This window comes from Nonomuraea sp. NPDC049695, assembly GCF_040674955.1.
In the GTDB taxonomy this organism is placed as follows: Bacteria; Actinomycetota; Actinomycetes; order Streptosporangiales; family Streptosporangiaceae; genus Nonomuraea; species Nonomuraea helvata.
This window is the reverse complement of the sequence record NZ_JBFANV010000005.1, coordinates 169,267-225,755: the sequence shown is the minus strand read 5'-3', so window position 1 is coordinate 225,755 and position 56,489 is coordinate 169,267. Positions and strand designations below refer to the sequence as shown.

The 56,489-nt window shown below is 70.8% G+C and carries 53 protein-coding genes (2 of these 53 only partly in view); 15 read left to right on the top strand and 38 right to left on the bottom strand.

The genetic code is table 11. The features are described 5' to 3' along the window. Window positions 1-386, top strand: the 3' end of a protein-coding gene (locus AB0J64_RS07200) for an ABC transporter permease (RefSeq protein WP_364021996.1). It extends 394 nt beyond the left edge of the window; 386 of the gene's 780 nt are visible here — the last part of the coding sequence; its start codon lies off the left edge, out of view; its stop codon occupies window positions 384-386. A gap of 24 nt (window positions 387-410) precedes the next feature. Here AB0J64_RS07200 and AB0J64_RS07195 read toward each other — a convergent pair whose 3' ends face one another. Further along, a complete protein-coding gene (locus AB0J64_RS07195; protein WP_364021993.1) occupies window positions 411-863 on the bottom strand; it encodes a MarR family winged helix-turn-helix transcriptional regulator in 453 nt (150 codons plus the stop codon). Window positions 864-934: 71 nt separating this feature from the next. Between AB0J64_RS07195 and AB0J64_RS07190 the strand changes: the two genes are divergently transcribed. After that, entirely contained in the window at window positions 935-1,723 is a 789-nt protein-coding gene (locus AB0J64_RS07190; protein ID WP_364021990.1) for a nitroreductase/quinone reductase family protein, read from the top strand. Between the two features lie 32 nt (window positions 1,724-1,755). On the opposite strand, the gene AB0J64_RS07185 is transcribed toward AB0J64_RS07190, so the two are convergent. From AB0J64_RS07185 to AB0J64_RS07155, 7 genes are all read right to left on the bottom strand, one after another. Continuing rightward, window positions 1,756-2,307: an ATP/GTP-binding protein gene (locus AB0J64_RS07185; RefSeq protein ID WP_344987674.1), complete on the bottom strand. Its 552-nt coding sequence runs from the start codon at window positions 2,305-2,307 to the stop codon at window positions 1,756-1,758. A 7-nt stretch (window positions 2,308-2,314) separates the two neighbouring features. Beyond that, on the bottom strand, window positions 2,315-2,677 hold the full coding sequence (locus AB0J64_RS07180) for a DUF742 domain-containing protein (RefSeq protein WP_344986923.1): 363 nt from the start codon (window positions 2,675-2,677) through the stop codon (window positions 2,315-2,317). A 26-nt stretch (window positions 2,678-2,703) separates the two neighbouring features. Then, complete coding sequence (locus tag AB0J64_RS07175) at window positions 2,704-3,126, bottom strand: roadblock/LC7 domain-containing protein (RefSeq protein WP_344986924.1); 423 nt, start codon at window positions 3,124-3,126, stop codon at window positions 2,704-2,706. Between the two features lie 21 nt (window positions 3,127-3,147). Then, complete coding sequence (locus AB0J64_RS07170; RefSeq protein WP_364021986.1) at window positions 3,148-5,925, bottom strand: nitrate- and nitrite sensing domain-containing protein; 2,778 nt, start codon at window positions 5,923-5,925, stop codon at window positions 3,148-3,150. 225 nt (window positions 5,926-6,150) lie between these two features. Next, window positions 6,151-8,376 (bottom strand): [protein-PII] uridylyltransferase, encoded by a 2,226-nt coding sequence (locus tag AB0J64_RS07165; RefSeq protein ID WP_364021983.1) that lies wholly within the window; start codon window positions 8,374-8,376, stop codon window positions 6,151-6,153. A gap of 86 nt (window positions 8,377-8,462) precedes the next feature. Continuing rightward, window positions 8,463-8,801, bottom strand: a complete 339-nt coding sequence (locus tag AB0J64_RS07160) for a P-II family nitrogen regulator (RefSeq protein ID WP_364021980.1) — start codon at window positions 8,799-8,801, stop codon at window positions 8,463-8,465. After that, the gene (locus tag AB0J64_RS07155) at window positions 8,798-10,108 is read right to left on the bottom strand and encodes an ammonium transporter (protein ID WP_364021977.1); all 1,311 of its coding nucleotides are present in this window, start codon (window positions 10,106-10,108) and stop codon (window positions 8,798-8,800) included. Before AB0J64_RS07155 ends, AB0J64_RS07160 begins: the two co-directional genes overlap by 4 nt. Before the next feature lie 205 nt (window positions 10,109-10,313). Between AB0J64_RS07155 and AB0J64_RS07150 the strand changes: the two genes are divergently transcribed. Further along, window positions 10,314-11,240: an iron-siderophore ABC transporter substrate-binding protein gene (locus tag AB0J64_RS07150; RefSeq protein WP_364021974.1), complete on the top strand. Its 927-nt coding sequence runs from the start codon at window positions 10,314-10,316 to the stop codon at window positions 11,238-11,240. A 6-nt stretch (window positions 11,241-11,246) separates the two neighbouring features. On the opposite strand, the gene AB0J64_RS07145 is transcribed toward AB0J64_RS07150, so the two are convergent. Continuing rightward, window positions 11,247-12,023, bottom strand: a complete 777-nt coding sequence (locus AB0J64_RS07145; protein ID WP_364021971.1) for an MOSC domain-containing protein — start codon at window positions 12,021-12,023, stop codon at window positions 11,247-11,249. 10 nt (window positions 12,024-12,033) lie between these two features. Continuing rightward, a complete protein-coding gene (locus AB0J64_RS07140; RefSeq protein ID WP_364021968.1) occupies window positions 12,034-12,837 on the bottom strand; it encodes an alpha/beta hydrolase in 804 nt (267 codons plus the stop codon). Between the two features lie 118 nt (window positions 12,838-12,955). Here AB0J64_RS07140 and AB0J64_RS07135 point away from each other — a divergent pair, with 118 nt between their 5' ends. Both AB0J64_RS07135 and AB0J64_RS07130 read left to right on the top strand, forming a co-directional pair. Continuing rightward, on the top strand, window positions 12,956-13,522 hold the full coding sequence (locus AB0J64_RS07135) for a TetR/AcrR family transcriptional regulator (protein ID WP_364021965.1): 567 nt from the start codon (window positions 12,956-12,958) through the stop codon (window positions 13,520-13,522). 204 nt (window positions 13,523-13,726) lie between these two features. Then, window positions 13,727-14,632 carry an ATP-binding cassette domain-containing protein gene (locus tag AB0J64_RS07130; protein WP_364021962.1) on the top strand — a complete coding sequence of 302 codons (906 nt, stop codon included), beginning with the start codon at window positions 13,727-13,729 and terminating at the stop codon, window positions 14,630-14,632. Here the strand turns inward: AB0J64_RS07130 and AB0J64_RS07125 are convergent. The 14 genes from AB0J64_RS07125 to lxmK all read right to left on the bottom strand — a co-directional run bounded on the left by AB0J64_RS07125 (window position 14,629) and on the right by lxmK (window position 31,850). Next, on the bottom strand, window positions 14,629-17,370 hold the full coding sequence (locus AB0J64_RS07125; protein ID WP_364021959.1) for a BTAD domain-containing putative transcriptional regulator: 2,742 nt from the start codon (window positions 17,368-17,370) through the stop codon (window positions 14,629-14,631). The genes AB0J64_RS07130 and AB0J64_RS07125 overlap by 4 nt on opposite strands. 77 nt (window positions 17,371-17,447) lie before the next feature. Then, the gene (locus tag AB0J64_RS07120; protein ID WP_364021956.1) at window positions 17,448-18,188 is read right to left on the bottom strand and encodes an ABC transporter permease subunit; all 741 of its coding nucleotides are present in this window, start codon (window positions 18,186-18,188) and stop codon (window positions 17,448-17,450) included. Next, a complete protein-coding gene (locus AB0J64_RS07115; RefSeq protein WP_364021953.1) occupies window positions 18,189-19,100 on the bottom strand; it encodes an ATP-binding cassette domain-containing protein in 912 nt (303 codons plus the stop codon). Between the two features lie 48 nt (window positions 19,101-19,148). Beyond that, window positions 19,149-20,696 (bottom strand): PH domain-containing protein, encoded by a 1,548-nt coding sequence (locus AB0J64_RS07110; RefSeq protein ID WP_364021950.1) that lies wholly within the window; start codon window positions 20,694-20,696, stop codon window positions 19,149-19,151. After that, on the bottom strand, window positions 20,693-21,202 hold the full coding sequence (locus AB0J64_RS07105; RefSeq protein WP_364021947.1) for a PH domain-containing protein: 510 nt from the start codon (window positions 21,200-21,202) through the stop codon (window positions 20,693-20,695). Before AB0J64_RS07105 ends, AB0J64_RS07110 begins: the two co-directional genes overlap by 4 nt. After that, on the bottom strand, window positions 21,199-23,760 hold the full coding sequence (locus AB0J64_RS07100) for an insulinase family protein (protein WP_364021944.1): 2,562 nt from the start codon (window positions 23,758-23,760) through the stop codon (window positions 21,199-21,201). Before AB0J64_RS07100 ends, AB0J64_RS07105 begins: the two co-directional genes overlap by 4 nt. Next, entirely contained in the window at window positions 23,744-25,258 is a 1,515-nt protein-coding gene (locus AB0J64_RS07095; RefSeq protein WP_364021941.1) for a flavoprotein, read from the bottom strand. Before AB0J64_RS07095 ends, AB0J64_RS07100 begins: the two co-directional genes overlap by 17 nt. Beyond that, on the bottom strand, window positions 25,255-26,190 hold the full coding sequence (locus tag AB0J64_RS07090; RefSeq protein WP_364021938.1) for an LLM class flavin-dependent oxidoreductase: 936 nt from the start codon (window positions 26,188-26,190) through the stop codon (window positions 25,255-25,257). The genes AB0J64_RS07095 and AB0J64_RS07090 overlap by 4 nt, the downstream gene beginning before the upstream one ends. 39 nt (window positions 26,191-26,229) lie before the next feature. After that, complete coding sequence (locus tag AB0J64_RS07085; protein ID WP_364021935.1) at window positions 26,230-28,074, bottom strand: ABC transporter ATP-binding protein; 1,845 nt, start codon at window positions 28,072-28,074, stop codon at window positions 26,230-26,232. Between the two features lie 26 nt (window positions 28,075-28,100). Then, a complete protein-coding gene (locus AB0J64_RS07080) occupies window positions 28,101-29,108 on the bottom strand; it encodes a methyltransferase (RefSeq protein ID WP_364021932.1) in 1,008 nt (335 codons plus the stop codon). Window positions 29,109-29,196: 88 nt separating this feature from the next. Continuing rightward, window positions 29,197-29,418, bottom strand: a complete 222-nt coding sequence (locus AB0J64_RS07075; RefSeq protein ID WP_364021929.1) for an LxmA leader domain family RiPP — start codon at window positions 29,416-29,418, stop codon at window positions 29,197-29,199. A gap of 56 nt (window positions 29,419-29,474) precedes the next feature. Then, window positions 29,475-29,687 carry a hypothetical protein gene (locus AB0J64_RS07070; protein WP_364021926.1) on the bottom strand — a complete coding sequence of 71 codons (213 nt, stop codon included), beginning with the start codon at window positions 29,685-29,687 and terminating at the stop codon, window positions 29,475-29,477. 46 nt (window positions 29,688-29,733) lie between these two features. Then, entirely contained in the window at window positions 29,734-30,717 is a 984-nt protein-coding gene (locus tag AB0J64_RS07065) for a T3SS effector HopA1 family protein (RefSeq protein ID WP_364021923.1), read from the bottom strand. Next, on the bottom strand, window positions 30,714-31,850 hold the full coding sequence (lxmK, locus tag AB0J64_RS07060; protein ID WP_364021920.1) for a class V lanthionine synthetase subunit LxmK: 1,137 nt from the start codon (window positions 31,848-31,850) through the stop codon (window positions 30,714-30,716). The genes AB0J64_RS07065 and lxmK overlap by 4 nt, the downstream gene beginning before the upstream one ends. A 263-nt stretch (window positions 31,851-32,113) precedes the next feature. Between lxmK and AB0J64_RS07055 the strand changes: the two genes are divergently transcribed. Beyond that, window positions 32,114-32,773: a GPP34 family phosphoprotein gene (locus AB0J64_RS07055; protein WP_364021917.1), complete on the top strand. Its 660-nt coding sequence runs from the start codon at window positions 32,114-32,116 to the stop codon at window positions 32,771-32,773. Window positions 32,774-32,928: 155 nt separating this feature from the next. On the opposite strand, the gene AB0J64_RS07050 is transcribed toward AB0J64_RS07055, so the two are convergent. From AB0J64_RS07050 to AB0J64_RS07015, 8 genes are all read right to left on the bottom strand, one after another. Then, window positions 32,929-33,369, bottom strand: a complete 441-nt coding sequence (locus tag AB0J64_RS07050; RefSeq protein ID WP_364021914.1) for a hypothetical protein — start codon at window positions 33,367-33,369, stop codon at window positions 32,929-32,931. Between the two features lie 423 nt (window positions 33,370-33,792). After that, entirely contained in the window at window positions 33,793-34,641 is an 849-nt protein-coding gene (locus tag AB0J64_RS07045; RefSeq protein ID WP_364021911.1) for a DivIVA domain-containing protein, read from the bottom strand. Next, window positions 34,638-35,816 carry a globin domain-containing protein gene (locus AB0J64_RS07040; RefSeq protein ID WP_364021908.1) on the bottom strand — a complete coding sequence of 393 codons (1,179 nt, stop codon included), beginning with the start codon at window positions 35,814-35,816 and terminating at the stop codon, window positions 34,638-34,640. The genes AB0J64_RS07045 and AB0J64_RS07040 overlap by 4 nt, the downstream gene beginning before the upstream one ends. 169 nt (window positions 35,817-35,985) lie before the next feature. Then, window positions 35,986-36,927, bottom strand: coding sequence for a sigma-70 family RNA polymerase sigma factor (locus AB0J64_RS07035; protein ID WP_364021905.1), 942 nt, complete (start codon window positions 36,925-36,927; stop codon window positions 35,986-35,988). Window positions 36,928-37,030: 103 nt separating this feature from the next. Next, window positions 37,031-38,179 carry an imidazolonepropionase gene (gene hutI / locus AB0J64_RS07030; RefSeq protein ID WP_364021902.1) on the bottom strand — a complete coding sequence of 383 codons (1,149 nt, stop codon included), beginning with the start codon at window positions 38,177-38,179 and terminating at the stop codon, window positions 37,031-37,033. Next, window positions 38,176-39,498, bottom strand: coding sequence for a formimidoylglutamate deiminase (locus AB0J64_RS07025; protein WP_364021899.1), 1,323 nt, complete (start codon window positions 39,496-39,498; stop codon window positions 38,176-38,178). Before AB0J64_RS07025 ends, hutI begins: the two co-directional genes overlap by 4 nt. Further along, window positions 39,489-40,751, bottom strand: a complete 1,263-nt coding sequence (locus tag AB0J64_RS07020) for an allantoate amidohydrolase (RefSeq protein WP_364021896.1) — start codon at window positions 40,749-40,751, stop codon at window positions 39,489-39,491. Before AB0J64_RS07020 ends, AB0J64_RS07025 begins: the two co-directional genes overlap by 10 nt. A gap of 27 nt (window positions 40,752-40,778) precedes the next feature. Next, window positions 40,779-41,465: an SDR family oxidoreductase gene (locus AB0J64_RS07015; RefSeq protein WP_364021893.1), complete on the bottom strand. Its 687-nt coding sequence runs from the start codon at window positions 41,463-41,465 to the stop codon at window positions 40,779-40,781. A 56-nt stretch (window positions 41,466-41,521) separates the two neighbouring features. Between AB0J64_RS07015 and AB0J64_RS07010 the strand changes: the two genes are divergently transcribed. The 3 genes from AB0J64_RS07010 to AB0J64_RS07000 are packed head-to-tail and all read left to right on the top strand — an operon-like array spanning window position 41,522 to window position 43,768. After that, window positions 41,522-42,052: a PadR family transcriptional regulator gene (locus tag AB0J64_RS07010; protein ID WP_364021890.1), complete on the top strand. Its 531-nt coding sequence runs from the start codon at window positions 41,522-41,524 to the stop codon at window positions 42,050-42,052. A gap of 16 nt (window positions 42,053-42,068) precedes the next feature. Next, window positions 42,069-43,022, top strand: coding sequence for an ATP-binding cassette domain-containing protein (locus AB0J64_RS07005; protein ID WP_364021887.1), 954 nt, complete (start codon window positions 42,069-42,071; stop codon window positions 43,020-43,022). Then, complete coding sequence (locus AB0J64_RS07000; protein WP_364021884.1) at window positions 43,019-43,768, top strand: ABC transporter permease; 750 nt, start codon at window positions 43,019-43,021, stop codon at window positions 43,766-43,768. The genes AB0J64_RS07005 and AB0J64_RS07000 overlap by 4 nt, the downstream gene beginning before the upstream one ends. Here the strand turns inward: AB0J64_RS07000 and AB0J64_RS06995 are convergent. From AB0J64_RS06995 to AB0J64_RS06985, 3 genes are all read right to left on the bottom strand, one after another. After that, window positions 43,748-44,584, bottom strand: a complete 837-nt coding sequence (locus AB0J64_RS06995) for a MurR/RpiR family transcriptional regulator (RefSeq protein ID WP_364021881.1) — start codon at window positions 44,582-44,584, stop codon at window positions 43,748-43,750. The genes AB0J64_RS07000 and AB0J64_RS06995 overlap by 21 nt on opposite strands. Before the next feature lie 294 nt (window positions 44,585-44,878). Then, window positions 44,879-46,528 (bottom strand): urocanate hydratase, encoded by a 1,650-nt coding sequence (hutU, locus tag AB0J64_RS06990; protein WP_364021878.1) that lies wholly within the window; start codon window positions 46,526-46,528, stop codon window positions 44,879-44,881. 106 nt (window positions 46,529-46,634) lie between these two features. Then, complete coding sequence (locus AB0J64_RS06985) at window positions 46,635-48,356, bottom strand: ABC transporter ATP-binding protein (protein WP_364021875.1); 1,722 nt, start codon at window positions 48,354-48,356, stop codon at window positions 46,635-46,637. 214 nt (window positions 48,357-48,570) lie between these two features. Here AB0J64_RS06985 and AB0J64_RS06980 point away from each other — a divergent pair, with 214 nt between their 5' ends. The 5 genes from AB0J64_RS06980 to AB0J64_RS06960 all read left to right on the top strand — a co-directional run bounded on the left by AB0J64_RS06980 (window position 48,571) and on the right by AB0J64_RS06960 (window position 54,194). Then, window positions 48,571-49,947: a DUF4331 domain-containing protein gene (locus AB0J64_RS06980; RefSeq protein WP_364021872.1), complete on the top strand. Its 1,377-nt coding sequence runs from the start codon at window positions 48,571-48,573 to the stop codon at window positions 49,945-49,947. Between the two features lie 164 nt (window positions 49,948-50,111). Continuing rightward, entirely contained in the window at window positions 50,112-51,314 is a 1,203-nt protein-coding gene (locus AB0J64_RS06975) for a tetratricopeptide repeat protein (protein ID WP_364021870.1), read from the top strand. Further along, a complete protein-coding gene (locus AB0J64_RS06970) occupies window positions 51,311-52,759 on the top strand; it encodes a sulfite exporter TauE/SafE family protein (RefSeq protein ID WP_364021867.1) in 1,449 nt (482 codons plus the stop codon). The genes AB0J64_RS06975 and AB0J64_RS06970 overlap by 4 nt, the downstream gene beginning before the upstream one ends. Window positions 52,760-52,818: 59 nt before the next feature. Then, on the top strand, window positions 52,819-53,394 hold the full coding sequence (locus tag AB0J64_RS06965) for a PadR family transcriptional regulator (protein WP_364021865.1): 576 nt from the start codon (window positions 52,819-52,821) through the stop codon (window positions 53,392-53,394). Then, window positions 53,391-54,194: an SGNH/GDSL hydrolase family protein gene (locus AB0J64_RS06960; protein WP_364021862.1), complete on the top strand. Its 804-nt coding sequence runs from the start codon at window positions 53,391-53,393 to the stop codon at window positions 54,192-54,194. Before AB0J64_RS06965 ends, AB0J64_RS06960 begins: the two co-directional genes overlap by 4 nt. Here AB0J64_RS06960 and AB0J64_RS06955 read toward each other — a convergent pair. Genes AB0J64_RS06955 through AB0J64_RS06945 form a run of 3 tightly spaced genes read right to left on the bottom strand, consistent with a single transcriptional unit; the run spans window position 54,139 to window position 55,909 of the window. Continuing rightward, window positions 54,139-54,408, bottom strand: coding sequence for a hypothetical protein (locus AB0J64_RS06955; RefSeq protein ID WP_364021859.1), 270 nt, complete (start codon window positions 54,406-54,408; stop codon window positions 54,139-54,141). The genes AB0J64_RS06960 and AB0J64_RS06955 overlap by 56 nt on opposite strands. Further along, window positions 54,405-55,160, bottom strand: coding sequence for a hypothetical protein (locus tag AB0J64_RS06950; RefSeq protein ID WP_364021856.1), 756 nt, complete (start codon window positions 55,158-55,160; stop codon window positions 54,405-54,407). The genes AB0J64_RS06955 and AB0J64_RS06950 overlap by 4 nt, the downstream gene beginning before the upstream one ends. Before the next feature lie 44 nt (window positions 55,161-55,204). Continuing rightward, a complete protein-coding gene (locus AB0J64_RS06945) occupies window positions 55,205-55,909 on the bottom strand; it encodes an FCD domain-containing protein (protein ID WP_364021853.1) in 705 nt (234 codons plus the stop codon). Between the two features lie 108 nt (window positions 55,910-56,017). On the opposite strand from AB0J64_RS06945, the gene AB0J64_RS06940 reads away from it, so the two are divergent. Further along, window positions 56,018-56,489, top strand: the 5' end (the start) of a protein-coding gene (locus tag AB0J64_RS06940; protein WP_364021850.1) for a glutamine synthetase family protein. It continues 899 nt past the right edge of the window; only the first 472 of its 1,371 coding nucleotides appear in the window; it begins with the start codon at window positions 56,018-56,020; its stop codon lies beyond the right edge, outside the window.

Here is a 56,489-nt window from a genome sequence, read left to right as displayed (position 1 = left end):
CGTCCTCGCTCCCCGGCGCGCTGGGCGCGGTGGGCCTGCTGCTGCTCCTGCGCTTCGCGCTGCTCTGGGCCGGCATGTACCTGGGGCTGGTCGTCAAGGACGCGGGGGCGGTGGTGGCGGTGCAGACGCTGGAGTTCCCGGTCGGCTTCCTGTCGAACGCCTTCGTCTCGCCCGGCACGATGCCGGGCTGGCTCGGGGCGATCTCGGAGTGGAACCCGCTGTCGTCCACGGTCGCGGCGACCAGGGAGCTCTTCGGGAACCCGGGGTGGGGCGGGGACTCGTGGGTGGCCCAGCACGCGATCCTGATGGCGGTCGTCTGGCCGGTGGCCATCACCGTGGTCTTCTTCGTCCTGTCGGTACGCCGCTACCAGCGCCTCGACCGCTGACGCCACCCCTGGAGGGTTCGGCGGTCAGTTGCCGGACAGTGCCTGCTCGTAGGCCAGGAGGGTGTCCACGAACATCCGGCGCTGCTCCGGCGTGAGCGGCTCCAGTGCCTGGCGCCAGGCCGTGGCGCCGTAGCCGAGCCACTCGTTGATCGACTCCGCGTGCCGGTCGGCGATGCTCACGATCGTGCGGCGCCGGTCGGCGTCGTCCTCGCGCCGGTCGAGGACCTCCTTCCGGCTCAGCTCCCCCACCATCAGGCTGACCGTCGCGGGCGCCACCTCCAACCGCGACGCCAGCTCGTTCACCGTCATCGGCCCGTCGAAGAGCAGATACGCCAGCAGCGACAGATGCCGGGGCGCCAGCGACAGCGACTGCAGGTCAGGGGGCACCCCCATCCGCTTGGCCCGTCCCACCATGCGCGGCATCAGCAGCAGCAGCGTCCTGATCCCGTCGTCCACGCTCAAGCCGTCAGTTGACATCCCCAATACCTTGCTGTCTAAATTAGCTTTGGTTGCAAAGCAAATACGAAGCCTCGTCCAAGGATAATGACGTGTCTGACTTCAATCAGCAGGTGATCGAGGAGTTCCGGGCGAACGGCGGCAAGGTGGGCGGCATGTTCGAGGGCGCGCCTCTCGTCCTGCTCACCACCACCGGCGCGAGAACGGGCCGGCGCCGCACCAATCCGGCCGTCTACCTGCGGGACGGCGAGCGGATCCTGGTGTTCGCCTCCAACGCGGGCGCCGACGCGAACCCGGCCTGGTACCACAACGTGCTGGCCAATCCCAGGGTCGTCGTCGAGCTGGGGGCGGAGCGGTTCGCGGCCAGGGCTGTGGCGCTCGAAGGCGAGGAGCGCGACCGCATGTACGCCAGGCAGAGTGCGATCGACCCGGCCTTCGCCGCGTACCAGCAGGGCACCGCCCGGGTCATCCCGGTCGTCGCGCTCCATCCCGAGGCCGAGCGGCTGCAGGCGTTCGGGGACGAGCTGGTCAGGATCCACGACTACCTGAGAGGCGAGCTGGCCAAGGTGCGCGAGGGTGCGCCGGCAGCCGATCTGCGGGCGCACTGCCTGGCGTTCTGCGACGCGATGGCCTTCCACCACAACGGCGAGGACCGGGTGGCGTTCCCCCACCTGGAGCAGCTCTTCCCCGAGCTGAAGGAGCCCCTCGACCGGCTGCGAGCCGAGCACGCGGTGATCGCCGAGCTCGTCGGGAAGCTGCGCGAGGCCGCGGAGCCCGAGACGCTCGACCGCATCGCGAACGAGCTGGAGGCCCATTTCGCCTACGAGGAGGAGCGCCTGGTCCCGGTGCTCAACTCGCTGGAGACCGTCCCCTGGGCCTAGCCGGCCGGCGGACGGGCCCAGCCGTACGGGCCCTAACGTACGGGCGCCGCGCGCAGCCGTACGACGTGCTCGACCAGCGAGATCAGCGTCGCCTTGACCGACTCGCGGTGCCGGGCGTCGGTGCGCACGATCGGCACGTTCGGCGACAGCGCGAGCGCCTCCCTGACCTCGTCGTCGGAGTGCGGGAACTGTCCGTCCCAGCCGTTGATGCCGACCACGAACGGCAGCTTGGCCTCTTCGAAGTAGTCGATCGCGGGGAAGCTGTCGGCCAGCCGGCGCGTGTCGAGCAGCACCACCGCCCCGATCGCCCCGCGCACCAGGTCGTCCCACATGAACCAGAACCGGTGCTGCCCCGGCGTGCCGAACAGGTACAGGATCAGGTCACGGTCCAGGGAGACCCGGCCGAAGTCCATGGCCACGGTCGTGGTCTGCTTGTTCGGGGTGAGTCCGAGGTCGTCGATGCCCGCGGACGCGTCGGTCATCACCGCTTCTGTCGTGAGCGGGAGGATCTCGGACACCGCCCCCACGAACGTCGTCTTGCCGACGCCGAACCCACCGGCGACGACGATCTTCGTCGACGTCAGCCCGGGGCTAGAGCCTGCGTAGTCCACTGAGCACCCTTTCGAGCATGTTGAGGTCTGGCTGTCCCTGGCTGAGGCGTGGCTGGTGCAGGCGGACAAGCCCTTCGTCGGACATGTCCGCCACGAGCACCCTGGCCACGCCCAGCGGGACGCGGAGCAGGGCCGAGATCTCGGCGACCGACCGGAACGACCTGCACAGCTGCATGATGGCCTCCTGCTCGGGGGTGAGCATGGCCATCTCGTCGTCCGGGATCGACATCGACGAGATCAACGTCTCCATCGCTAGGTGATAGCGCGGCTCGGATCGGCCGCCGGTCACCGCGTAAGGACGGAACAGGGGCTCGTCGTCCCCGTTGCCGTCAACGCCATACACGGCCCGCTCCCATCAGTTCCATCACATCACCGGGTCCTGGCGGCCTGGAGCTCGGCCCGCAGGGCCGGTGTGAGCGCCTGTCCGGCTCTGTCCACCAGCAACGTCATCTGGTACGCCACCAGCCCCATGTCACAGTCGGGGCCAGCCAGCACCGTGAGCACGGAGCCGTCGCTGATCGCCATGACCAGGAGCAGGCCACGCTGCATCTCGACGACCGTCTGCGTCACCGCGCCGCCCTCGAACACCCTGGAGGCGCCCACGGTCAGGCTCAGCAGGCCGGCGGAGACGGCGGCGAGCTGGTCGGCCCGGTCCGGCGGGAAGCCTTCAGAGGCGGCCAGGCACAGGCCGTCGGCCGAGACCACGACGGCGTGCGCGACTCCGGGCGTGTTACGCACGAAGTCGGTGATCAGCCAGTCGAACCTGTTCGCCTCATGGCTAAGGGTTGTCACGCATCCTCCCCGGCGGGACGCTCACTCACTCTGTTCCTCCTGTCCACGAACTTCCTGGCGGCCCCGTCGCACACCCTGCTGGTAACTGGCCATCCGGCTGCGTATCCGGTCCGCCGAGACCGGCGGGGTCGGAGCCGGCCGCTGCGGCTGCTGCGGCTGCGCCGGCTGGCTCGCCGTACCGGGAACCAGGTTGGCCTTGGGGGTGCGCTTCGGTAGCCCGGCTGCGGTGATGCCGCCGAGGCTGGGCTCGACGGCCGCGGCCGCCGCGCGCCAACCGGCGTCGGCCGCCGTTCGCCACGCTTCCTCCCCAGAGGGTACGGCTTGCGCGGACTTGTCCTCACCGGGGCCTGCCGGACGCGGCGCCGCCTCGCGCACCGGCTCGTTGGGCGGCCTGCGGAACCAGGCGGACTCCACCGACGCGAAGATCGGCAGGTACTCCTCCTGCTCGGGCTCCATCGGCGACACGTCGACCGAGGGCGTGGGCTCCGGCCTGCGCACGTCGTTGGTGGGGAACGACGGGACCGGCGGAGGCGTCTGGAACGCGCCATTACCAGATGGGCGCGGGGCCTGGTTCGGGAACGACGGGTAGGCGCCCGAGTCGAACGAGGCCGGCTGCCTGCGGTAGGAGCCGCCGTCGGTGTCGGCGCCGAAGCCGTTCACGCCGGACCTGCCCGGGTCGGAGTGGAACGGCGCGCTGTCGAACGAGCGCGGCTCCGGCGTGCCCTGAGGGGGCCGGAAGCCGTGCCGGGGCGCGGGGGCGCCGGGCCGCGGGCCGGCGTCCAGGGAGTCGAAGCTGCCGAACGACCTGAAGGTCCCGTTCTGCACGGGCGGGGCGGCCGGGGTCGGCACGGTGCCGCCGCCGAAGGCCGGCCGCTGCGGCAAGGGCGGCTGCGTGCCGTCGCTGATGAGCGCGGGCGGGAGCAGCACCATGGCGATCAGCCCGACGCCCTCGCCCTTCCTGAGCTGCACCCGGATGCCGTGGCGCAGTGCCAGCCGGCCGACCACGAACAGGCCCATGCGCCGCGAGACCGACACGTCCACCACAGGCGGCTCGGCCAGACGGCGGTTGGCCTCGGCCAGCTCCTCCTCGGTCATGCTGATGCCGGCGTCGCTCACCGACAGCAGCGCGCCGCCGCCCTCGATGAGGCTGCTGGTGACCGTGACCTGGGAGTTGCTCGGGGAGAACTGGATGGCGTTCTCGACCAGCTCGGCGACCAGGTGGACCAGGTCGTTCGCGGCGCTGCCCAGCACCGAGGTGGCCCGGTGCACCTTGACCTGCACGCGCTCGTAGCCCTCGACCTCCGACAGCGCGGCGCGTACGACGTCGACCAGCTTGGCGGGCTGGCTGCGCCGGCGGGTGGCCTCGTGACCGGCCAGGACCAGGAGGTTCTCGGAGTTGCGGCGCATGCGGGTGGCCAGGTGGTCGAGCTTGAACAGGTCGGCCAGCCGGCCGCCGTCCTGCTCGCCCTTCTCCAGGCCGTCGATGAGCGAGATCTGCCGCTCGACCAGCGTCTGGGTGCGGCGCGAGAGGTTGACGAACATCGAGCTGATGTTGCTGCGCAGCTCGGCCTCCTCGCCCGCCAGGCGTACGGCCTGCCGGTGCACCTGGTCGAAGGCCCTGGCCACTTCACCGATCTCGTCGTTGCCCTCGACCTCGATCGGCCGGACGTCGGCCGTGGAGGCGTCGCCGTTGGCCCGCAGCCGGTGCACCACGTCGGGCAGCCGGAAGCCGGCCACCTCCAGCGCCTCCGTACGCAGCCTGCGCAGCGGGCCGACCATGGAGCGGGCGATGGCCACGGTGAGCAGCAGGACGAGCAGCAGCAGCGCCAGGATCAGGGCGCCCGCGATGATCGCGTTGCGGATCTCGGCCTCGCGCAGCTCCTGGCTGCGCAGGCCCACCTCGCCGGCCAGCTCCTTCTCGATCCCGTTCAGCACCTTGACGGCGGCCGTGTTGTCGTTGAACCACTGGTCGCGGCTGCCGTTGGCGGAGATCAGGTTGCCGGTGATCCGCAGGCCCGGGCCCTGGCCGTTGGCAAGCGCCCGGCCGCTGGCCAGCGTGACCGCGCGCGACTTGGTGAGCTGGGCGTTGACGTACTGGGTGTTGGAGGTGAGCGCCCTGGACAGCTTGAGTCCGACGTCGGCGCCGGCCTCCGCTCCGACGTCGGAGATGTCGCTCAGCTGGCGGGCGTTGGAGGCGATGAACTCCTCGACCTCCTTGGCGTCCACGCTGTCGGGGTTGTAGGAGGCCTGGAGCAGCTGGATGCGCTGCTTGGAGATCTCCTCCTTGGCCGCCGCGAGGGCGTTCAGCGCGCGGAACTGGCCGATGATCTGCGAGTCGTCGGACAGCAGGCTCAGCTCGTCGTGCAGCTTGAGCAGGGTGTCGGTGAGGAAGTCGTACCGGATGGTGTCGGCCTGGCCCTCGGTCCTGATCTGCGGCAGCCGGCTCAGGTCGTGCTTGGCCTGCTGGGCGGCCTTGACGATGCGGAGGCCGTACGAGTCGTCCATCGCGTCGAGGTCGGTGTTCACGACCTTGACCAGCGCGTCCACCGCCGCCTTGCGCTGCTCGAGCGGCTCGGCGAGCTTCTTGCGCATCGCGCGGCTCGCGCCGAGCCAGCCGCTCGTGTCACGCTCCAGACCGAGCGCCTGGACCAGGTCACGGATGTGGCCCGCCTGCTCGGCGCCGGTCGCCGTACGGTCGTAGTCGCCGATGCTCTGGACCGAGCCGACCACGCGGGCTCCTCCGAGCACGACGCCGGCCATCGTGGGCACCAGGATGAGCGCGGTGAGCCGCCACCTCACGCGCCAGTTCCGCAGACCGAGGCGTGGCAGTGACCGCTTCCCGCGGTCCCGCTTCGCGGCGACGCCGCTGTCGGAGTTCCCCGTCGTCACTGCTTCCCGTACCCCTCAATCGTCCCGCCCACCACGGGCCCTAAAGCCGTCACACAAGGTATCCGCAGCTTCTGACTTAACCGGCAATTCGGACAAATTGTCGTAGAAATGTGACCGGCAGTCGTGGGCTGTTGGTTATCGCAGTGCGGCAAGGACCTGATCGCGGACTTGTGCCCTCTGCCCGGCGTCGCTGAGGGGGCGACCGGCGCGATCCACGACATAGAAGACGTCCACCGCCTCCGCGCCGAGAGTCTCTACGCGAGCGGCCCTCACGTCAAGACCACACTCCCCGAACGCCCGTCCAATACGCCACAGAAGTCCCGGTCTGTCATGGGCCCTGACTTCCACCACAGTGGCGGTCGCGGAGGCGTCGTCAACCAGTGTTACGCGAGGTGGAGCCACAGGCACCCGGGGCGGCCTCATGGAGCGGGCGCGGCGGGCCAATCTCTGTTCGATGTCAAGACGTCCAGCAAGGACGAGACGGAGATCGGACTCCAGTGTCGCGGGGTCCGGCGGGGAGCCGTACTCGGGGATGACCGAGAACTCGATCACCGCCGTGGAGCCCGCGGAGGCGGACGAGGCGGAGCGCACGATGAGCCGGTGCGCCGAGAGCACCCCGGCGGCGCTCCACAGCAGTCCCACCCGGTCGGGGGCGACGACCGTGACCGCTCCCCCGTTGACGCGTACGGCCCCGCCGCCGTGCCTGGCGAGCCCGGCCTGCTCCGGCGACAGGGTGGGCGGCTTGGGCGGCGGCGAGCCGGCCAGCACGGACCTGACGCGGCGTACGAGGTCGGCGACGAGCCCCGCCTTCCAGCCGTTCCAGGCGGCGGGGCCGGTCGCGTGGCCGTCCGCGACCGCCAGCGCGGCCAGCAGATCGAGGACCTCGCGGGTGCCGACGGTGGCGGCCACCTTCTCGATCGTGACCGGGTCGTCGAGATCCCTGCGGGTGGCGGTCTCGGGCAGCAGCAGATGGTGGCGTACGACGGTGGCGAGGGTCTCGACGTCCTGCGGGGGCAGGCCGATGCGGGTGGCGATGTCACGTACCACGACCTCGCCCGTGGCGGAGTGGTCCCCTGGCCAGCCCTTGCCCACGTCGTGCAGGAGCGCCCCGATCAGCAGGAGGTCCGGACGCGAGACGTCGCGGGTGTGGCTGGCGGCGTTCGCTGCGGCCTCGATCAGGTGCCGGTCGACCGTGAAGCGGTGGATCGGATTGCGCTGGGGACGGTGGCGTACGCGTTCCCAGTCAGGAAGGAGTTTGACAAGAATGCCCGCCTGGTCGAGCTCCTCCCACACGGGCACGGCGGCGCGGCCCGCGCCGAGGATCGACACCAGGCAGTCGCGTGCCTCTTCCGGCCACGGCACCGGCATGGGCGGCGACTGAGCTGCGAGTACGGAGACCGTGGCGGGGGCGAGCGGCAGCCCGGAGTCGGCCGCCGCGGCGGCGGCACGCAGCACCAGCACGGGGTCCTTGCGCGGGTCGACCCCTCTGGCGAGCACCACCTCGCCACCGTGCTCGACCACGCCGTCGGCCAGCGGGCGGCGGCCTCGTGGAGCGGGCCCTGACAGCAGCCTGTCAACGGCGCGCCAGGTGCCGTCGAAGGCATGGGAGACGGTCCGGCCCGCCTCGGCCAGCCTGCGCATGAGCGCCTCGGCGTCGAGCAGGCCGAGCAGCCCGGCCACGGCGTCCTGCTCCTGCAGCACCAGCCGGTCGGTGCCGCGGGCGGTGACGACGTGCAGCGCGTGCCGCACGTCCAGGATGAACTCGTACGCCTCGCGCGCCCTGGGGCCTGGGGCCGAGGCGACCCAGGCGGCGGCCACCGCCTGCATGGCCTGGACGTCGCGGAGCCCGCCGCGGCCGTCCTTGAGATCGGGTTCGAGCAGGAAGGCCAGCTCGCCGCTGACCTCGGCCCGCTTGTCGGCCGCGTCACGCAGCTCGCCGAGCCTGCGCCGGGAGTCGGCCCGCCACTCGGCCAGCACCGCCTCCCTGGCCTTCCTGGTCAGCTCGGGATCGCCGGCCACGTGCCGGGCCTGGATGAGGCCGAGCACGGCCTTCAGGTCCTGCCTGGCGACGCTCACCGCCTCCTCGACCGTCCGCACGGAGTGGTCGAGCTTGACCGCGGAGTCCCAGATCGGATACCAGATCCGGTCCGCCACCCGGGCCACGTCGGCCCGGCCGTTGTGCAGCAGGACCAGGTCGAGGTCGCTGCCGGGGGCGAGCTCGCCCCTTCCCAGGCTCCCGACGGCGACCAGTGAGACGTGGTCGCCGTCGCTCGCCGTTCTGAAGAGATCCTTGAGCCAGCGGTCGATGTCCGCCGCCCGCTCCTTGCGGGCCGCGGCGTACGAACGGGCCTCTCCCCTCACTACTGTGCCCCCTTGCCGAGCTCCGCCCGGACGCCGTCGTCCGGGCTTCGCGCTGTCACTGACCTCACCCTCCGTCCGGAGGGCGTCTACAGGGCTTCCGGACCACGCTCTCCCGTGCGTACCCGGACGACGGTGTCCACCGGGACGGACCAGACCTTGCCGTCGCCGATCTTTCCGGTGTGCGCCGCCTTGACGATGACGTCGATCACGTCCTCGGCGTCATCCTCTTCCGTGAGGACCTCCAGGCGGACCTTCGGCACCAGGTCGACCTGGTACTCGGCGCCGCGGTAGACCTCGGTGTGGCCGCGCTGGCGGCCGTAGCCGCTCGCCTCGCTGACCGTCATGCCTTTGATGCCGAACTGCTCCAGTGCGGCCTTCACGTCATCCAGCTTGAACGGCTTGATGATCGCTGTGATGAGCCTCATGCGTCCACCTTCTTAGCGGCCGGGGCGGTGGGCCCGTTGGGGGAGGTCACGCCGGAGGCGTAGACCGTGCCGAGGTCGTACCCGGTTTCGGCGTGCGTGGTGACGTCGATGCCGGTCATCTCTTCCTCGGTGGAGATACGGAAGCCCATCGTCTTGTCGATGATCTTCCCGAGGATCCAGGTGACGATGAAGGAGTAGCCGCCGATCGCGACCGGGCCGAGGACCTGCAGGCCCAGCTGGCCGAAGCCGCCGCCGTAGAACAGGCCCTTGCTCTGCTGGTCCAGGAAGGGGTAGGCGGCCAGGAAACCGAGCGAGACGGCGCCGATGACGCCACCCACCAGGTGCACGCCGACCACGTCGAGGGAGTCGTCGAAGCCGAGCTTGTACTTCAGGCCGACGGCGTAGGCGCAGATGACGCCGGCGAGCAGGCCGATGAGGATCGCGGCCCACGGGTCCACGAAACCGCAGGCGGGGGTGATGGCGACCAGACCGGCGACCGCGCCGGAGGCGACGCCGAGGCTGGTGGCGTGCCCGTCACGCATCTTCTCCACGATGAGCCAGGCGCCCGCGGCGACCGCGGTGGCGATCTGGGTGTTCATGAACGCGAGGCCGGCGGTGCCGTCGACGGCCAGCTCGGAGCCCGCGTTGAAGCCGAACCAGCCGAACCACAGCAGGCCCGCGCCGAGCAGGACGAACGGGAGGTTGTGCGGCCGCATCGGCTCCTTGCGCCAGCCGTGGCGCTTACCGAGCACGAAGCACAGTGCCAGGCCCGCGGCGCCGGCGTTGATGTGGACGACCGTGCCGCCCGCGAAGTCCTCGATGCCCATCGTGTTGAGCCAGCCGGTGCCCCACACCCAGTGCGCGACCGGGAAGTAGACGATCGTCGCCCACAGGATGCTGAAGAGGATCCACGCGCCGAACTTCGCCCGGTCCGCGATCGCGCCGCTGATCAGCGCGACCGTGATGATGGCGAACGTCAGCTGGAAGGCAGAGAAGACCAGGCTCGGCATGCCGGTGCCGTCGGTCTTGGTGGCGGTTTGCACCAGGCTCTGCAGGCCGAGCGCGTCGAAGCCGCCGACCACATTGTTGATCGCCCCGATGGGGTTGTCGGTGAACGCCAGAGAGTGTCCGAAAAGCACCCAGGCGATGGTCACCGTGATGATGGCGCCGAACGACATCATCATCATGTTCAGGACACTCTTGGCCCTGGTCATGCCCCCGTAGAAGAAAGCGAGGCCCGGAGTCATCAGCAACACCAACGCGGTGGCCGCGAGCATCCAGGCTGTGGTGCCGCTATCGATCTTCACGACGCGACCCTCCTTACATGTGACGTGTGGCCACAGCGTGTTCGTCCGCGGTTTCATGGCTCGACCAGGCGTGTTTCACATTCGTGAATCTCGCCCGACGGGTGTTTCGCGTAGGTTTCGGAGTCCTCACTGATGCGTTTTCGGCTCGGCTATATCGACCGTGCGATACTTAGGATTGCCTAACCTAAAAGATCAAGGAATGCCCATGCGCCTCCGCCTGGCCGTCGCCGCCATGCTCCCCGTCCTCGCCCTCGCCGCCTGCGGGACATCCACCTCCTCCCAGGAGACGGGCCCGACCCGGACCGTCAAGCACGCCATGGGAGAGACGAAGGTGCCGATGACCCCCAAGCGGGTCGTGGTGCTCGACACGGACAAGCTTGACTCGATGGTCTCCCTCGGCCTGGCGCCCGTCGGGGCGGCACAGGCGTCCCAGAACCAGAAGTGGCCCGCGTACCTCGGCTCTGCCCTGTCGGCCACCAAGGCGGTCGGCACCACCCAGGCCCCCAACATCGAGGCCATCATGGCGCTCAAGCCCGACCTCATCCTGGGCAGCAAGTTCCGTCAGGCGGCCTTCTACGACAAGCTGAGCAAGATCGCGCCGACCGTGTTCACCGAGAAGGTGGGCGTCACCTGGAAGGAGAACTTCCTGCTCGACGCCGAGGCGCTGGGCAAGAAGGACCAGGCCCAGCAGCTGCTGTCGGCGTACGAGAAGCGGGCCAAGGAGGTGGGGGCCAAGTTCTCGAAGCTGCAGGTGAGCATCGTGCGGTTCATGCCCACGGAGATCCGCATGTACGGGCCCGAGTCGTTCAGCGGCATCGTGGTGGGCGACGCGGGCATCCAGCGGCCCGAGCCGCAGCAGCTGGCCGACCAGGCGGACAAGCGCTTCGGCAAGCTGAGCCAGGAGAACATCGCGAAGGCGGACGCCGACGCGATCTTCTACACGGCGTACGGGGACGCGGCCGTCAAGGCGCAGGCCGCGGTGACCGGCGGGCCGCTGTGGAAGAACCTGAAGGCGGTCAAGTCGGGTAACGCGCACAACGTGGACGACGAGATCTGGATGACCGGCATCGGCGTCACGGCCGCCGGCAAGATCCTCGACGACCTGGACAAGTACCTGACGCCGCTGGCGTGACCCCGGTCAGGTGCGGTGGGCGGCTGCGAGCCGTACCCGGTCGCCCTTCTTGAGGCGGCCGGGCCGCAGCACTCGCGCGTACACCCCCGCGCACGGCTGCGCCCCCATGTCGAACACCGGCACCCGGTTGTGCCTGGCCACCGTGCGCAGCGCCTCCGTGTCGCGCTCCAGCGGCCCGTGCGCCAGGGTCGGCACGGCACAGCGGGGGCTCGCCACGATGACCTTCAGCACCACCTCGTCGCCCACGTACAGCTCCCGGCCCACCCAGTCGTTCTCCGGAAAGCCCTCCTCCTCCGTCCCGATGACCAGATTGGGGCGGTAGCGGAGGGCTTCGACGTGCCCGCGCGGGCTGAGCGCCCCGATCCGCTCGACGGCGGAGGTGGTGATCAGGTGGATGGGCGCGAAGTCGAAGAACGTCCCTTCGGGGGACCCGCCGCCGAGCCGGCCGACGGTGTGGGGCACCTCCGCGTCGATCCCCTCGGCCAGCACCTGTTCCGGCACCGAGCGCTCGAACTCGGCGCCCTCCGGCGGCACGTCGATCAGCCGCACCTCCCGCCCGAGCAGCGCCGACAGCTCCGCGTCCCCGGGGACGCGGGCGCCCTCGATCGTCAGCAGGCCGCGCCAGAGCCGCGGGTTCTTGGCGCTGGCGATCTTCCCGGTCGCGACGTCCAGCACCGCGCGCGCCCGGTCGCCGGCGAGCCCGCGCTCGGTGACCTCGCTCTCGGAGAGCTCCTCCCCCAGCATCGACTTGACGGGGTAGCGGCGCAGCGTCTCCAGGTGCATGCGGCCGATCCTAGGGCTGTGCCCAGAAGCGGCGCAGATGCGGCATCAACTCGTCCGCCCGCTCGTCGGGGAAGAACAGCCTCCCGCCCTCGATCTCGACGATCTCCTTGACGCCGGGGATCGTGTCGCGCAGCCAGTGGGCCCAGCTCACGTCGAAGAACGCGTCCCCCGTGCCCCAGACCACCAGCGTCGGCACGGTCAGCACGGTGAGCTGCGGCTCGATGGCGATCAGGTCCTTGGCGTCGATGGCGGCCAGCATCCGCTCGAAGGCACTTCCGCCGCCTGGCTTGGCGAGGATCGGCCGCAGGAACGCGTCCACCAGTTCCGCCGGATCGTCGATCCGTTCATAGCCCTCGCCGTACGCGGTCCTGGCCAGCAGCTCCGGCTGCTCCAGCACGGCCGCCATCAGCGCGGCCAGCTCGCCCCTGGCGGCCAGCTCCACCGTGGGCCTGAACGCCTCGGGCGGGGCGTTGGTGTGGACGTCGCAGTTGGTGAGGGTGAGCGTACGCAGGCGCTCGCGATGGCGTACGGCGAAGATCTGCGCCACGGCGCCACCGGTGTCGTTCGCGACGAGATCCACCTCGGTGAGCCCGAGCCCGTCGCACAGCTCCTCGACGGCCTCGGCCAGCGCGGGCATCGACAGGTCGTCGCGCGGGGCGCTGCCGCCGTGCGCCGGCAGGTCGATGGCCACGCAGCGGCGCTCCTCGCGGAACGCCTCGATGACGTGGCGCCACAGGTACGAGCCGGTGCCCACGCCGTGCACGAACAGGCTGACCGGCCCTTCGCCCACGTCCACGTAGCTGATGCCGTCCATGCGGATGCTCCTCCGAATTTTACAGACCGACTGTCGGTCTAGAAATTACCGACCGACAGTCGGTTTGTCTACGGTGGGGCGCAGCCGCAGGCAGCATGGCCGCACCTAGAGTGGTCGCATGAACCTCAAGGCCGAACGCGGAGCCGCCACCCGCGAGAGGGTCCTGGCGATCGCCACGCGGCTGTTCGCCGAGCGCGGCTACGACGACACCTCGATCGAGACGGTGCTGCAGGAGTCGGGGCTGAGCAGAGGGGCTCTGTACCACCATTACGCGGGCAAGGACGCGCTGTTCGAGGCGGTGCTGGAGGCCACGGAGTCGGACATCGGCCGCAAGATCGTCAAGGCGGTCCGCGGCATCACCGACCCTGCCGCCGCACTGCGGGCCGGCGTCCTGGCCTGGATCTCGCTCGCCGGGGATCCGGTCATCAAGCGCCTCGTCCTCATCGACGCGCCGTCGGTGATGGGGTGGGAGCGGTGGCGCGCCATGGAGGAGCGCTACTCGTTCGGGATGCTCAAGGCCGCGCTGGAGGCCACGGGAGCGGTGCCGGCCGAGTTCCTCGACCTGCACGCGCACATGCTGCTGGCGGCCGTCAACGAGAGCGCGCTGCTGGTGGCCAGGGGCGGCGACCACGACACGGCGGTGGCCGCGGTGGAGGAATTCCTCCGACGCATACTCGAAGGTTAGGAAACCGCAGCTCAGCAAAATGAGCAAAAGGAAAATGGCCGGCCACGCAGAGCTACCATTGCCCCGAAAGCGGCTCAACGGAGTCCCGGGTCAGCACCGTTTGCGGCGAAAAACGGGGTGAATCGTGAGCATATTACGTCGGCATTCAGCAGACGGAATCAGCGGGCGGAGACCGGAGCAGGGGGTGCGCCGGGCATGAGGCCGATGCTGGAAGCGGAAGCGCTGACGAAGCGGTTCGGTCCCACTGTGGCGGTGAGCGACGCCGGCTTCGCCATCAGGCCGGGCGCCGTCACCGGCCTCCTGGGACCGGACGGCGCCGGCAAGTCGACGATCCTCCGCCTCTTCCTGGGGCTCGTACACCCGACATCGGGCTCCGCCCTTGTCGACGGCAAGCCGATCCACGAGTGGCCCGCTCCCAGCCGCAAGGTGGGCGCCGTCCTGGACGTCGACTCCTTCCATCCCTCCCGCCGGGCGATCGACAGCGTGCGGTGGGCGGCCCGGCTGGCCGGCGTGCCCTCCTCCCGCGCCCGGTCGCTCCTCGACCAGGTCGGGCTCGGCGAGGTTGCCACTCAGCGCACGAGGACGTTCTCGGCCGGCATGCGGCAGCGCCTGGCGCTGGCCGTCGCGCTCGTGGGCGACCCCGAGATCCTGCTGCTCGACGAGCCGATGAACGGGCTCGACCCCGCGGAGATCGTGTGGTTGAAGGACCTGCTGCGCCGGTTCCGCGACCAGGGCCGTACGGTGCTCGTCACCAGCCATCTGCTGGCCGAGCTGGAGGACCTGGTGGACGACCTGGTGGTGATCTCACGCGGCAGGATCATCGGGAGCGGGTCAGCCGCCGCGTTCGTCGACCGTTTCCAGCCTGAGACGATCAGCGTTCTCTCGGACCAGCCGCAGCCGCTGGGCGCCGCCGTGATCGAGGCCGGCGGTGAGGTCGTCGGGACCCAGGGTCAGCGCATGGAGATCAGTGGTCTGACCTCCATCCAGCTCGGCCGGATCGCCCGCGTCGCCGGGATAGCGCTCCTGGGGCTCACGGAGGAGCGCGGCCTGACGAGGGCGTTCTCGGGGGCGGCCGCCACCATGACCGAGTTCACCCGCGAGTTCGGCTAGCGGTCAAGCGCGCCGGTGGCCTCGCCGCTACCGTTGAGGAAGGCCCTGGCCCTGCGCGCCCTGAGGGCGGTCCGTTGCACGCCGGCGACCTTCGCGATCTCCTCCGCGGTGACCAGGTCGTCATAGGCGGCCCTCGGGTCTCCGAGCAGAATCCGCGTGGTGCCGAGATCGAGCAGGATCTCCGAGAGCACGACCCGGTCGCCGATGAACGCGGCGATCTCCAGGGCCTTGAGCAGCTCGGGGCAGGCCTCCTCCGGCGTTCCGGCCCTGGCGGCGTGCATGGCCAGCCCGCGCCGGATCTGGGCCTCGCTGCGCAGGCTGCCGCCCTCGCGGCTCAGGACGAGCGCCCTTTCCAGGCGGGCCTGGGACGTCTCCTCCTCCCCCGTGCTGTGCAGCACCATCGCCAGCCCGCCCAGCGCGTCGGCCTCGCCCACGGGGTCCCCGCTTCTGCGCAGCAGCTGGACGGCCTCCTCGTACGCCCGCCGTGCCTCGATCGGCATCTGGCGGATCCGGCAGAGGTCGGCCAGCAACCGCAGCGCCAGCCCACGGCCATGGTCGTCGTCCAGGCGCCGGAAGAGCCGTACGGCCACCTCCGCCCGGCGGGCCGCGCCCAGGTAGTCGCCGACCAGCAGCGAGCGGTGGCCGAGGGAGTAGAGCAGGGCCGCCTGGCCCCGGCTGTCCCCTGCCTCGCGCGCGCCGGCCAGGGCCAGCTCGTGGGACGCGAGCCACGCGTCCAGGCGGAAGCCCGCCTCGTAGCGGGCGAGCGGTGCGATGGCCAGCTCCCAGCACATCTCCGGGAACGGGACCGCCCGGCGTACGGCCGCCAGTATCCCGTCCAGGTTGGCGTCGAACCACGACGCTCCCTCGCCCGACCAGGCCACCGCGCCCTGAGGCCGGTAGCGCGGAGCCGTACCGCGTGGGATGGAGTTGCCGCGGCCGCGCATCGAGGCGTGAGCGTCGTCGGTCAGCGCGAGCCAGCCGCCGAGCGCGCGCCGTACGGCCGCGCGCAGATCCTCCTCCCGGTCCTCTTCGAGCGCGCGGCCGGCCCCGAAGCCCAGCAGCAGCTCGTGGCAGCGGAACCGCTCGCCGTCCCGCAGGGTGACCATGAAATGGCTCTCGGCCAGCTCTTCCAGCATGTTCTCCGCCGCGTCCGCGCGGACGTCCGCGAGCGCCGCGGTGGTCCAGGCGGTGACCTCCGCACTGCCGTAGAAGCCGATCCGGCGGATCAGGGAGCGCGGGCCGTCGGGGAGCACCTCGTAGCCCCGCGCCAGCGTCGGGACGACGCTCTGGCCGTCGTGCCGCAGTTCGCCGAGGATCCTCGTCGGATCGGCGAGGCGTTCGGCCAGCCGCGTGAGCGTCCAGTGCGGCCGGGTGGCGAGCCTGGCGGCCGCGATGCGCAGGGCCACCGGCAGCCGGGCGCAGAGGTCGATGATCCGGTCCGCCGCCTCCGGCTCCGCCGCCATCCGCTCGTCCCCCGCGCCCGTGGCCAGCAACGCCCTGGCGTCGGCCCGGTCCAGCGCGGACACGTGTACCCGGACGGCTCCGTGCAGCAGGGCCAGCGGCGAGCGGCTGGTCACGATGACGGCGCAGCCCGGCTGCCCGGGCAGGAGGGGATCGATGCCGCGCACGTCGCTGACATCGTCCAGCACGATCAGCACGCGGCGGCGGGCCAGCAGGCTCCGCAGCAGTCCGGCGCGCGTGCCGGTGCCCTCAGGGATCTCGTCGGCGGCGACCCCGAACGCGGTCAGGAACCCGGCCAGCACGTCGCCGGGTTTGCTCAGGTCATCGGCGTGGAGCTGGCCGTCGGGGTACCGGCCGGCCGCGCGGTGCGCGGCCTCCAGGCCCAGGGCGGTCTTCCCGGCCCCGCCGGGACCGGTGATCACCACCACGGGAGAGGCGCCATGATCCTCGATCGCGGCGGTGATGCGCCGCAGCTCGTCATTCCTGCCGATCAGCACGCCCGAACGCGCGGGCAGCTGCCGCGGCACAGGCGTCGAGGGACGCGCGGGTTCGAGGACGGAGTCCTGGCGCAGGATCCGCGTCCTGAGGTCCCGCAGCGCGGGGCCGGGATCGGTGCCGAGCTCCTCCCGGAGCCGCCGCTCCAGGTCGGTGAACGCCTGCAGGGCCTCGCTGCCTCGCTGCGACCGGTACAACGCGAGCATGAGCTGGCCGCAGAAGGCCTCCCGCAGCGGGTGCTGATCGGCGAGCAGCTGAAGCTCGGCGACCACCTCCCGGTGCCGGCCGAGCGCGAGATCGGCGTCCACGCGGGCCTCGATCGCGGCGAGCCTGCGCTCGTCCCACACCGCCGCCTCGGTGAGGAACGTCTCGCTGTCGAGGCCGGACAGGGCCGGGCCCCGCCACAGGGCCAGGGCCTCGCCCAGCGTACGGGCCGCACCGGCGTGATCCCGGCCGGCGGCCGCGGCGCGGGCCTGGTCGCACAGCCGCATGAAAACGAGGGCGTCGACGCTGTCCTCGGCGGCCTGGAGCCGGTAGACGTTGTCGTGCGCGTCGATGACGACGCCGCACTTCCTGAGCTCCCCGACCCCACGGTGGACCTGGTTGCGGGCGCTCTTCGTGGGCTCGTCGCCGTAGATGGCGTGGATGAGGCCCTCGACCGAGGCCGAGCGGGCAGGGCTCAGCAGCAGGTGTGCCAGCACTCCCCGTGACCGCCGGGTGGCGAGCCTGATCTCCTCGCCGTGCTGCCAGATCGCCGGTCGGCCCAGGATTCCGAAGCGCATCAGCGGCACAGTTCCCCTCTTCGTGCGCTCGCGCCGTACACGGTCCGGACATGCCAGACCGCTCCGGGCCTGTCGGTCTAGGAGATGTCCCGTCGCTCGGAGACGACGAAGGTCACGGCGATCACGATCGCCACGTACCCGGCGAAGATGCCCAGCCCCAGCACCGGCCCCGGCCCCTCCGGCAGGATGCCCGGCCCCGCGCCGACCATCATGAACGGCAGATACGGGTCGATGTTGTCCGGAAGGACGATCGCCAGGATCCCCTCGCCGGCGAACGCCCACACCAGCAGGATGGACAGGGCTCCGGCGGTGCTCCTCACCAGCACCCCGACCGCGACCCCGAGCGCGGTGACCAGAGGCACGCTCCCCAGGAACGCCAGGATGGTGCCGGCGCCGCCGTCGGACATCGGCGCGTAGGCCGTGCCGCTCGCGGTGATCAGTGAGGTGCCGTACGCGACCAGCAGGCCGACGATCGTGACGGCGAGAGCGATCGCGGCGAGCGTCACGATCTTGCCGGTGAGGACCTGCCTCCGCCAGGGAGCGATGGAGAGGGTGATCCGGAAGGTGCCGTTCCTGGCCTCGTTCGTCGCGGAGAGCACCCCGAGAATCATCATCGAGTACATCACGAACTGCATCGGCGAGGCGACGGCCTGAGAGCCGGGCGCGCCCTGGACGAGATGCCCGTTGGGGCCGATGTTGGAGCCCATCAGCAGCCCCACGGCCGCCACGCCCACGAGAGCGCACAGCAGCGTGATCCGGTTGCTCAGGAGCGTACGGAACTTGAGCAGTTCCGCGGCGCAGACGTTGGCGAAACCCACCTAGCCCACCTCACCCTTGATGCTCGATCTGTCCCGCGTAGCCTGCGCGAAGGCGTGGTGCAGGCTGCGCTCCTCCTTGAGCTCGTAGAGCGCCACCATGGTGTCCCGGGCGATCGTCCCGACCTGTCCCGCGCCCAGCCCGGTGACCTTGATGCCGTTGGCGCCGCTCGCCTGCACCCGGCCCCCGGCCCGCACCAGCGCGGGCGCCAGCACCTTCGGGTTCTCGCACTGCACGCTGACCTTCTTCACCTGGAAGCGCTGCATGAACGCCGGCGCCGACCCGCTGCCCACGATCCTGCTCTGCGCGATGACCACGAGATCGTCGACGAGATCCTCCATCTCCGCCAGGAGATGGCTGGAGACGAACACCGTGCGGCCCTGGTCGCGGAACTGCCGCAGGAGGTCCTTCATCCAGGCGATGCCGTCGGGATCCAGCCCGTTCATCGGCTCGTCCAGCACGACGATCTCCGGGTTGCCGATCAGCGCGATCGCCAGGGCCAGGCGCTGCCTCATCCCCAGCGAGAACCTGCCGACCCGCTGCGCGGCCACCTCGCTCAGCCCCACCCGGTCGAGCATCACCTCGCCCTGCTGGGGATCGACCCCGATCAACTTGGCGGCCCAGCGCAGGGTGTCGATCGCACGGCGGCTGGGGTGGGCACACTGCGTGTCGAGCGCCGCCCCGATCTTGCGAGCGGGGACCGGCCACTCGTTGATCGGTTTCCCGTCGATGAGCGCCTGCCCGCTGGTGGGCCGGTCAAGGCCGAGAAACATCCGCAAGGTGGTCGATTTTCCGGCGCCGTTGGGCCCCAGGAAGCCGGTTATGGCACCGGCGCGGACCGAGAAACTGACGTTGCTCACCGCCAGCACCGGCCCGTACCTTTTGGTCAGCCCTACTGCCTGCAGAACGGTCATTTATCTGATCCCCATGAGCTGAATGTTCATCCTGCCCCCCGTAATGCGCTATTCCGCTGTCGTCTCGATGAATTGCCCCAGCAATCCGGGAACCGCCTCGTCGGCCATCATCAGACCGTCGCCGTAGCCGACGTCCCGTACGACGTAGGTGCCCGTCGTCCCCGCCGCCGTCGTCGCCGCGATGGTGGCCAGTCCCGACCTTCGCTGGAGCGGCGAGCGGGTGACGGTCCAGCCGATGATCCCGGCGCGCTGCAGCGCCACGGTACGGCGCCGCAGGGCGCCTTCCCGGGTCACCAGGTAGGCCCCGTGGAGCGTGTGCCCGAGCGACCGGTACGCGTCCGTCGCGAGCACGACGGAGACGGGCACCGCCACCACGGCCACGACCGCTGTCGACCAGCCGACGGACCACCCCGCTACCGCGGCGAGCACCGCCGCCACGGCGACGGCTGCCCCGCTCGCCGCGCCCGCGCGGAACAGCCTGCGGCGCAGCGCGGCCCGGGGATGGGCACGCAGTCGCGCGGGCAGCAGCGGGCTCTCCGCCTCCCGCAGCACCGACGCCGCCGTCTCGTGCGCCAGCCGGCGGGGCGCGGGTGGCAGCAGCGCGCCTGAGCCACCTCGCGGACCGTCCAGGGTCTGGCGCAGCCCGCTCGCGATCGCCTTGAGCCGGGCCCCCTTGCCCCAGCGCAGCATGAAAGGCTCCAGCAGCTCGGCACCGCGCAGCCGCCGCTCCTCCAGCGTGAAGGAGCGCGTCGTGATGAGCCCCCGGCTCACGCGGAGTGTGCCGCTTCCCGGCTCGCGCTCGAGCCGGAACCTCCACCACGACTCGGCGAACAGCAGCATCGTGCCGATCACCCCGGCGACCAGCACCATGACGACGAACACGGCGAACAGCCAGCCGGGTATCGCGACCAGGAACTCGACGGCTCCGACCACCGCCCCGCCGATGTCCACGGGGATGCCCAGCCTCTCGGCCAGGTTGTACGCCTGGCTCAGCGGAGCGAGTCCGATCACGAACACGAGCGGGCTCAGCGGCGCGTACCGCACCCACCTCGGATCGAGACGGGCGATCTGCTCCGCTGCCGGCGCTTCCTGCACGTCCGCGGATGCGGGCTTCGCGGGCTGTGACCGGGGCAGGAGCTCCTCGCGGAGCACCGCCGCCTCGGTGACGGAGACGGCGTCGATCTTGAGCTGATGCCGCCGGTCCGTCCTGAGCGCCTGGCCGGTGCCCATCGTGACGATCGACAGGCCGAGGACCCGGTGGACCGGCCCCGACGTGACGTCCACGGTGCGGAGGCGGTCGCGGGGTATCGCGACGTGCCGGCGCCAGAACAGCCCGGAGTGGACCTCGACCTGCTCGACGGTCACCCGGTAGCGCGTGGTCCGCCAGCGGACCATCTCGCTGCAGGTGAGGTAGACGAAGAGCAGGGCGGAGACGATCTGCAGTTTGTGATCTTCCCAGTTCACGCTGCCCGAGCCCAGCGCGGTCAGGGCGAGGATGCCCAGCGACGGCAGGATCCAGCGCAGGTTGACCAGGCACATGCGGGGGTCGAGCCGGCGCCAGCCGACGGACCCGACCACCATGTCCTCCACGGTCACGTCGCATCTCCGGGTGTCGCCTGGGTCACTCGGTTGAGCCGGTCCACCAGGTCCCTGGCGAACTCCTCGTCCAGGCCGTCGATGGTCAGCGGGCCCATCGCCGACGCGGTGGTCACGGTCACCGCCGACAGCTTGAAGATCTGGTAGAAGGGGCCGCGCAGGGTGTCCACCGTCTGGATCCGCGACATCGGCGCCACGCGGAACTGCTGCCACAGCCAACCGGAGCTCGTGTAGACGGCGTCGCCGGTCACCTCCCAGCGGTGCACCCGGTAGCGCCACCGCGGCACCACGACCGCGTAGCAGGCGCCGGCCAGAGCCGTCAGGAACGCGAGGACCGCGAAAACGGTGCTCGCTCCGTCGACGAACGCCGACAGGCCCAGGAACACCAGTGCCACCAGCCCGTACGACACGGCGGACCGGGTGGTCCACATCGTGATCGCCCGGCGGTGCACGGTGTTCTGAGGCGGCCTCAGGCGTACCGCTCCGGCCTTCTGCGCCACGGTCACAATCCCTCCATCTCCATGACCTCCCGCTCGATCTCGTCCGCCAGCCAGTTCGCCTCGATGTCGCCGACGACCACGCTGGGCAGGGACATCCGCCCGTACGTGCTGACCGCCGCCTCCACGACCTCGTCGGTGGTGATCTGCCCGAGCCGGTCGTACAGCCGGATGAGCAGGCCGGCCCCTTGGCCGAACGAGAACCCGATGCGTACGAGATCAGCGATCTTCGAGGGCGAGTCCAGACCCCACAGCATCTCCAGGACGCAGTACTCTCTGGCCCGGTCGAGCTCGACGGGGTCCGGGGCCTTGGCCGTGAGCTCGGGCAGCCGGTCCAGGACCTCGGTGAAGACGTCCGGCACCTGCTCCTTCGGCCGCATCAGCTGGATGTAGGCCCGCGGGAAGCCGGTGAAGACGTCCCGGCCGAGGAACGCCTCGTAGCCGCTGGCCCCCAGGCCGGTGGTGCCGGGTGCGTCACGGATCGAACGGTTGCGGTGATAGCGGCCGAGCACTCCGGTGGCGAGATAGCGTGCCACCTCGTCGGGGCCGTCGGCAGGCTCCGGCGCGCTGAAGCTCACCAGGATGTTCGACAGGTCCTCCCTGGGGAGGAGCAGGACCCCGCCCTCGGCGGCGATGGCGGGCGTCTGCTGCGCCCGCCCCTGCCACCCCTCCAGAGCGCTCTCCAGGCGGGAGAGCGTCCATGCGGGGTCGGCGTTCCCCACGGCGACGAGCGATGCGCCCTCGGGCACGATCACCGTCCGGTGGACGTCGGCGAGGCCCGTCGGCTCCGACGGCGCGGGCCCGAGCAGGTGCGCGCGCAACGCGTCGTCGGCGATCCGTCCGGGCGTGCGGCCGCGGATCAGCGACCGGCCGATCGAAAGGGGCTCGGCCGCGAGGCCCGGCGTGAGGATCTCGGAAAGTACGGTGAGCCAGGCGTCCAGCCCGTCCGTCCCCGCGTACCCGGCGAAGTCGAGCCACTGGCCGTCCGTCCTGACGGTCAGCTCGCCGCCCGCGCCGCAGGCGTGCAGGCCCACGCGGGCGCGCCGGCCGAGCACGTGCGCCAGGAGCTCCAGGTGGTCCGGACGCCGCCAGCCCGCGGGACCGGCGGGCACGCGGAGGCGGAGCTCCACCACGGGCGCGCTGCCCGCGCGGATGGCGACGGCACGCAGGCCGTTGCCGAACGTGGCCTCCGCGTGCTCGCCCAGCACGGGGCGGGACTGGTCCTCCCGCGGCGGCACGGTCCTCGGCCCGGTCACCGGCTCCGGGATCCTGACGGTCTGGGCGGGCTCGCGTTCGGCGCGCTCGCTGTGCTGCGGCTTCGGCCGCGTCCGCCTGCGGCCCGGCTCGATCGTCATGACCGCGCAGGCTGCGCCGTGCAGGCGCGTCGCCGCCTGGGCGACCTGCGCCGTGGTCACCTCGCCGAGCAGCCCCGGCAGCTCGTCGAGCAGTTCGGCCCGGTCGAAGAGGGTCTCGAGGCGGCCGAGCGCGCGGCATCGCGTCTCGAGGTCGTCGTGGTCGCGGTGGTGCTCGGACACCAGCTCGTTGACGGCCGCGGACACCTCACCGGAGATGTCGCTCTTGGCCCACATGCCCCATTGCGCGCGTACGGCTTCGACCATCTGCGCGGCTGGGGTGGCCGGCGGCACGAGGGCGGTCAGGAGCAGCGTGTCAGGGGCGCGGGCGTCGAGCGGGCCGAAGAACCCGCAGCTCGTGCTGACCGCGGACACCCCGTCCGGAGTGATCTGCCGGGCCATCATGCGGGCCAGGACCGTGTGGGCCAGGTAGCCCCGCAGGTCGGAGGCCGGATCGGGCAGCCACTGCCCGATCGTGATCGCGGTGGCGGGTACTCCTGGCTCGGTGAACGAGGCGGTCTGGTCCATGAAGAACCCGGGCTCGGACAGGTCGGGCTGCGGGGCGGCCTCCCGCGCGGGGATGTCGCCGAAGTGGCGTTCCACGCGCGCCACCACGTCGTCGGGATCGACGTCGCCGGCCACCGTGAGCACCGCGTTGCCCGGCGTGTAGTAGCGGGCGAAGAATTCGGCGCAGTCCTCCAGGGTCGCCTTCTTCAGCTGCTCGGGGTCCCCGTAGCCGTCATGCGCGTTGGCGAACGACGTGTAGAGCAGGCCGGCCATGTGCGGCCACGGCATGCCGCCGTAGGGCCGTTCGACGATCATCTCGCGGATCTCGGCGGCGACGCCGGCCAGCTGCTCGTCGAGCGCCTTCTGCGTGAAGCTCGGGGCGCGCATCCGGTCGGCCTCGCTGAACAGCGCCTGGTCGAGCGCCAGGCGCGGCACCACCTGGTAGAACTCCGTGTAGTCCTGGTGCGTGCGCCCGCTCGCCACTCCCGCGGTGTCACTCACGTGGTTGAAGAACGCGCCGTCCGGCAGGCTCTGGCTGCCGAGGAACATCAGGTGCTCAAACAGGTGGGCGAAGCCCTCCATGCCAGGAGGCTCGACGCGGAAACCCACGCGGTAGTGGACCGCGATGGCCACCCGCGGGGTGCCCGCGACCGGCGCCACCAGCAGTTTCAGCCCGTTCGCCAGCGTCCGCCTATGAATTCCGGGCATGCGGCGATCCTCCATCGATATTGACAAGAAAATCAAGGAATCCCGCGTACGTGGTCAACAGAGAGGCATCAAGCCCGACGTAAGCGGATATATCGTGCAGATGTAGTGCGATTCTCATGGCCACGAGCCTGTTCGTCTCCCCGCCCAGGTCCCGGCCGTACCCCTCGAAAAGCGCGTCCAGCAGGCGCTGCCAGTCCTGCGGGTCCCCGTCGTTCAGCCAGCGCATCTCCACCAGTTCCCCGGCGACCCAGGCGAGGTCGTGGTACCAGGGCGCGACGCACAGGTCCTCGCCGATCAGCAGCTCGCCGGTGTCCCTGTCGGCGTCCACCGCGAGCGAGCCGAGGCCGGGCGCGCCGTGGGAGAGCACGACGTCGGGGTCCGCATCCTGCTCGGCGCACCAGCTGCGGAGCCTGTCCCAGGATTTCGCCCCGAGCCGGTCGGCCAGCGCGGCGCCGGCCGCCGCCGCCGTCGCGCTGGGCGAGCGGCCTGCCAGCCACTCCTCCAGCCTGCGCATCGCGCGGGGCGGGCCGGAGACGTCGCCGGGGGCGACGGCGTGCAGCTCGCGCAGTGCCCGGCCGAGGCCGCGCATCAGCCGTTCGAGCTGCTCTCCCGGGCCCTCTCGCAGCAGGATCCGCGCCGCGGACTCCGCACCGGCGACGCGGTAGACGCGGGACTCGCCGTGGACAGGGAACTCGCCGTGAGGGCGGGACCCGCCGTCCTCCTCCCCCGGGGCCAGCCGTACGTCCGCGCTGTCCAGCAGCCCGGCGAGCTTGCCGTTCAGTGCAGAGTCGACGGGCGCGAACCCGGTCCGCGAGAACCGCCCCGGCCTGCGGCGCCAGACGTGCCCTCCGGCGGCGTCGGGCGTCACCTCCATCATGAGGTGGCCGGTGCCGTCCTCCGCGGGGTCGTCCCGGCGGAGGTGGCGCTCCCATCGCGCGTCGACCGCCTCGATCGCCTGCGCCAGCGTCGACAGCCACGAGTCCGCCCGCCCGGTCGCGGTGCTGATCCCCGGACGCGGGGGGACGAGCACCACGTTCGGGCGGGCGCTGAGGGCGCTCCAGTGCGACTGGTACGCGGCGCTCTCCACCCCTCCCGGCGGCAGGGCCGGCGCCAGGGCGACGAGCGCGCGCGTGCACTGGGCGGCCAGCAACGCCGGGGTGTCGGCGAGGCCGAGGGCCAGGCGGCCCATGAAGTGGAGGGTCATCGGGTAGACGACGACCGCCTCCGCCCACTCGGCCCAGTCGACGTGGCGGGCCCGCGCATCGTCGTCCGGCCACTCGTCCGCCATGACCTCGTCCGCCTCGGGCGCCAGGGCCGCACGCGTGACGAACTTCTCCGCGCTCCGCGTCAGGACCACCCTGATGCTCAGGCCCGGACGGGACTCGCGCAGCAGGGTCAGCGCGAACGGCAGGTTGCGCGCCGCCAGGGAGCCCGTGACGACGAGCAGCAGGCGGGAGAGGCCGGCGCCCGGACGCGGCGAGGTGGACGGCGTGCTCATGGCGTGGCCTGTCCCAGGATGGTCTCGGCCTCCGCCAGCGCCGTCTGCGGCCCGTAGGAACCGGCCACTCCGGTCAGGTTGATCACCACTTCGTCCACGCCCGCGGCGTGGAACTCGCCTATCTGCTCCCCGAGCTCCTCCAGGTCCCCGCTCAGGAACGCCCCGCCCGCGATCAGCCGCTTCACGGTCTCGACCGGCTGCTGCGGGTCGATCTCGATGCCGGACCTGCCCAGCATGTCGACGTAGTGCGGCAGCATGAGGTGCCCGGCGTTGGACTGCAGGACGATGCGGGTCGGGTCGCGGTCGGGCTGGGCCACGTACATCGGCACCATCGCCACCAGCCGGGGCACGGGACGCCCCGCGTCCTTCGCGCCCTCCTCCATCGCGGGGACGATCACCTCACGCAGATAGGACGCGGGCGTGAGCCAGGTGATCGCCACATCGGCGATCTCACCGGCCAGGCGGGCCATCCCCGGCCTCAGCACGCCGACTCCGATCTCCACCGGCGGGGTCGGCAGGGGCGGTAGCAGGTCGTGGGCGGTGAAGTGCTCTCCGTCCAGGTCCACCCCCTCGCCCTCCAGGAGGCCACGCATCGCGGTGACGTACTCCCTGACCGCCTTCAGCTGGCTGCCGTACGCGCCGCCGGCGATGTTGCGCTGGAAGTCGATGCCGCCCGGGCCGATCCCGGCCACGAACGGGTGGCCGGAGGCCACGGCCACGGAACGGGCGTGCACGGCCGCGTCGTGCGGGTGCCGGAGCGGCATGAGCGAGACGCCCACACCCATCGGGACCCGGAATCCGGCGCCCGCGGCGAAGACGAAGCTGTGGTGCGGGTCGAGCGACAGGGCCTGGCCCTGCCACAGGCGGAGCGCGCCCGTCCACTGCACGAGGGCGGCGAAAGAGAGAACCTGCTCGTGCCGCGTGGGCATCATCGGCAACAAGACAGACAGGCTGGGCATCATCACTCCTGTTCAGGCAAGCCGTACGGAATCCGCGGGGCGCAGCATCTGGCCGTGCACGAGCTCGGCGTACGGCTCGCTCTCGCTCATCAGCCGCTCGTGCGTCCCCTGCGCCAGCACCTTCCCCCGGTCCAGGAGGATGACGTGGCGAGCGTGCTGCACGGTGGACAGCCGGTGGGCGACGACCAGGACGGCCCTGTCCTCGGCGAGGCGGTCGACGACGTCCCTGAGCCGGCTCTCGTTGAGGCTGTCGAGCTGTGACGACGGCTCGTCGAGCAGCACCAGCCGGGCGTCGCTGAGCAGCGCGGCGGCCAGGGCCAGACGCTGCCGCTGCCCGCCGGACAGGTCGCTCTCGCCGCCGATGGGCGTGTCCAACCCCTGGGGCAGGGCGGAGATCTCCTCGCGCAGGCCGACCTGCTCCAGCGCGTCGAGCAGCACCTCGTCCGGCACGCTCTCGTCGAGCCCGAGCAGGAGGTTGTTGCGTATCGTGTCGCGCAGCAGCGTGAAGGACTGGTCGACGTACGCGATCCGGCCGCGCAGCTCGGACAGCGGCCAGTCGGAGAGCTCGCGCCCGAAGACGGAGATCTTCCCGGAGTCGAGCTCCATGAAGCGCTCGATCAGGCCGAGCACGGTGGTCTTGCCGGCCCCCGACCTGCCGACCATCGCGGTCAGGCCGCTGGGCGGCACCGTGAAGCCGACGTCCTCGAGCACCGGCTGGCCCGGCTCGTAGGCGAAGCCGACCCGGTTCAGCACGACCGCGGGGACCCCGGGCTCCACGGCCACCGGCTCGCCGCCCTCCGTGCGGTCGTCCACCTGCTCGTACGGGAGCGAGAAGACGGATTCGAAACGCTGCTTGGCCACGAGACCCGCCTGGATGGCGCCGGTCGCCTGGATGGCCATGATCAGTGGAGCGGCCAGCTGCAGCAGCAGGAGCAGGAACGAGACGAGGTTCGGCAGGGTGATCTCACCGGCGACGTAGCGGACGCCGCCACCCATGATCACGATGACCAGGGCGACCTGCTGGGCCAGCGTCATCACCGGCACGACCATGGCCTCGAGCCGCGCGGCGGCGATCTCGAGCGCGCTCAGGTTCTCCGCCCGCTCGGAGAAGCTCCGCAGGAGCCTGCTCTCCGCACGGTGGGCCTTGACGACGGTGAGCGCCTCCAGGGTCGCGACGAAGTCGTCGGACAGCTTGCCGACCCCCGTCTGCAGCGCCTCGAACTTCGCGCGGATCGCCTTGATCACGAAGGTGACCCCGATGATCGCGATCAGGAACGATCCGACCGTCATCAGCAGCAGGACCCAGTCCAGGAAGCCCATGATGACGAGCGTCGCGACCACTTGCAGCGCGGCCATGGGCAGCTGCAGGGGCCCGACCTCCGTCAGACCGCGCACCTGGGAGGAGTCCGAGGTGAGCCGGGCGGCCAGGTCCCCCGTCCCCTCGCGCCTGGCGATCTTCAGCGGCAGCCCCAGCGCGTGCTTCATGGTGCGCACGCGGAGCTTGGTGACGAGCTGGATGCCGAGCTTGGACAGCAGGTAACCGGACATGGTCCCGGTGGCGGCGGCGGCCAGTCCCGCGGCGACCATCCAGAGCGCGGTGGAGGTCACCGCGCCGCCGCCCTTCTCGAGCTCGGCGACGAAGGCCCCTCCGATCAGCGGCAGGGCGAGCGTGGTGACGGTCGACAGCAGGGCGAGCGCCACGATCGTGGCCACCTGGTTCGCCTTGCCGGCCGTCATCTCGCGCGAGAGCGCGAGCTTCTCCGTCGGGTGCTGCGCTTCCTGTGGGGGCGGTTGCTCTTCCGCGACATGTATGGGCGGTGGCTCTGCCACGATCTGCGTGGCCGGTCGCTCTTCCACTTCTCACCTGTCCAAGAGAGTGCCTGTCAATGAGCGCGGAACTCCAGGAGCGTCCGCCTTCTCGTCGTCGGGCCCTCCCACGAGAGCTCGAGGCCCGCCGCCGACCCGAGCCGCTTGAGCTGCTTGAGCGTGCGCACGGGCACCGGCACGGTGCCGGTCAGGAGAAGGTTCATCCGGGCGGCGTCCGCGTCGTCGTCGTCATAGATGAGGTTCATGTCGGCCACGAGTACGCGGCCCTCTGCTCCCGCTGCCTCCCCGCAGCGGCGCAGGATCTTGATGGCGTCGTCGTCCGGCCAGTCGCACAGGATCGCCGACAGAAGATAGACGTCGAATCCCGGGGGGATCGGATCGAGGAAGCTGCCCTCGACCGTCTCGCACCGGTCGCCCAGGCCGCACTGCTCGATGCGCTGCGCCGCGGCCTTCGCCATCCCAGGCAGGTCGAGCACGGCGCCGTGCAGGTGGGAGTGGGCGCGAGCGAGCTCGATGAGCACCGTCCCGTTGCCGCCCCCGACATCCAGCACCCGGCGCACGCCCGACCAGTCGTAGCAGTGCACGATCAGGTGGCCGTCCCCGGCCAGCTCTTTCGCGACCTCCTCCGCCAGCACGTTGGCGTCGTCGGGGACGTCGCTCACGTCGTGCCAGAAGTCCCGGCCGAAGGCCGCCTTGTACCCCGCCTCGCCTGTGCGGACCGTGTGCAGCAGCCCCACCAGGCCCAGCTCGGCCAGGCCCAGCAGCCCGTCCATGCTCAGCCGCCGTCGCACGCTGCCCGGCGCGTCCTCCAGGAGCGGGGCGCCGAGATCGGTCACCTCGTAACCGCGCTCCTCGCTCCACCGGAAGATCCCGCGGGAGACGAGGTAACGCAGCAGCTTCTTCAGTGTCGCGGGATGGGCGCCCACCTTCTTGGCGAGGCCCGCCCCTGTCGTCACCCCCGCGGCCATGTGGTCGGCCAGGCGGAGCGTGGCCGCCACCCGGATGGCGAACGGCTCGAGCAGGTCCGCCATCGCGACCAGGTCATCGGCGTTCGAATCCAGCATGTGTTTCCCCGATACGTCAGGAAAAGGGCCGGACGGGTGTGGGCAGGCGCCCTGCATATATCGCCTGCCCACCCGTTCATCCGGTTTTTCAGCAGCCGAAGATGAAGGTTCGGTCCCACGCCTTGCGCGCGATCCCGCTGAACGCGTAACTCGTGGCGAAGCCGCCGAGTATGAGAATCGTCACGGGCGTTGCGGCGGGGGCCTCGGATTCGGCCGGCAAGCTGAACTCCGCAGCATCGGCATATGCGTCATAGCCCGCCGTGAGCTCCATGATCGCTGCCGTCTTCGACGGCCGCACGACGTCCTGCATTTCTACCCTCCCTTCGTTTCATCGCGAGGAAAGAACGGTCTGGTCCCGTCGCGGTCCTAGCGGTTCAGGAACCAGCCGGAAACGGCGCCGGAAGCGGCCGAGGCCCAGATCGCGCACTTGACCGAACTGATGCGCACGCCGTAGCTGACGGCCCAGATCGTGAACCAGAGCTCGGGGGCGTCGGAAATCGCGGAGACCTGCAACTCGTTCGGCTGGGCGTACGAGTCGTATCCCGCGACCAACTCCATGATGGCGGTGCTCTTCGTCATGCTGTACACCTCCTCTCCAGGTGCTTATCCGATATCGCAGGGCCGTTCAGCGGCCCTCCGTCATCGCCTGAGGCGACGTCTGGTTCCGTGCGAGGTCGCACGGGTCGATGTTGGCTTCGGCGAGCCGGGCGGCGACCACCGCGGAGACCGGCGCCTTGCCGGCGGCAGCCTCCACGAGCGCCTGCCCGAGCACACCTGCGCGGTGCTGGCCGAAGCTCATCCCTTTCATGACCGGCCTGCGGTCGTCGGGCTCCCACGCGGTCGCCACTCCGGGACCCAGGGCGTTCGCGAACGCGGACGTCTCCGTCCCCACGCCCGGCAGGTCCTCGACGAGGGTGGCGAGATCGGCGGCGAGCCCGCGGGAGCGGGCGCCGAGATAGACCACCAGGCCGTCGCGCCGCGGGTAGAGCAGCGGGGAGGAGAGCACCTTGGCGCGGTACTCCGCCTTCCGCTCCTCCAGGTAGGACAGGACCACGTACCACACGGCCGGGGCCTGCTCCGGGTCCGCCAGATGGAGGTACACGCGCAGGAGGTCGCCCCGCATGTCGCTCGGCGCCGAGCCGTACACGAAGAAGAAGCCCGGTGAGAGCGCCGGCCGCAGGGGTGACAGCGTGACGTCCACCCGCCGGCCCGGCGCGAGCGGCGGCCCGTTCAGGATCCTGCCGCGTGGCATCCAGACCCGCGTCCCGCCGCACACGACGAGGACCTGCGTGTCCTCCCCCGCGTCGGCGGCGACCGCCTCGGCGATCACGCCCTCCGACACCGTCGTCGCGTGGGGTACATGCTCCGCGAGAGCCTTCTCGAACGCCCTGTCCCGCAGGTGGAACGGCAGCGCCTGGCCCTCTTCCGACCGCCGTCCGGTGTGGAAGACCTCGTAGAGTGTCTGGGAGAGTTTCACCGTCAGTTCGCCTGCGCTGTCGGCCTCGACCGTGACTCCGGCCACGTCCGCGCGGAGCCCGTCGATGTCGACGGTCACCGCGTCCAGCACCGGGGCGATCTCTCCCGGCACCGCCAGGTCAGCGACGCTCATTCGTCCTCCAAACCAAGGGCGATCGTGAATCGGGCGGGCGCGAGCAGCGCGGTGCGGCCGATGCCGGCGGCGGCGCGCTGGATGCCGGAGAGCTTGGCCGAGCGCGCCCCCGAGGCCAGCAGGCGGTCGATCATGTGCCAGCCGGCGAACGCCGTGGCCCGCACGGCGAACTCGTCGTCGAGCCCCGTCCTCACGGCCCGATAGCCCTGCCAGAAGCTGTGGATGCGCGGCCTGAGCCGCTCGATCTTCTCCGCGCCACGCTGGAGGACCATCTCGTGCGTGAACTCGGCCGCCTCGAAGACGACCTCGTCGCCGCGCGCGCTGACGATGTCCAGGATGGAGCGGAAGAGCCATTCGCCGGCGAAGGCGCCGACGTCGCGGGCGGGATCCCCTAGGCGGAAGTCCTCCCAGTCGGTGATCTGGAACCCGCCGTCATCCGGCAGCAGGATCTGGTCGACCCGGAAGTCGCCGTGGACCGGGACCTTGGGCGCCTGGCTCTCCCTCTCGCACAGCGTGATGATGCCGCGCATGAGCTCGGGGTCGCCGTGCAGGATGCTCCAGCTCTCCAGCTCGCCGTAGCTCAGGTTGTGCCAGAGCTCGAGCGGCAGCCCGCGCAGGAGGTCCAGGTCCGGCAGCGGGAAGGAGCCGTCGTCCAGCCCCTCACCGGCCTCCGGTACCGCGTTGTGCAGGTGGCCTATCGCCTCGCCCACCTGCCTGGCGAGCTCGTCGCCGAACGACTCCTCGATCATGGACTCGGCGCCGTTCCTGGCCTCGTCCATGAAGTCGAAGGCCACGAGCCCGGCGTCCTCGTCGGCGCCCAGGAAGCCGGGCGTCCGGACCTGGTCCGCGAGGAGCGGCCGATTCGCCTTGAATCGCTCAAAGGCGAGGATGCGCCGCAGCCGCGGTGCCGCGTCGTCGCCTCCGATGAGACGTTTGACGAAGACCTTCCTGCCGCTGTCGGTCCTGCCCGCCCACACTTCATTGCGGCCGATGGGCGCCACCAGCGTCTCCCGATCGAACCGGCCGTGGCCGAGCCGGTCGAGAAACACCTCGACGTCGGGCACCCGGTCCAGATCGATCGGTGCCATCCAGCCCTTGGCTGTGTATTTCTCCCCGTCTTTCAGCGCCGTCATCGTTTCCCCGTCTTCAGCGACCGTGGCTCTGATGGAAGAAAAGCTAACAATCGCCACTTCCTCCCGGCTTCCTCGAAGCGTCCCCCTGTTGAAACCGCAGGTGAAGCCGGATTTTTGGCGTCGTACGACATGTGCTTTCAGCGGCGGCCGGCGGTAAGGTACGCTCGCCTCGGCACGCGACAGACGCCACATGACAGATGTCACAACACCCCGATGACATCAATGTCTACGCGGAAAAGCCGTGCTGGAGAGACACTCGCGATATGTCCACAGAACAGCTCACGTTCCCGGAAGAGCTCATCCTGCTCGCTCATCGGGAGAGCGACGGCAAGCAGTTGATCCCCAACAATGTGCTGAACATCAGCCTCACCGCCGCCGAGCTGGCCGAGCTGGCCGAGCTCGGGAGAGTGGAGTTGAGGGGCGCCGATCTGGCCGTGGTGGACAGCCAGCCGACCGGTGACGCGCAGCTGGACGCCGTGCTCTCCCAGATGGCCAAGGTGGGCAAGGCGCTGCCGCCCAGCAAATGGCTGATCAGGATCAACCCGGTGCGCAAGGGCCGGCATTACCTGCAGCGCCTCATGGAGCGCGGCGCGTTCAAGGCTGACAAGTCCCGGGTCCTGGGGCTCTTCCCGGTCGAACGGTACGAGTACGACGACACCAGGCTGGTGCGCGAGATCACGGCGCGGCTCGGCCAGGTGGTGCGCGGCCAGAAGCCGGACGCCCGCACCCTCACGCTGCTCGCCCTGACCCACCACAGCGGCGTGCTCAAGCAGCTGATCGCCATCGACGACGAGAAGCGGATCGACGAGCTCGTCCGGGACGACTGGGCGGGGCAGGCCGTCAAGACCTACGTCGACAAGACGACGACGAAGCCCGATACCACCGGTGCCGGCGTGACGCTACTGGACGCGGGCGGGTCATAGTATCTCTGGAGTACGGCCGACGCCGGGTTCCTGCATAGCCCGGCGCCGGCCGTACTCGTGTGTGCGAGATCTGTGTGGCACGCGGACATGACTGAGGCCTCTCCACCACCGGGACGGCGGCGGAGAGGCTCAGCGAAGCCCCGGCCCGCGGGCGGTCAGTTGACGAAGTACTGCTTGGCGCCCTCGGTCATCAGCAGGCTGACGAGCAGCGCGGACAGTACCAGGGAGATCCCGTTGGACACGTAGTCCGTGGTCAGGACGGCGGTGACGATGCCGAGTACCGCGGAGACGACGAAGAGCCCGATGATGCCGGTGCGTGTGGCGGCCTGCCGGCGCGGGATCCTGATCACCAGAATCAGCTGCGCCACGACCAGGACGGCCGAGATCAGCAGCAGAATCCACATCACCCCCATCGAGGGCAGCGCCGAAGACGCGGCGGCGATCTCGGGGTCGCTCGAAAGGGCGTTGACGGCGGCCAGGCTCAGCGCTCCGACCGCCAGCAGGATGACGCCGAGCACCACGCTGATCCACATGAACACCTGGACGGCCCGGACAGTTCCCGGCATCCCCGGGATCAACTCGTTGTTGTGAGCCATTAACCTTTCCTTTCTGAAAGGGACGAAAGCCTGAGAGAGCCGCCGAGTCGCTCTCCGGAGGCGAAAAGCCTCAGCACAATTGCGAAGCAGCCGGGGCCACGAATTCTGCACTCGCTCGCATCGGCCGCTTTCACCAGAATTCGGCAACAGCGTCTACTTGAAGGACCGTAACAATCCCGCGCTTCCTCGCCGCTTCCCCGCGATATGACATTTGTCCACAACGACGGGTGACTTCGGCATCAATCCCGCGCACGGGCCCCGCTTGACGGCACTGCCCTGCGATGTGGTCTGGGCCACGACCCGGATGGATGACGCGAACGCATGCATCGCACCGCGGCTCGGCCTGCCACCGTTGCCCTTCGTGACCTGGCCGGAGCCATCCGGCATCGACGAACAGGACGAGCGCGACGGGATGCAACGGCGTCAGGCCGAGCCGCCGATCCCTTCCGCGGTCTCCCACTCGTCGAGGTTCATCAGCATCAGCTCGAAGTGGTCGCGCAGCTTGCCGCGATACGTCTGGTTGGCCGCGCGCAAGCGCGCGATCTCCCGCCCCACCGACTCCTCACCGACGACGCCCTGCTCATCGGCCGCCTTGGCCAGCATCGTGCCCCGCTTGAGCAGGGCGTCCTCGATCAGCTCCCTGCTGTACCGCTGCGCGTCCTGGATGTACTGGTCGGCGGTCTGCTGGGCCTGCGAGAGCAGGCTCGCGGCGTAGACGTGCGCCTCCTGGACGCGGCTCGCCACCGAGCGCGACGCGGCCTGCTCGGCCGCGTCGACGCGGGCCAGCCCGGTCTCCTTGACCTTGGCCTGCGGCTGCTCTCTGGGAGGCTCGAGAGGCTCCGGCCGATGCGGCGCCTGCTGCTGCATCGCGTTGTCGCGCAGCAGCTTCACCTCGGCCTCCAGCGCCTTCTTCTCCTGCGTCAGCCGTACCAGCTCGGTTTCCACCCGGTCGAGGAGGTTGTTGACCTGGTGCTCGTCCAGGCCGCGCTTGCCCAGCGCGGCGCGGCGGAACACCACCGCGCGCAGCGCCGCCGGGGTCAGCCGCTCAGCGGAGACCTCGTTGCCCGGCGCCTGGGGCTCGTCCCACTGCGGCTCCTCCCAGGCCTCCTCCTGCCAGCCGTTGCTGTCACCGCTCCAGCCGGAGTTGTCATCGTTCCAGCCCGTGCTGCCGTCGCCGGCGTCGGTCCACGGCTGCAGCTCCTGCACGGCGTGGTGCCCGTTGCCGTTGATCGACCGGTCGGGCGGCGGGAACGGCTCCATCGAATCATTCATGTGGCGAACCTCCTGGAAGGCGTAACGGCGCTCGCGAATCTCTCCAAGCGGATGCGGCTGTCGCTGAAGCCGTTCGCCCGCAGCATGTCAACCGTGCTGTCGACCATGGCCGGCGGACCGCACACGTAGGCGTCGTAGCCCTCCCACCGCCCGTAGCGGCTGACGGCTTCGGCCACCGTGCCCGTCGTGGCCACGCTCTGGTCCTCCAGCTCCGACAGCGCCGCGCGTACGGTGAGCCAGGGGAACTTCTCCTCCCACCCACGCAGCACGTCGAGGTCGTACAGCCCGGCGGGCTCGCGCGCACCGACGAACACCGACACCCACGGCGGCACCGGCAGCCTGGTCACGTGCTCGAGAATGGCTTTGACGGGGGCGAACCCGGTGCCGCCCGCGATGAGCAGGATGTTGCGCCCCGTGTTCGGGTTGAGCGTCAAGGTGCCGACGGGTGCGCCCAGCTTGACGACCTCGCCTTCGCGCACGTCGCGGACCAGCGTACGACCCACCGCGCCGTCCGCTTTGACGTGCAGCTCGATCGTGTTGTCACGGCGCGGCAGGTTGGCCATCGAGTAGTAGCGCCACATGTTGGGCCACTGTTTGACCTCCACGGGCGCCGACTGCCCCGGGACGTACTTGAAGGGCCGGTCCACCAGCAGCCGCAGCACCGCCACATCCACGTTTCTCCGCTCGTGGCTGATCACCTCGGCCGTCCAGTACGCGGGCCGGAGGCTGGCGTCCTGCCGCGCCCCTTCCGCCAGCGTCCGGGTCAGCAGAGACAGGAAGTCCCGCCATTCCTCCTCGACCGCCTCGTTCCACACGTTCCCCGAGAAGCGCTGCATGGTGTGCACCAGGCTGGCGCTCCACTGCTCGTAGTGCTCGCTCTGGATGCCGGACTTCCGGTGGCTACGGGCGAGCTGGTGCAGGTACGGCGTGATCTCCGACAGGTTCTGCGCATGCTCCACGGCGTACGACAGCGCCGTCATCAACCGATCGCGCTGACGGCGCATCTGGACCGGGAACAGCTCACGCAGCGCGGGAGCGCGGAGGAACAGGTCGGAGAACAGGTAGAGCGGCACGTTGTCGCCGTATTTGGCGACGAGCTCAAAATTGGCTTTCACCTGGGTGAACGCGGGGGCGCTCGCACCATGGGGCGACAGCTCGACGCTCGTGCCCGGCATGTGGCCTCCAGCCTTCTGTCAACGCTCCGACTTCCCATCAGTCTCGCGTCGGCTGGGACGATCTTGTAGTCGCCTGAGTCATGGGCCCCATATGACATCTGTCACCCGCCGGCCCGGGGCATCGCGCAACGCAAGGGCGCCCCGGTTACCGGGGCGCCCTTTGCGAGGATCAGGCGGCGGCGGTGGCCATCTTGCGCAGGCGGGCCAGCGCGTCGCGTTCGATGCGGCGCGCGCGGTCGCGGCCGATGCCGTAGCGTTCGCCCACCTCCGTGAGCGTGTGCTCGCGCCCGTCCACCAGCCCGTACCGCCAGCGCAGCATCTCGCTGGTGTGCCCCTCGAGCCCGGTCAGCCACTGGTCCAGGCGCTCGCGCTCCAGGATGTCGATGGCCTGCTGCTCGGGATCGGCCCACGTCTCGTCGGCGATCATGTCGCCGAGCTCCGTCTCGTCCTCGTCACCCACGCCGAGCTGGAGCGAGACCGGGTCGGACGCCCACCGCCGCAGCTCGCGCACGCGCTCGATCGGCAGGTCGAGTATCCCGGCGAGGTCGTCGTCGGTCGGCTCGGCGTCGAACTCGGCCAGCATGTCGCGCCGGACCCGCATCAGCCGGGTCATCTGCTCCCCCGCGTGCGTGGGCAGGCGTACCGGGCGGGCCTGCTCGTGGATGGCACGGCCCACCGACTGCCGGATCCACCACGTCGCGTACGTCGAGAACTTGTACCCCCGCCGGTAGTCGAACTTCTCGACAGCGCGCACCAGCCCGAGATTGCCCTCCTGCACCAAGTCGATCAGCGGCATCCCCCGCCCCGAGTATTTCCTGGCCACCGCCACCACCAGGCGCAGGTTGGCCTGGATGAACTCGTCCTTCGCCCGCTGGCCCGAGATGGCCAGACGCTCCAGCTCCTCGTCGGCCGCGTCCCCGATCCGCGGCTCCGAGCCCCCGCTGTCGAGCAGCTGCTCGGCGAAGAGACCCGCCTCTATCCGCTTGGCGAGCTCCACCTCTTCCTCCGCCGTGAGCAGCGGGACCCGGCCGATCTCAGCCAGATATGTCCCCAGCAGATCGCGCTCCGCGACGTGCTGCTCCTGCGTGCGACTCCCCGTAGGCCTTGCCATCCCCAGGCACCTCGTTCCGCAGCTGCGTTCTATACCCGGCCAACGTCCGGCCAGAAGCAAAGATTCCCTAAAGCACTACGTCCGAGGGATGGTTCTGGATGTCCTACTCAAGGAGGAGACCGTCGTGAAACACCTGGTGAACGAGGGGGACGCCGGGCCGGTAGGCCAGGTGTACATAGGAGGGGGCGTCGAGCACGACCACGTCCGCCCGGGCTCCGGGCCGCAGCCAGCCTACGTCCGTACGCCGTAGCGCGCGTGCCCCGCCGTACGTCGCCGCCCTGACCGCTTCCAGCGGCGTCATCCGCATCTCGCGTACGGCCAGCGCGACGCAGAACGCCATCGACGACGTGAACGACGACCCCGGGTTGCAGTCGGTCGCCAGCGCCACGGTCGCGCCCGCGTCGATCAGCCGCCGCGCGTCGGGGTACGGCGAGCGCGTCGAGAACTCGGCCCCCGGCAGCAGCGTCGCCACGGTGTCCGAGGAGGCCAGCGCCTCCACGTCGTCCGGCGTCAGGTGGGTGCAGTGGTCGGCGGAGGCCGCGCCCAGCTCGCAGGCGATCCGCACGCCTGGCCCCTCGCCGAGCTGGTTGGCGTGCACGCGCACCCCCAGCCCCGCCTTCAGCCCGGCGCCCAGGATCTCGCGCGTCTGGTCGCCGTCGAACGCCCCGCGCTCGCAGAAGACGTCCACCCATTTCGCGTACGGCGCGCACGCGTCGAGCATCTCGCCGGCGACGAGCCGTACGTAGGAGTCGGCGTCCATGTCCGCGGGCACGACGTGCGCCCCCAGGAACGTGGTCTCATCGGTCAGCCTGGCGGCGATCCGCAGCGAGCGCCGCTCGTCCGCGACGGTCAGGCCGTACCCGCTCTTGATCTCCACGGTGGTCGTGCCCTGGGCGAGCATCTCGTTCACCAGGCCCAGCGTGCGGGCGGCCAGCTCGGCGTCGCCGGCCCGCCGGGTGGCGGCGACCGTGGTCCTGATGCCGCCTCCCGTGTACGGCTCGCCGGACATGCGGGCCTGGAACTCGGCCGTCCGGTCACCGGCGAAGACCAGGTGGGCGTGGCTGTCCACGAAGCCGGGGATGACGGCCCGGCCCTCGACGTCCACGCGCTCGTCGGCGTCGGGAGCCCGCGACGACGGCCCGGCCCAAGCGACCACGTCGTCGTCCAGGACGAGGGCCGCGTCCTCGATCTCCTCGCGCTCGGGGTCGCCCGTGTAGAGCAGCCCGATCCCCTCGATCAGCGTCGTGGTCACCGCACACCCTCCATCGCCTCGGCCAGCAGGGATCCGACGTCGCCGAGCTCGTGCCGCCCGTCCGTGACGATCCGGCGGCCGCCGGAGACCACCGAGTGCACGTCCGCCGCCGTGGCCGCGAACACCACGGCCTCCAGCCCGCGCGTGCCCGCCGTACGCACGGAGTCGAGCCGTACCGACACCAGGTCGGCCCAGGCGCCGGGCACGAGCAGGCCCGCGTCGGGGAAGCCGAGCGAGGCGTGGCCCGCGCCCGTGGCGGCGGCGAGCAGCTCGGCGGCGCTCCAGTTGCCGCGCTTGCCGCTGCTCAGCCGCTCGTCCAGCTCCACGGCCCTGGCCTCCTCGAACAGGTCGATCATGGCGTGGCTGTCGGAGCCGAGCGTGAGCTGCGCGCCCCGGTCGGCCGCCGTCCTGGCCGGGCCGATGCCGTCGGCGAGGTCGCGTTCGGTGGTGGGGCACATGCAGATGTACGTGCCGGACTGGGCGATCAGCTCGATGTCCACGTCGGTCAGGTGGGTGGCGTGCACCGCGGTCGAGCGCGGGCCGAGGGCGCCCCGCTCGTGCAGCACCTGGACCGGCGTGGCCGCGTACATCTCCACGCACGCGGTGTTCTCCGCCGGCTGCTCGGACACATGCATGTGGAGCGGCGCCGCGAAGCGGTGGGAGAACTCGACCACGGCCGGCATCTGCTCGGGCGGCACCGCGCGTACCGAGTGGATGGCCGCGCCGATCTCCACGTCGGGCTGCCCCTCGTACGCCGCCGCCAGCTCCTCGGCCCTGGAGGCCCAGTCCTCCGCGGACCCGTCGGTGAAGCGCAGCTGCGCGCCGGAGAGCGGGGCGCCGATGCCGCCGGACAGGTAGCACGTGTCGAGCAGCGCGATGCGCAGGCCCGCGTCGCGGGCCGCGCGGACGAGGGCGTGGCCCATCGCGTTGGAGTCGTCGTACGGGCGGCCGTCCGGCGCGTGGTGCAGGTAGTGGAACTCGCCCACGCAGGTCACCCCGGCCAGCGCCATCTCGGCGTAGACGGCCGTGGCCAGCCGGAGGTAGGAGTCGGGGTCGAGCGCCGCCGCCACCTCGTACATCTGGTCGCGCCACGTCCAGAAGTCGCCTTTGCCCTCCTGGGCGCTGCCGCGAAGAGCGCGGTGGAAGGCGTGGGAATGGGCGTTGGCCAGTCCGGGGACGGTGAGCCCGGGCAGGCGCACGGCCGGGCCCGGCGGCCCCTGGCCGACGCTCGCGATCCTGGCGCCCTCGACCTCGATGAGCACGCCCTCCGCGACGCCGTCGGGCAGCCAGGCGTGCTCGCACCAGTAGGTCAGCGACACAGATCCTCCAGCACGTCCGCGAGTGCGATGACCCCCGCCTCGCAGTCTGCCTGCTCGGCGTGCTCGTGGGGAGAGTGGGACACGCCGGTGGGGTTCCTGACGAACAGCATCGCGCTCGGAACGCCCGCCGCGGCCAGGATTCCCGCGTCGTGGCCCGCGCCCGTGGGGAGGATCGGCGCGGGCGTGTCGCCCCCGGCCACCCGGGCCAGCCGCTCCCGGAGCGCCACGTCGAAGTCGACCACCGGCGTCCACGACTCCTCCCGGACCTCGACCCGCCCGCCTGCGCCGCCTGTGCCTGCGCCGGTGCCCGCGCCTGTGCCGGTGCCGGTGCCTGTGCCGGTGTCGCCGGCCGCTCCGGAGGACGCCTCGCGCTCCAGCTCGGCGACCAGGTCGCGGACGGCGCTCTCCTCCGCCCCGCGGGCGTCGAGCCAGGCCGAGACGAGGCCGGGGATCGCGTTGGCGTTGCCGGGCGAGACGCGTACCTTGCCCACCGTGGCCACCACCCCGCGCTCCGCCGCGGCCGTGCGGGCCGCCAGCACCATGCGGGCGAACGGCAGCATCGGGTCGTCCCGGTCGGCCAGCCGGGTGGTGCCCGCGTGGTCGGCCCGGCCCCGGAAGTCGAAGCGCCACCGCCCGTGCGGCCAGATCGCCCGGGCCACCCCGACGGGCCGCCCCTCGTCGACGAGGCCGCGGCCCTGCTCGACGTGGAGCTCCACGAACGTGCCGACCATGGCGAGCGTCTCGTCGTCCCGCCCTATCTCGTTCGCCGCCCGCCCCGCCTTCGTCAGCACGTCGGCCAGCGTGTCGCCGGAGTCGTCCGTGAGCGCGAGCGCCCTGTCGGGCCCCAGCACGCCCGTGAGCAGCCGCGACCCCATGCACGGCACCCCGAACCTGGCGCCCTCCTCGTCAGTGAAGCACGCCACGCCGACCGGCACGGCAGGCCGCGTCCCCCGTTGCCGGAGGAGATCCAGCGCCGCGAAGGCCGACACGACACCGAGCGGCCCGTCGTACGCGCCGCCCTGTCGTACGGAGTCGAGATGGCTCCCCGTGACCACCCCCGGGCGGTCGCGCGAGGGGGAGCCCCACCACGCCCAGAGGTTGCCGTTGCGGTCCTCGCGCAGGTCGAGCCCCCTGCGCCGGGCCTCGCCCGCGAACCACTCGCGCAGCTCCATGTCAGCGTCCGACCAGGCGTCCCTGACGTAGCCGCCGGTCGCCGGATCCCGTCCTATGTGCGCGAGTGGTTCAAGAAGCATGGCCCCAACTGTAGTGAATGGATCCATTCAGTTCACGGGGCCACCCCTGGGGCGCAGGGTCAGCTCGGTGAGGTGGGCGTCGGGACCCGCAGTGACGGCGGCGAGCACGGCCCGCGCCACGGTCTCCGGCTGGAGGTACTTCTCGGGCTCGAACGCGCCGCCCTCGTAGCGGCGCAGCTCGCGCTGCATGTCGGTGGCCGTACGGCCCGGGTAGACGGTGGTGACCCTGAGCTCGGGCTCCTCCAGCCGCAGCGCGTCGGCGAACGCCTTCAGCGCGAACTTGCTGGCGGCGTACGCGGCCCACTCGGGGTTGGCCCGCTGCCCCGATCCCGAGTTGACGCAGATCACGTGTCCTCCGGCCCTGCGCAGGGCGGGCAGCAGCAGCCTGGTCAGCTCGGCCACCGCGACGACGTTCACCTCCAGCGTCTGGCGCCACGCGTCGGCGGCCAGGTCGGCGATCCTGCCCATGCGGTTGATCCCGGCGCTGTGCACCAGCACGTCGAGCCGGTCGATCCCCGCGACGTCCGGCTCCGCGACCTCCGTCAGCTCCACCGGCCAGAGCCGCGCGTCGGGCAGCCCGGCCGCCACGGCGGCCAGCGACTCCTCGTCCCGGCCGTTGAGAATCACGTGATGCGTGGGGCCGAGGGCCTTGGCCACGGCCGCGCCGATCCCCCGTGAAGCGCCTGTGACCAGCGCCGTCGGTCGTTCACTCATGGAGATCAGCCTATTGGCGTTGACAGGTATTCAAATTTGAATACAAACTTGAGCGCATGTCTTCGACACGGATCTTGATTCTCGGCGCCCTGCTCGACGGCCCCATGAACGGGTACGGGGTTCGCAGGTGGCTGGAGGCGCTGAACACCGAGCGGTGGGCCAACATCGCCTTCGGGTCGATCTACCACGGGCTCGGCAAGATGGCCGACGAGGGCCTGCTGGAGATCGTGGAGCCGGGCAGGGGCGGCAAGGGCGTCTACGCGCTCACCGAGCTGGGCCGCGCGGAGTTCTACCGGCTGCTGATGGGTGCCTGGCACGAGGTCAGGCCGATCATCGACCCGTTCCAGGTGGCGCTGACGTTCATGGATCGGCTGGAAAAGCAGGAGATTCTGGACGCGCTCCATGGCAGGATGCAACGGCTCAGGATCGGCGTCGACAGCATGGAAAGCCTGTACGGCGTCAAGCAACGCTATGGCGCACCGCGACACATAGACGAGAACCTCCGCCTGACGAGAGCCATGCTCCAGGCCCAGCTCGAGTGGGTCGAGAAGGCGATCGGGCAGGTCGAGGCCGGCGAATTGCCGTAAGGAGCCGAACCCCCCAATGATCATCGAGGCACATGGTTTAAGAAAGACGTTCACCACCCGGAACAGGAAGGGCACGCAGACCGTCGAGGCGGTTCGCGGCGTGGACCTCGAGGTGGAGAAGGGCGAGATCTTCGGCGTGCTCGGGCCCAACGGCGCGGGCAAGACCACCACGATCAGGATGCTCGCCACGCTGATCACCCCGGACGCGGGCACGGCCACCGTCGCGGGTCACGACCTGCTCGAGGAGCCCGCCGCGGTGCGGACCAAGCTCGGGTACGTGAGCCAGGCCGGCGGCGTGGAGGACACCACGAGCGCCAGGGCTCAGATCATGATGGCCGCCAAGATCCACGCCATGGCGGATCCGAAGCGGGCCACCGCCGAGGTTCTGGAGCGCTTCGACCTGACCGAGATGGCCGACCGCCCCGGGCGTACCCTGTCGGGCGGGCAGAAGCGGCGCGTGGCCATCGCGCTCGGGCTGGTGCACAACCCGCCGCTGCTCTTCCTCGACGAGCCCACCACCGGCCTCGACCCGCAGAACCGCGCCAACCTCTGGGACCGCATCAGGCAGCTGCGCGAGTCCGGCACGAGCGTGCTGCTCAGCACCCACTACCTCGACGAGGCCGACGCGCTGTGCGACCGGCTGGTGATCGTCGACCATGGCCAGATCGTGGCCGAGGGCACCCCCGGCGAGCTCAAGCGCGAGGTCTCCGGCGACGTGATCACGCTCAGGGTGGACCAGCCCGAGCGGGCCGCCGAGACGCTCAAGCCGCTCGCCCGCGAGACCCGCGTCGACGAGGATTTCCTGCGCGTCTACGTGGACGACGGCGAGCACACGCTGCCCGCGCTGCTGCGGGCCCTGGAGGAGCAGGGCCTGAGCCTGAGCTCGATCGCGCTCGACCGGTCCACGCTCGACGACGTCTTCCTGGCCAAGACCGGCCGCACCCTCCGCGACGCTGGAGCCGCCGCATGATCCGCCACATCGCCCTGTTCACCGGCTACGAGCTGAAGAAGTCGTTCAGCAACCCGATCTGGCCGCTGTTCGGCATCATGCAGCCGGTGCTGTACCTGCTGATGTTCGCGCCGCTGCTGAAGTCGCTCACGCCGGGCGGCACGACGGCGGACGCGCTGCGGATGTTCACCCCGGCGTCGATGATGATGATCGCGGTCTTCGGCTCGCTCTTCTCCGGGTTCGGGCTGATCGCCGAGCTGCGTAACGGCTCGCTCGAACGGTACGCCGTCAGCCCCGCGTGGCGGCCGGCCATCGTGCTCGGGCGGGTGGCCAAGGACATGGTCGTGCTGGTGTGCCAGGCGATCCTCGTGCTGATCGTGGCGATCGCGATGGGCGTGCGCATCGGGGCCGTCGAGCTGCTGCTGGTGCTGCTGCTCATGGCCGCGACCGGGCTGTTCGCCTCGGGGCTGTCGCAGGGGCTCGCGCTGACCGTACGCGACGAGAACGGCATGTCGCAGACGCTCAACCTCTTCATGCTGCCGATCATGCTGCTGGCCGGGCTGTTCATCCCGATCTCGTTCGCGCCGGGCTGGATGCAGGCCGTCGCACCGATCAACCCGCTCTACCACGCGGTCGAGGCGGGGCGGGCGTTGTTCGCCGGGCGGCTGTCGGACTCGTCGATCCCGATCGCGTTCGCGGTGTTCATCGTGCTGGCGGTGCTCACCACGATCTGGTCGATGCGGTCGCTACGCAGGATCGCCGGGTAGGAACGTACCGGTCTCGTCGGTCATCCGCTCGTACTCCTCCAGCCGGGCCTGGGTGCGCAGCGGCGCCGCGTCGGCCATGGCCTCGACCAGGGCCATGGCCAGGGCCAGCGGCGCCGCGTGCGAATCGAACACGAGCCGGTCGCCGACGGGGGCGTCCAGCACGACCTCGGCCGGGAAATCGGATTTATCGGTTATGGCCGCCACGCGCAGGCCCAGCTTCTCCGCGTACTCCAGCGCCTGCACCGCCTCCGTCGGATACCGCGGCAGCACCACGGCCACCACCCACTCCGCGCCCGCCCTGCGGGCGGCGTGCAGCCCGTCCACCAGCTCCGACCCGCCGTGCGTGAGCAGCCGCACGTCGGGGTGGATGCGGCGGGCGTAGTAGGCGAAGGTGGTGGCCAGCCCGCACGAGACCCGCAGCCCCAGCACGGTCAGCGGCTCGGTGGCGGCCAGCTGCTCGCCCAGCTCTTTCAGCGGGAACGTCGACAGGCGCTCCCTGACGAGCGCGAGATTGCGGATCTCGCAGTCGATGGCCCCGCGCAGCAGACTCTCCTGCGGGCCCTCCACCCCGCCACCGCCCAGCACCAGCGGGCGCAGCGCCTGGCGCAGCTCGGGATACCCGGCGAACCCCAGCACCATGGCGAACCGGGTCACGGACGGCTGACTCACCCCTGCCCGCTCGGCCAGCTCCACGCTGGACAGGAAGATCGCCTCGTCGAGATGCTCGCTGAGGTACTGCGCGATCCTCCGTTGCACGGGCGACAGCCTCCGGCCATCCAGCAGCACACCCAGCCCACCGTGATATCCGTCCGCCACGCCCATCTCCAACGTCTCCCACCCCACATCTCATCCCGCTCGAAGGCCACAATCACCCCACCGCCCCCAGGCCGACGAGCGACCACCCGCCGCCTGCCGGCAGTGCGCGCCGCCTGTCCTGCCCCCCACCCCACCGGCGCACTCATGGGGCGCCGCGTCGGCGAGACGCTGTGCGGCCGCGACCGGCGCAACGCGAGCGGCGCCAGCCACCGAAGCACGACGGCCTCCCTCCGAGCGCCGTATCGGCGAGGGGCGTGCGGCGGAGCCCGGCGCGACGCGGACCGCGGGCCAGGGTCAGGACTCGCGCATCGGGATGCGGACGCCGCGGGTGGCGGCCACCTCGGCGGCCTCCTCGTACCCCGCGTCCACGTGCCGCATGACCCCCGTCCCAGGGTCGTTGGTCAGCACCCGGTTCAGCTTCTCCCCCGCCAAGGCGGTCCCGTCGGCCACCGTCACCTGGCCGGCGTGGATGGAGCGCCCGATGCCGACCCCGCCGCCGTGGTGGATGGAGACCCAGGCCGCCCCCGAGGCGGTGTTCAGCATGGCGTTGAGCAGCGGCCAGTCGGCGATCGCGTCAGAGCCGTCGGCCATGGCCTCGGTCTCGCGGTACGGCGAGGCCACGGACCCGCTGTCGAGGTGGTCGCGCCCGATCACGATGGGCGCCCGCAGCTCACCGGAGGCCACCATGTCGTTGAAGCGCTCCCCGGCGACGTTGCGCTCGCCGTACCCGAGCCAGCAGATCCGCGCCGGCAGCCCCTGGAAGTGCACCTTCTCCCCGGCCTTCCTGATCCACCGCGAGAGGCCCTCGTTCTCGGGGAAGAGCTCCAGGATGGCCCGGTCGGTGGCGGCGATGTCGGCGGGATCGCCGCTCAGCGCGGCCCACCGGAACGGCCCCTTGCCCTCGCAGAACAGCGGCCTGATGTACGCGGGCACGAACCCCGGGAAGTCGAAGGCCCGCCCGTATCCGGCCAGTCGTGCCTCGCCCCGGATGGAGTTGCCGTAGTCGAAGACCTCCGCCCCCGCGTCCTTGAACCCCACCATCGCCTCCACGTGCCGCGCCATCGAGTCCCGCGCCCGCTCCGTGAACCCCGCGGGATCCTTGTCCCGCTCCGAGGCCATGTCCTCGAAGGCGACCCCCAGCGGCAGGTACATCAGCGGATCGTGCGCCGAGGTCTGGTCGGTGACGATGTCGATCTCGGCGCCGCGCGCCAGCAGGGCGGGCACGGCCTCGGCCGCGTTCGCCACGACCCCGATGGACAGGGGCTCGCGGGCGTCGCGCGCCGCGTACGCCAGCCGCAGCGCCTCGTCCAGCGACGCGGCCTCCACGTCGAGGTAGCGGTGCTCGATCCGCCGGGCGACCGAGCGCGGGTCGCAGTCGATGCAGATGGCCACCCCGCCGTTCATGGTGACGGCCAGGGGCTGGGCTCCGCCCATCCCGCCGAGCCCGGCCGTCAAGGTGACCGTCCCGGCCAGCGAACCGCCGAAGCGTTTGTCGGCCACCGCCGCGAACGTCTCGTACGTGCCCTGGAGGATGCCCTGCGTGCCGATGTAGATCCACGAACCGGCCGTCATCTGCCCGTACATGGTCAGCCCGGCCGCCTCCAGCCGCCGGAACTCCTCCCAGTTGGCCCAGTCGGGCACCAGGTTGGAGTTGGCGATGAGCACCCGGGGCGCCCACTCGTGGGTGCGGAACACACCCACCGGGCGCCCCGACTGCACCAGCAGGGTCTCGTCGCCCTCGAGCGTCGTCAGCGTCCTGACCAGCGCGTCGAACGACGCCCAGTCACGCGCCGCCTTGCCCGAACCGCCGTAGACGACGAGCTGCTCGGGGTGCTCGGCGACCTCCGGGTCCAGATTGTTCTGGAGCATGCGGAGCGCCGCCTCCTGCGGCCATCCCTTGGCGGTGATCGTCGTGCCTCGTGGCGCGCGCACGCTGCGGCTCATCGTGACCCTCCTGAATGAATACATTCATCTATGTCACCGCAGAGTACAACGGACCGCGTTCAGCGGTCCGTTGCAGGTAGCAGACAGAGTCCGCACCTACATCGGCTCAACTCACAAGGAACTGGGTGGCGGCCAGTTCCCGGTAGAGCTCGTCCTCGCCGACCAGCGAGGCGTGCGTCCCGACCGCCCGTACGCCGCCGCCTTCCATGACCACGATCCGGTCCGCGTTCGTGACGGTGGACAGCCGGTGGGCGATCACCAGCACGGTGGTCTCCTGGGCCACCTCGGCGATGACCTCGCGCAGCCGCAGCTCGTTGACCGCGTCGAGCTGCGAGGTGGCCTCGTCGAGCAGCAGCAGCCTGGGCTTGCGCAGCAGCGCCCTGGCGATGGCCACCCGCTGGCGCTCGCCGCCCGACAGCAGCACGCCGCGGTGCCCGACCGGCGTCTCCAGCCCTTCGGGCAGCCTGGCCACCAGGTCGTCGAGCCTGGTACGGGCGATGGCCCGGCGCAGCTCCTCCTCGGTGGCGTCCTGGGCGGCGAAGAGCAGGTTCTCCCGGAGCGTTCCCGCCAGCACGGGAGCGTCCTGCTCGACGTACCCCAGCGCGGCCCGCAGCTCGCCCAGCGGCCAGTCGCGGATGTCGCGCCCGCCGATCTCGATCTTCCCGTTCTGGTGGTCGTAGAAGCGTTCGAGCAGCGCGAACACCGTCGACTTGCCCGCACCTGACGGCCCCACCAGCGCGGTCAGCCCGCCTGGCGTCACCTCGAAGCTGACCCCGTCGTGCACGATCGGCCGGTCGTCGCCGTACCTGAAGACGACGTTCTCGAACGTCACCCCGACCGGCTCCGCGGCGCCCGCGACGGCGGCGTCGGCCGGCTCGGCGGGCAGGTCCTCGATCTCCTTGATCCGCTTCATCGCCGCCAGCCCCTGCTGGAGCTGCACCCCGCCCTGGACGAGCTGCCCGATCGGCGGCACGAGGTAGAAGAGGTACAGCAGGAACGCGATCAGCGACGACACCTCGAGCGCGCCCGAGGAGACCCTGGCCCCGCCGATGGCCAGCACGGCCAGGAACGCGATCTGCACCGACATCCACGTCGCCACTCCCGCGAGCGACGTCCACCCGGCGACCTGCAGCCCCCTGTCGCGGGCTCGCGTCGCGGCCTCGCCCACCACCGCGATCTCCCGCTCCTCCGCGCCACTGGCCTTCACGGTCCTGTACGCCTGCAGCGCCCGGTCCAGCACGGCGCCCATCTCGCCCACGGCCTCCTGGGCCTGGCTCTGCGCCCGCTGGATCCTCGGCATGATCAGCGCGACCAGCCCGCCGACCACCACCACCACGAGCAGCGTGACCAGCAGCAGCACGGCGTCCATGGTCGCCATCATGACGATGGCCCCGACCAGCATGAACGCGGCGCTGACGGACTCCACGATCCCGTTGGTCAGCACGGAGCGGAGCAGCGTCGTGTCACCGGTCACCCGCGACAGCAGATCGCCCGGCTTGAGCCGGTCCACGTCCGCGACCTTGAGCCGCAGCATCCGGTCGACCAGCCTGCGCCTGGCGCCGAGCACGATGCCCTCGCCCGTGCGCTCCATCAGGTAGCTTCCACCGGCCGACACGACCGCGCCGATCAACACCGCCGCGGTCAGCCCTAACAGCGGACCGGCCATCGATCCTGCCTTGCCGAACGCGTCCACGACGTACTTGGCCAGCAACGGCATGGCGAGGCCCGCGGCCGAGCCGATCAGACCCAGCAGGCCGCCCAGGAACAGGATCTTCCGGTGCGGGCGGATGTAGGCGAGCAACTCCTTGACCACCACGTCTCCTCTCACGACATATCCCGACTTGTCTCCAACGAACGGGACGGCGGGATCCGCACCGCCCTGCAGAGTCAACCTAAATTGACGACCAAAGTATGTCAACTTTGGTTGACCCTCATTCCTGAGGAGGAGACCGACATCCGGAGGCGGCCCACAGACGAATAGGGCGTCGAGGAACCCGGCCGGAACCTCGCACCACCTGATCAGCCCTTCGAAAGGACCGAAGATGGAGCTCCGGATCAACCGGCGCGCTCTAGTCGGGCTTGGCCTCGCCGCAGCGGTCGCCGCGTCGTCGTTGGCCGTGCTCCGTACCGACTCCGGCATCGCTTCCTCGCACCGCGAGGCGCCCATGATCGCGGGCGACCCGCAGCACGACAACACGGACGTGTACGCGTTCGTGAGCCCCGACAAGGCCGACACGGTGACCTTGCTGGCGAACTGGATCCCGTTCGAGGAGCCCCACGGCGGCCCGAACTTCTACCCGTTCGCCACGAGGTCCCGGTACAACATAAAGATCGACAACGACGGCGACGCCAGGCCCGACATCACCTACGAGTGGACGTTCCGCAACGAGGACAAGCGCGGCACCACCACGTTCCTCTACAACAACGGCCCCGTCACCTCGCTCGACGACCCGAACCTGCTCTTCCGCCAGCGCTACACGCTCAAGAAGATCACCCCGGAGGGCACCAGGACGCTGGTCGGCGACGGCGTCGTCGCGCCGAGCAACGTCGGCCCGGCCTCCATGCCCGACTACGGCACCCTGCGCGCCCAGTCCCTCAGGAGCCTGCCCGGCGGCGGCAAGGTGTTCGCCGGGCAGTCGGACGAGGCGTTCTTCCTCGACCTGCGCGTGTTCGACCTGCTCTACGGCGGCAACCTGTCCGAGGTCGGCCAGGACACCGCCAAGGGCTACAACGTCAACACCGTGGCCATCCAGGTGCCCGCCAAGGAGCTGGCGCTCAAGGGCGACGTCAAGCGCAACCCCGTGATCGGCATCTGCTCGACGACCGACAAGTTCAACGGCAGCAGGTACGTCCAGGTCTCGCGCCTGTGCAACCCGCTGGTGAACGAGGTCGTCTCGCCCGCCGGGCTCAAGGACGCCTTCAACGCCCTGCCCCCGGAGAAAGACGCCGACGTGGCGCCGCTGGTCAAACGGGTCACCGACCCCGAGGTGGCCAGGCTGCTCGAGGCCGTCTACGGCATCAAGGCCCCCGCGACCCCGCGGAACGACCTGGTCGAGATCTTCCTGACCGGCATCGCCAAGCAGAACGGCCCGATCAAGGCCGACCTCAACTCGCAGGTGCTCAACAAGGACGCGGGCAAGCTGCGCCCCTCCGAGATGCTGCGGCTGAACATGGCGGTCCCGCCCGCCAAGGACCCGAACCGCCTCGGCGTGCTGGCCGGTGACCTGCAGGGGTTCCCGAACGGCCGCCGTCTCTCCGACGACGTCGTGGACATCGCGCTGCAGGCCGTGGCCGGCGCCGCGCTGACCGGCAAGCTCGTGCCAGGGCTGACGGACAAGGTGGACGGGAACGACAAGCCGTTCCTCCAGTCGTTCCCGTACATCCCGCTGCCCAGCAACGTCGCGGTGAACCGGCGCTGACTCCCTGACCGGCCTGCTCCCTCTCCAAGCAGGCCGGTCCGCCCCCGGCGGCAGGCTTCCCGTCTCCCATCGTCTGCCGCCGGCCAACGGCCGGCCGTCCGTGGTCCCCGTCACGGCCGGCCGGCCGTCACCCCTTGAGGTCCCTCAGCACTGGAGCCTTGGACATGCGTTCCCTCGCCGTACTCGCCGGACTGGCCCTCCTCGGGGCCATGGCCTTCACGATCTTCTCGTTCTCGGCGGCGCCCTCGGAGCAGCCGGTGGCGCAGGCCGCGCCGGCCGCCGAGACGCTGCAGGAGCGGCTCAGGCGGCTGCCGGGCGACTACCGCGGCTGGGCCGAGCTCGCCTCCCAGTACGTCGACCAGGCCAGGATCACCGGCGACCCGTCGTACTACACCAAGGCGGAAGGCGCGATCGCCACGGCCGCCAAGCTCAGGGCCGGCGACGACGCGGTGCTCACCGGTCAGGCGGCGCTCGCCGCGGGCCGCCACGAGTTCGCCGACGCGGTACGCCTGGCCGAGCGCGCAGCGAGCGCCAACCCGTACGGCGCGGCGGCCTACGGCGTGCTGGCGGACGCGAGGACGCAGCTCGGGGATTTGCGCGGGGCGCAGCGGGCCGTGGACCGGATGATGGACCTGCGGCCCGGGGTGGCCGCGTTCGCCCGCGCCTCGTACGCGGCCGAGCTCCGCGGCGACCTGGCCGGCGCCCGGAAATATCTGGACATGGCGGAGAACGACGCCTGGTCGCCCGCCGACGTCGCCTACGCCCGCTACTACCTGGGCGAGCTGGCGCTCCACTCCGGCGACCTCGCCACAGCGGCCGACTGGTACGCCAAAGCCCTGCAGGCGTACCCCGCCTACCCGCCGGCGCTCGCGGGCCAGGCCAGGACCGCCGCGCTGAGCGGCCGCCTGACCGAGGCGCTGACCCTGTACGACACCGTCGTCGAACGCCTGCCGCTCCCGCAGTACCTGATCGAGCAGGGCGAGACCCGGATCAAGGCGGGTCAGACCCCCGACTGGACGCTGCTCAGGGCGCAGCGCAAGCTGTTCCAGGCCGCGGGCGTGCGCGACGACCTGACCTGGGCCGAGTTCGAGGCCGACCACGGGGACCCGGCGTCGGCCGTCGAGCACGCCAGAGCCGAGTACGCCCGCAACCCGAACCTCGTCGCCGCCGACGCCCTGGCCTGGGCCCTGTTCAAGGCCGGCAGGCCGGCCGAGGCGCTGCCGTACGCGAAGAAGGCCACCGCCACCGGCTGGCGCAACCCGCTGCTGACCTACCACCGCGCCAAGATCGAACAGGCGCTCGGCCGGCCCGTCAAGGTGGACGCCGGCTTCGACCCGACGCTTCCCGCATTGGCGAGGTTCTCATGAGAGCGGTCCGGCTCGTCCTGCTGTCCCTCTGCGCGAGCCTCTGGCTCGCCACCGGCAGAGCGGAGGCCGCTCCCGTGACGCTGCACCCGCTCGGCAACTTCACCGTCAACCACTACAACGGCCTGAGCGTCTTCCCCTCCGAGATACGCAACCTCGCCGTCGTGGACCTGGCCGAGCTGCCGACGCTGCAGGCCCGGCCCCAGGTGGACGGCTCGTACGCGGCCCGCCGCTGCGCCGCGCTGGCCGCCGCCCAGCGGCTCGAGGTGGCGGGCAGCGCGGTGCCGTGGCGCGTGGCCGGCTCCTCCTTCGCGTACGGCCCCGGCCAAGGGGGCCTCCAGACCAGCCGCCTGTCCTGCCGGCTCGTGGCCGCAGTCCGCGCCACGAAGGCGGTGGAGTTCACGGACGGGTTCGAGCAGGACAGGATCGGCTGGCGCGAGATCACCACCGTGGGCGACGGGGTGCGGCTGGTCCGCTCCTCGGTGCCCTCCGTGAGCGCGAGCAGGGAGTTGCACGCGTACCCCGACGACCTGCTGGCGAACCCGCTCGACCAGCGCACCGCGACGCTGACCGTCGCCCCCGGCCCGAGCCTGCCCGCCGCCGGGGCTCCCGGCGGCGGCACGGTGCCGGGCGGGATCGGGGGTCCGATTGGTGACGCCTTGGGCGCCCTGGACCGGATGTTCACAGGGCTGATCGGCTCCGACGCGCTGACGGTCCCGCTCGGGCTGCTGGCGGTGGGGCTGGCCGTGGTGCTCGGGGCCGGGCACGCGCTGATCCCGGGGCACGGCAAGACCATCATGGCCGCGTACCTGGCGGGGCGGCGCGGGCGGCCCCGCGACGCGCTCGTGGTGGGCGCGACGGTGACGGCCACGCACACGGTCGGGGTGCTGGTGGTGGGGCTGCTGCTGAGCGTGTTCACGGCGCTGGCGGGCGAGTCGGTGCTGGCCTGGCTGGGGGTGGCCAGCGGCGCCCTGATCGCCGCCATCGGCCTCCGCCTCCTCCTGAACGCCCGCCGCCGCCCCGGCTCCGGCCTCCACGGGCACGGGCACGGTCACGGCCACGGACATGGGCACGGACATGGGCATGGGCACCGCGATGAGGGTGAGTACAGGGGCGAACGAGGGACAAAACGGGCAAGCCTGGTGGGCCTCGGCATCGCGGGCGGGCTCGTCCCCAGCCCCTCGGCCCTCGTCGTGCTCCTCGGGGCCATCGCGCTCGGCCGCACCTGGTTCGGCGTGGCGCTGGTGACCGCCTACGGCCTCGGCATGGCGGCCACCCTCACCGTCACCGGCCTGCTCCTGGTCAAGCTCGTGGACCGCCTGGAACGACGCGCCTCAGCGGGCCGCCGCCTGGCCGCCAGGCTCTCCGGCCTGGCCCCGGTGGGCACGGCCGCGATGGTGGTGCTGCTCGGCGCGGGCCTGGCCCTCCGCTCGGTCGCCACCCTCTAGCGTCCGTACGCCTGCGCCCTTATAGTCATGTCCATGACTACTCATGGACATGACTATCCATGGCTCTGAGGCACGCCGTGCTGGCGGCCCTGCTCGGCGGCGAGTACAGCGGCTACCAGCTCACCAAGATCTTCGACGTCGGCGTCTCCAACTTCTGGTACGCCGCCCCCCAGCAGCTCTACGCGGAGCTGACCAAGCTGGAGGCCCAAGGGTTGATCGCGGGCCGGGAGGTCGTCCAGACCGGCCGTCCCAACAAGCGGGTGTTCACGGTCACCGAGGCCGGGGCCGCCGAGCTGGCGTCCTTCGCCGCGACCCCGCCCAAGCCCCTCCTCATCCGCGACGACCTCGCCGTCAAAGTGCACGCCGTGGACCACGTCGACCCTGGGCCCGTGATCGAGCAGCTCAAGGAGCGGGCCGAGGAGGCGGCGGCCAAGCTCGCCTTGTTCGAGCAGATCCTCCTCCGCATGCGCGGCGACCAGGACGAGGAGACGTTCCTGCACCAGGGCGAGCACGTGGGCCCGTACCTCTCCTGCCTGGCGGGCTGCCGCCTGGAGCGCGAGATGCGCGACTGGTGCCTGGAGACCGCCCGGACGCTGGCCGAACGAGCAGCCCACACACGGAGGACGAACTCATGACGTATGCCCGTTACGTAGCGATCGGCGACAGCCAGACCGAGGGGCTCGGGGACGGCGACGACGTCGCCGGCCACCGCGGCTGGGCCGACCGGCTCGCCGAGCACCTGGCCCGCGCCAACCCCGGCCTCCACTACGCCAACCTCGCGGTCCGCGGCCGCCAGGCGGCCCAGATCCGGGACGAGCAACTGCCCGCCGCCCTCGCCCTCCGTCCCGACCTAGTCACGGTCATGGCAGGCATGAACGACATCATCCGGCCCGGCTTCGACGCCGCCAGGGTGGCGGGCATCGTGGCGGACATGATCGCCCAGCTGACCGCCGCGGGCGCGCACGTGGTGACCATGACCTTCCCCGACTTCTTCAGGATCGCTCCGCTGGCCCGCCCGCTCCGGCCCAGGCTGCTCGACTTCAACGCCCGCATCCGCGAGGCCGCCGCCCGTCCCGGGGTCACGCTGGTGGACACGTTCCCGCTCGACTACATCGTGGACGCCCGCATGTGGAGCGTCGACCGGCTGCACGCGAGCCCGATCGGCCACACCCGCTTCGCCGCCGGCGTCGCGCACGCCCTCGGCCTGCCCGGCAGCGACGACACGTGGACGGCGCCCCTGCCGCCACTGCCCGTCCCGGGCGCATTGCGTGCGGCGTCGGCGGAGGTGCGCTGGCTGGCCGCCTTCGCCGGCCCCTGGATCGGCCGCCGCCTCCGCGGCCGCTCCTCCGGCGACGGCCGCACCGCCAAACGCCCACTGCTCACGCCGATGATCGGCGGCGATCAGTCGATGCCAGGCAGATCCGGATCGTCGTAGTCCGCCCGTCGTAGTGCACCTTGGCGAGGCTTTCGAGCGCGCGGAAGGAGTACAGGTGGCTCACGGAGGCGACATCGACGATGTCGCGCGCGTGGCTCCGCTCGTGCAGGGCACACACCTTCAGCCCGACCGCGCCGTCGAGCCCCAGCACCTCGGCCACGTCGGCCGTCGGCAGCTCCATGGCGGCATCGAGCCCCTCATAGGCCATGCTCACGTATGCCGACGGCCACGCCGCGTGGAAGGCAGATCATGACGCCCGGAGAGGAACTCCTGGAAGGCGATCTTGACCTTGATCACCGGCCGCCGCCACCGCTCCTCCCGCCGGATGGCCTTGGCCATCTTGCGCGGTGACTTCTTGGTGAAGAACCAGCGGGCCCAGGGGGAGTCGGGGCGGGCCAGCCGTACCGCTCCCACCAGCAGCATCGGCGGGACGAACAGGCCCGCCATCCCCGTCCAGATCTTCCCCTTGAGCAGCGTGATGACGGCCAGCAGGAGATTGGCCACGATCAGCACGGCAGGGTTGACCGGCGTGCCGTAGTCCCAGGTCAGAGGGCGCAGGCCGATGAGGAGCAGGCCGGTGACGGCGACCGCGATGAAGACCGCGTCCACCGAGGTGCGCCCCTCCTCCTCCCAGTACACGTCGTGCAGGTGCAGGATCAGCGCGAACTCGTCCAGCACGAGCGCGGACCCGATGCCGAAGATGCAGGCCGCGGCCGCGTAGCCGGGCTGCGAGGCGGAGGAGACGATGAGCCCGGAGACGCCGCCGACCAGCATCAGCACGACGCCGAACACGACGTGGTGGATGTGCATCTCGCCCACGTTCACGTTGCGGAACCAGCCGACCTTCGCCCTGATCAGGCGGACGTTGATGCGGGTGGCGATGAACGCCACGATGAGCGTGACGAAGTAACAGAACAGCGGCAGCCGTCCTGTGGAAACAATGCTCTGCTCGAACCAGCGCTCCATGACTCTAGAAAGAGATGTTACGAGCCGTCCGCCCGTTCCATGAATCAGGAGAGGAATGCCCGCAAAAGAGCTGCCGTGCCCTCCAGGTGCTCGCTCACTGCCCGGCGGGCCGCGTCAGGGTCGCCGGCGAGCACGGCGTCCACGATGGCCTGGTGCTGCACGGCGGCGTGCTCGAGGTTGACCTGGAGCATCGGGATCGCGTTCAGCAGGTCGCTGACCCGCGAGCGGGCGTCGGCGCACGCCGTGGCGAGCAGGGTCGAGCCGGTCAGCTCGGCGATGGACAGGTGGAAGGCCGTGTCGAGGCGGCGGTAGTCCTCGATCGGGGCCGCGTTCAGGTCCGCCAGGCGGCGGAGGAGCACGTCCCGCTTCTCGTCCGTGAGGCCGGAGGAGGCCAGCACCTGCGCCGCCCCGCACTCCACCGCCAGGCGGAACGTGAGCGCGTCCGACAGGTCGTCCCTGCCCATCTCGGCCACGACCTGCCGCAGGTCGCCGGGATCGGGCTTGGGCGGTACGTACGTGACAAATGCCCCGCCGTAGCGGCCACGGCGCACGTCGAGATAGCCGGCGTCCGACAGCGCGCGGATGGCCTCGCGCAAGGTGACCCTGCTGATGCCGAGCTGGACGGCAAGCTCGCGCTCGGGCGGCAGCTTGTCGCCGGGCGCGACCACGCCGAGCTTGATCGCCTGGAGCAGCCGTTCCACGGTCTCCTCGAAGGCGTTGCCGGCCCGCACCGGCCGTAACACCGTCATCAAACGCGCCGACTCGTCCAACGTGTCCTCAGGTCTTGACAAGAGATCCCGCAATACACCTCAATGGTCTAACACTAGCCCAATCAGCGGGGATGGGAGCGGGACAGCGTGAGCGAGGGATCGAGCACCGGGTTCCTTTCCGTCAGCGAGCTGCGCGACGAGGTGGCGGCCGGGCGCATCGACACCGTCCTCCTCGCGATCGCCGACATGCAGGGCAGGTTGCAGGGCAAGAGACTGTCCGCACGCTATTTCCTCGACGAGGTGCTGCACCACGGCTCCGAGGGCTGCAATTACCTGCTGGCCGTGGACGTGGACATGAACACCGTCTCCGGGTACGCCATGTCGTCCTGGGAGCGGGGCTACGGCGACTTCGTCATGAAGCCGGACCTGGCGACGTTGCGCCGGGTGCCGTGGCACGAGGGGACCGCGATGCTGATGGCGGACCTGGGCTGGGAGGGCGGCGGCGACGTGACCGCCTCGCCCCGGCAGATCCTGCGCAGGCAGCTCGCCCGCCTCGCCGAGCGCGGCCTGGCCGCGTACGTGGGCACCGAGCTGGAGTTCTGCGTGTACGAGGACACGT

Coding starts and splice junctions, on each gene's coding strand:
- AB0J64_RS07195 (WP_364021993.1), bottom strand. CDS start 863: ATGTCAACTGACGGCTTGAGCGTGGACGACGGGATCAGGACGCTGCTG.
- AB0J64_RS07160 (WP_364021980.1), bottom strand. CDS start 8,801: ATGAGGCTCATCACAGCGATCATCAAGCCGTTCAAGCTGGATGACGTG.
- AB0J64_RS07150 (WP_364021974.1), top strand. CDS start 10,314: ATGCGCCTCCGCCTGGCCGTCGCCGCCATGCTCCCCGTCCTCGCCCTC.
- AB0J64_RS07145 (WP_364021971.1), bottom strand. CDS start 12,023: ATGCACCTGGAGACGCTGCGCCGCTACCCCGTCAAGTCGATGCTGGGG.
- AB0J64_RS07140 (WP_364021968.1), bottom strand. CDS start 12,837: ATGGACGGCATCAGCTACGTGGACGTGGGCGAAGGGCCGGTCAGCCTG.
- AB0J64_RS07135 (WP_364021965.1), top strand. CDS start 12,956: ATGAACCTCAAGGCCGAACGCGGAGCCGCCACCCGCGAGAGGGTCCTG.
- AB0J64_RS07130 (WP_364021962.1), top strand. CDS start 13,727: ATGCTGGAAGCGGAAGCGCTGACGAAGCGGTTCGGTCCCACTGTGGCG.
- AB0J64_RS07125 (WP_364021959.1), bottom strand. CDS start 17,370: ATGCGCTTCGGAATCCTGGGCCGACCGGCGATCTGGCAGCACGGCGAG.
- AB0J64_RS07115 (WP_364021953.1), bottom strand. CDS start 19,100: ATGACCGTTCTGCAGGCAGTAGGGCTGACCAAAAGGTACGGGCCGGTG.
- AB0J64_RS07100 (WP_364021944.1), bottom strand. CDS start 23,760: ATGCCCGGAATTCATAGGCGGACGCTGGCGAACGGGCTGAAACTGCTG.
- AB0J64_RS07095 (WP_364021941.1), bottom strand. CDS start 25,258: ATGAGCACGCCGTCCACCTCGCCGCGTCCGGGCGCCGGCCTCTCCCGC.
- AB0J64_RS07090 (WP_364021938.1), bottom strand. CDS start 26,190: ATGATGCCCACGCGGCACGAGCAGGTTCTCTCTTTCGCCGCCCTCGTG.
- AB0J64_RS07080 (WP_364021932.1), bottom strand. CDS start 29,108: ATGCTGGATTCGAACGCCGATGACCTGGTCGCGATGGCGGACCTGCTC.
- AB0J64_RS07075 (WP_364021929.1), bottom strand. CDS start 29,418: ATGCAGGACGTCGTGCGGCCGTCGAAGACGGCAGCGATCATGGAGCTC.
- AB0J64_RS07070 (WP_364021926.1), bottom strand. CDS start 29,687: ATGACGAAGAGCACCGCCATCATGGAGTTGGTCGCGGGATACGACTCG.
- AB0J64_RS07065 (WP_364021923.1), bottom strand. CDS start 30,717: ATGAGCGTCGCTGACCTGGCGGTGCCGGGAGAGATCGCCCCGGTGCTG.
- lxmK (WP_364021920.1), bottom strand. CDS start 31,850: ATGACGGCGCTGAAAGACGGGGAGAAATACACAGCCAAGGGCTGGATG.
- AB0J64_RS07055 (WP_364021917.1), top strand. CDS start 32,114: ATGTCCACAGAACAGCTCACGTTCCCGGAAGAGCTCATCCTGCTCGCT.
- AB0J64_RS07050 (WP_364021914.1), bottom strand. CDS start 33,369: ATGGCTCACAACAACGAGTTGATCCCGGGGATGCCGGGAACTGTCCGG.
- AB0J64_RS07045 (WP_364021911.1), bottom strand. CDS start 34,641: ATGAATGATTCGATGGAGCCGTTCCCGCCGCCCGACCGGTCGATCAAC.
- AB0J64_RS07040 (WP_364021908.1), bottom strand. CDS start 35,816: ATGCCGGGCACGAGCGTCGAGCTGTCGCCCCATGGTGCGAGCGCCCCC.
- AB0J64_RS07035 (WP_364021905.1), bottom strand. CDS start 36,927: ATGGCAAGGCCTACGGGGAGTCGCACGCAGGAGCAGCACGTCGCGGAG.
- AB0J64_RS07020 (WP_364021896.1), bottom strand. CDS start 40,751: ATGCTTCTTGAACCACTCGCGCACATAGGACGGGATCCGGCGACCGGC.
- AB0J64_RS07015 (WP_364021893.1), bottom strand. CDS start 41,465: ATGAGTGAACGACCGACGGCGCTGGTCACAGGCGCTTCACGGGGGATC.
- AB0J64_RS07010 (WP_364021890.1), top strand. CDS start 41,522: ATGTCTTCGACACGGATCTTGATTCTCGGCGCCCTGCTCGACGGCCCC.
- AB0J64_RS07005 (WP_364021887.1), top strand. CDS start 42,069: ATGATCATCGAGGCACATGGTTTAAGAAAGACGTTCACCACCCGGAAC.
- AB0J64_RS07000 (WP_364021884.1), top strand. CDS start 43,019: ATGATCCGCCACATCGCCCTGTTCACCGGCTACGAGCTGAAGAAGTCG.
- hutU (WP_364021878.1), bottom strand. CDS start 46,528: ATGAGCCGCAGCGTGCGCGCGCCACGAGGCACGACGATCACCGCCAAG.
- AB0J64_RS06980 (WP_364021872.1), top strand. CDS start 48,571: ATGGAGCTCCGGATCAACCGGCGCGCTCTAGTCGGGCTTGGCCTCGCC.
- AB0J64_RS06975 (WP_364021870.1), top strand. CDS start 50,112: ATGCGTTCCCTCGCCGTACTCGCCGGACTGGCCCTCCTCGGGGCCATG.
- AB0J64_RS06970 (WP_364021867.1), top strand. CDS start 51,311: ATGAGAGCGGTCCGGCTCGTCCTGCTGTCCCTCTGCGCGAGCCTCTGG.
- AB0J64_RS06965 (WP_364021865.1), top strand. CDS start 52,819: ATGGCTCTGAGGCACGCCGTGCTGGCGGCCCTGCTCGGCGGCGAGTAC.
- AB0J64_RS06960 (WP_364021862.1), top strand. CDS start 53,391: ATGACGTATGCCCGTTACGTAGCGATCGGCGACAGCCAGACCGAGGGG.
- AB0J64_RS06950 (WP_364021856.1), bottom strand. CDS start 55,160: ATGGAGCGCTGGTTCGAGCAGAGCATTGTTTCCACAGGACGGCTGCCG.
- AB0J64_RS06945 (WP_364021853.1), bottom strand. CDS start 55,909: ATGACGGTGTTACGGCCGGTGCGGGCCGGCAACGCCTTCGAGGAGACC.